The organism is Ruania albidiflava DSM 18029, from assembly GCF_000421225.1.
GTDB lineage: Bacteria > Actinomycetota > Actinomycetes > Actinomycetales > Beutenbergiaceae > Ruania > Ruania albidiflava.
This window is the reverse complement of sequence record NZ_ATWL01000011.1, coordinates 56,810-113,644: the sequence shown is the minus strand read 5'-3', so window position 1 is coordinate 113,644 and position 56,835 is coordinate 56,810. Positions and strand designations below refer to the sequence as shown.

Sequence of the window (56,835 nt, the reverse complement as noted above, 5' to 3'; positions counted from 1 at the left end):
TGCTCCACGGTGTCGGAGACGATGTTGAACAGCTCCATGTGCACGGTCCACGCCAAGGGGTGAGATCGCTCCCGGTCGTCGTACGGCAACCGTGACGCCGTGGCCAGATACCGTCGGGCGCGGTCCCGGTCGCCGCTGTCCAGCGCGTCGAACGCCTTGTCGACGAGGTTCTCCGCACCGTCCTGGCCCGCGCGGCTGTACCGGTGCAGGGCGCGGTCCGAGGCGAGCTCGACGTCCCCGAGGCCGCGGTTGGCGTACTCGGCAAGGATCCGTTCGGAGAGGCCTTGCATGTCCTTGTCCACGGTGACCGAGCCTACGGCAGGTGCGCGACGCCGTCGGCCAGCCAGGCTACTGTGACCGGATGGACCTGCCCCTGGACCTGCCGATCCAGCCCATGCTCGCCAAGGCGGCGAAGACGATCCCGGCGCCGGACGCCGTCGAGGGCGGCTACCTCTACGAACCGAAGTGGGACGGCTTTCGCGGCATCGTGCTGCGCGACGGGGACGAGATCGAGATCGCCTCCCGTGGCGCCAAGCCGCTCACCCGGTACTTCCCGGAGCTGGTGGCGGCGTTCGGCGAACACCTCCCGCCCACGTGCGCCATCGACGGCGAGATCGTGGTGCGCAGCGGCGAGCCCGGTGCCCAACGGTTGGACTGGGAGGCGCTCTCGCAGCGGATCCATCCGGCGGCCTCCCGGATCACCCGGCTCGCTGAGGAGACCCCGGCAGAGCTGGTCGCCTTCGACCTGCTCGCCCTCGGCGAGACCGGCTACACCGCGGAGCCGTTACACGTGCGCCGGGCTGCGCTGGAGGAGCTGTTTGCCGGGATCGACCCCGCGGCGCCGATCCACCTGACCCGAATCACCGACGACGCCGCGCTCGCCGAGCAGTGGTTCTCCCAGTTCGAGGGCGCCGGGCTGGACGGGGTGGTGGCCAAGGCGCGCGAGGGCACCTACCAGCCGAGCAAGCGCGCGATGATCAAGGTCAAGCACCGCCGGACCGCCGAGGCCGTGCTGGTCGGCTACCGGGTGCACAAGTCCGGGCAGGGGGTGGGTTCGTTGTTGCTGGGCATGTACACCGAGGCCGGTGAGCTGGTGAACGTCGGCGGCATCGCCGCCTTCACCAACGCCCGCCGACTGGAGCTCGTCGAGGAGCTGGAACCGCTGGTGCGCCGGGACGCCGAGGGTAGCGTGGAGGCGGCGGAGACTGAGCGGTCCCGGTTCTCCGCCAGCAAGGACGTCTCCTACGTGCCGCTGCGCCCCGAGCGCGTAGTGGAGGTGGCGTTCGACCAGCTGGAAGGGATGCGGTTCCGGCACGCGGTGACCTTCCTGCGCTGGCGCCCGGACCGGGACCCGCGCTCGTGCACCCTGGACCAGGTGGACCGCGCCGTGGCCTACGACCTGGCGGACGTGCTCAGCCGGTGAGAGAAGGTCCAGGCGAGTGCGACTCTCGTCACGGCAGGGCGAGGAAGTCCCGCAACCAGCCGTCCACCTCCCGCATCGTCGTGGAGTCGACCCTTCCGAGGTCGCCGACGAGCCGGTCCCGGTGATCGTGCGCGGCTGCTCGGTCATCGCGAACGTCGGCCGGGGCAGCCGGAGCCCGGGACCGCGCAGACGGATGTGGTTCGGCCAGCCACGTTCGGTCGTGGTCCCGGGCACGATGATGGCGAGTGAGTCTGCCTGCTCGAGGTAGAGGTCGCTGGCGACCACGAGCACCGGACGGCGGCCGGAGTGCTCGCGGCCGGGCACCGGGTCGAGCTCAGTCCACAGGACGTCTCCGCGATGCAGGTCACTCACCGGGCGTGCCGTCGTCCAGGGTCACGTCCCAGGACCGGAACTCGTCCCAGCACGCCGCATCGGCGCCGCGGAACGCCCGTCCGAACTCCTCCATGCGCGCTCGTCGCTCGTGCGCATCGAGCAGCCGCTCGATCAAACCCGCAGCAGTGACCCCCGGGCCCGCGCATCGCGGTTGATCCGATCGCGCAGCTCCGGACTCACCTTGATCGTCGTCGCCATGAGGCGAGCATGCCGTGCAGGCTACTGCTTGGTATACGCGATGCGCCCATCGGGGGCCTCAGTCGACCACCCGCTCGCCTGCGGCGTCCCAGTGCTCGGCGACCTTCTTGCTCGGCTGCACTCGCGGCGGCTCACCGGGCATCTTGGGGGTGCGGGCCGCATCGGCGCTGTGCAGCCCGTCGGTAACGGCTTGATCTGGCAACGCTTCCTCTAGCGCTGTGGCCCGGGTTATCGGGTGAGAAATCACCTTCCCGGCCCAACAGAACAAGTGCCCCGCCCGGTGATCGCCTCACCGAACGGGGCCGGCGCTGAAAGGACCAGCACCATGGAACATCGTAGGCGAACGATCGACCTAGCCACAGTGGCCGCACCGAGTGAGTACATCGGCAGGCGTGCCACCTGGCACGACTTCGAGGGCCGGGAGCACGTCGGCGTGCTGGCACCGGACCCGTTCGGCGGTCCGTTCCCTGTCGTTGACTTTGGCGATGGCACGTACGGCCGCAACGGCTCGGTTGTCACGCTGGTGATCGAGTCCGACCCGCTCGACGTGGACCACCTGCGGTACCACCCTACCGACGCGGCCGTGAAGGTTGCTGCGAGGCTCGCGGCGGAGATCATCCGGCAGAAGGACACGCTCACCGCCCACCAGGTCGGCACGATCGCCCACACGTTGGGTATCGACGACCCGGACCATTGGCGGTACCTCGGGAAGTTGAAGGCGCAGGGTGTCGAGTACAAGCCGTTCTCGCCGCAGCCTGCACTCTGTGGTGTCTCGTGGCGTGAGCGCGGGTTGACTGGTTCCCCGCGGACCTGCACACGTCCGGTAGGGCACGACGGCCAGCACGGGCAGCGGGTGGACCGATGATGCGGCGGGCGGCGTCGGCGCTGGTCGGGATCGTGTTCTGCTCACTCTGCGCGCTCACCCTGGCGGCGGTGATCGGGCTATGACTCCCACCCCACACTGGCCCGTCCCGTCGCTGCTGCGGTCCCTGGCACGCGCCGGATGGGGTGACCTATCCGGCCGCGAATGGCAAGGGGTGCGCAGCGTACTCAGAGCGCTCTGCGACAGCCTCCCGGACCGCTCCGGCGAGGGGCACGTGACCGAGCCGCAGATCGCGCAGCGGGCCGGGTTGTCGCTGCGCTGGACCCGCCGGTGCCTGCACGTGCTGGAAGACCTCGGAATCGTCGTTTCCTGGCGTCGTGGCGGCATCGTGGACGGTCGGCCCACACCGTCATGGCTGAGGCTGTCTAAGCGCGCCCTGGTGGCACTGGTGGAGGCTGCCCGCCCGTTGCGGGAGGCTGCGGACGCTGCCCGGCGGTCTGAGACGCGGCAACGGGTCGCCGGGGTGTTGTGGGCGGTGCGTTCTCGCAGGTCAGACCATGCGGCACTGGCTGCTGGCCTCCACTCACCTATCGGTGGAGGTTCCCCGCCGACCTCCGCCGGGGCTGTGGATAACTCACCGTGCGAGCACGGTGAGCCACGCGGGCCAGCATGTTGTGCCCTGTGCCGCCACGGGATCGCGGCGTGAACACTAAGTGTTACGCTGTCACAAATCACTCACCGTAACACTTAGGAGTGGAGCATGAGCAGGGGTCACGGCGTACGGCAGCGGCAGATACTGGAGCGCATCGAGAACGTGGGCGCGAAGGGTCAGTACGTGACACCCGCAGGCTCCACCGCATCAGATGCTGCCGCACTCAGACGCGCCGCCTACCAACTAGAGCGCGAGGGACTACTACAGCTCCGCATCCACCGCGGAAAGCTCGCGATGTGGCGACCCGACGCGGAACCACCCATAGACAACCTCTACGTCGAAGGTACGGACGGGAGGCTCTACCGGTCCCCCTACGGGGCCGAACGCGAGGACATCGAGGACGACAGGGAGCAGCAGCGACTCTATGCCGAGTGCCGGACCCGTTACGTGCCACTGGCAGAAGCACATGGTCATCCCAGCGGCCCCGGCGTCTACATGTGCGCCGAATGTGCCGAAGCGGCGGGATTCGACGCGGATCTAGTGGAACGTCTGCGCACGGGCACGTAGGCAGGTGCTCCCCCGCGTGCGCGGGCGCGATAGGTGAGGACAAAGTCTCGTCGCTACCTTGTCCAGTCCTCCCCGCGCGTGCGCGGGCGCGATTGAGAGGTTCTCGAATCGCCAGACCTCTGGCGATGTCCTCCCCGCGCGTGCGCGGGCGCGATTCTAGAGATCTCCCCCAGGAGAAGACCTCTAGCGTCCTTCCCGCGCGTGCGCGGGCGCGATGCACCCTCACGCGGGCCGGTACCGGTCCAACGTGACACGGATGACTCACCGGTCATACTCCGGTAACGGCACCGGGCGACCAGCAGCACGGGCCGACTCATTCGCCCACCCCGCGAACAACTCCAACGAATGCCTAAACGCCTCCGGGTGAGACTGCCAATACGCGGCCCGGGCAGCCTGCCACGCCTCCAAATCCGGCCACTCACCCGCACGAAACACCCGCAAATGCTCCGGCACACGCGACCGCACACGCTCACGCCTACGCCTCACCGGTCCACCTCCCACTCATCCACACCAGGGTGCATCGGCAACAACCCACCCAGCTTCAACCACGCATTACGAGACCCCTGCAACACAGCGACCACATCCGGCCACGCGCCCGGATTCGCCTCGTGAAACTCCAACCGCGCAGCCCGCCACGCCTCAAACGACGGCCACTGTTCCGGGTCGAACCGCCGCAACCTCCCCGGCACTAGCGACCGATCAACTCCACGCCGCCGCCTCACCGTGCACGCATCCCATACGCACCACGAACCGACCGGGCACGCGGCAGCTCGTCCTCCTCCAAACCAGGAACACCCAACGTGACCAGCAACCGGGCCAACGCCAACCGTTGCTGCCGGGCCTCCGCGATAGCCGGATGCACCCGCACCCCCTGCGAGGACGGCGACAGCGGCCCATCATCAGACACCACCTTGTCCAACACTGCGATCATGTCCCGCGTCCTGGCAGCCTGCTCCAGGGTTGCCAACTCATGCTCAGCCAGGTCGAACTCTTCGGTCACCGACTGCCAGAGTCGTTTACCAGCAGCAGCCAGACCACGCGGCGTGGCAGGCACCTTCGAACGATGCTCCATGATTGAACCTTCCTTCTTCCATTTAGGGTCGAGTTTGAAACACCCAAAACGGCGGAATCATGCGGAAAAACCTCCGTCAAGGGTCCTTTGTTTTAGCGGCGGGTGAAATGTTTCGCTATGCACGGGGAGCGACCAGGAGAGTGGGGGAGGGTAACCACCCCTGGGGGTCGCCTGAGACTTGGGGCGGGCACCTGTGGCGTCAGCGGCAGTGCACTAGTGCTAGCTCGACACCGGCCATGCTGGCGACACCTGCTGTTGGTGTTTGACGCCTGGTGACACCCGGTTTGTGGGGTGGTGACACGCCCGGTTTGGGGTGTGCTGCCGGTGCTGGTGTGCTGCCACGTTGACTGTGTTGCTGCCACGTTGTTCTGTGCATCGTGTTTGTGTTCCGGTCGGTGTTGGTTGTTCCTACCCGCGGCCACAGACAGCGCCGGGGTGATCAAGCAGCAGCAGAGTGACGCTGGCGTCCGTGTGCTGCGGGTGACCTGCATGCTGCGAGGAACCTCGCACCTGCCCTCGGCCCCGTCCTCCGGGTTGGTGGGGTGGGGTGTGTGTTCGTGGGTGGGGTGGTGTTGCGGGGTGGCCCCTGGGGGTGTGTTGTGTGCCCCTGGGGTGGCCTGGCACCGCCCGGGTGTGGTCACGGTGCCAGGCCACATGGGTCCTCAGGCGTCCAGGGTGCGGGCTGCGGCAACCTCGGTGTGGTGGGCTGCCTCGGCGGGTGCCACCGCTGCGGCCACTGCCCGGTCATAGGCGGCGGCATAGTGGGTGTCCCCGAACCGTGCCTCGAGGTCACGGGTGCGGCGTTCGTCATCGGAAGGCATCACCCGCGGTACCCGCAGCAGCAGCACGTCGACCGGGGACAGGTCCGCTGCGGGCCGGGTAGCGGGTGCGGGGGTGTCCTGGGTGGCGGTGTTGATCTGCGTGTTCAGGTCCGCGAGACGGGCTAGTACGTCCTGCCCGGCAGCATCGGCCTGCCGCAGGTGGGATAGTTCCCGGTTCCAGTCTTTACATTGTGCTTCCCAGTGCTTGTAGGTGCGTCTGGTGCGGGCTGCTGCCTGGCGGCCGATCCGGTCGGCCTCGAGGTACGCGAGGCGTTGGGCGGTCACGTAGGCAACCCATGCGGCGTGGATGCCTTCACCGGCGGCTACGGCCTGGTGGAACTGTTCCCGGGTGCGGTCAACTTCGGCGGCGAACGTGGCTTCGAAGGTGTCGGCGCGCTGTTGGTCCCATGCTTCTACCTCGACTCGTCGTGCGTCGAGTCGTCCCTGTTCGGCAGCCTCTTGCTGCGCCCGGAGCTGGGCGGCCTTCTCCCGTGCCTTGGTGGCGGCGGCTTCGGCCCGGTCGGCTTGGGCGGTCAGCTTGTCCAGTTCAGTCGTGGTCGTCGTCATGGTGTTCAGTCCTCCTGGTCGTCGGTGTTGGTGTTGGCGGGTTGCATGGTGACCGGGTCGATAACAACGTTCCCGGTCCTGGGTGCCGCCGGTGTGAGTGCTTCGAGTTGTGCGAGCCGGTCGGCGCTGGCGCCGGTGCGGCGGGCGCGTTCGACCATGTGGGCACGTGTGGCGGCCTGTAGTGCCACCAGGTCGGCTGCTACTTGCTCGTTCGCGGGCCGGGACAGTTGGGTGGCTTTCTCTCGGGCGATGCGTTCGCGTTCTTGCCGTTCGGCCTGGGCGGCCTGGTAAGTATCGCGTGCGGTATTCATTTCATAGCCTTTCGTGAGTTGGTGAAGAACCGGTAACCCGTTGCTCGGTCGTCGGCGGATAGGAACATTGAGCAGTGCGGCATGAAACGCTGCTGCCCCGCGTGGTTCAGTGTGTGGGTGTGTGGCTTGCCGCAGTAGACGCATTCGACGACGGCGTGGTACCGGTCGTACTTGATCACGTACGCCTCGGGGATATCGGCGCCTTCCGATGGTGCTGCTCTCATGCTGTTACTCCCTTGATGATGTTCTGCCCGTGTACGTCGAGGCGGATATGGCAGCCGTGACAAAGGGGCCTGTAATCGGCCGGATTCGCGCTATAAGACATGCGCCGTAGTGGCCGGTCGGGGTTGCGAGCATCTTTCACCCATTCGGTATGTACGTACTCACTCACAGGGTTCACTAGTGCCCATGCCTCGGCCGGACGATCGCACCCGAGGGCGGCGCATGGGTGAGACCGGGCTGGACCGTAGCAGCGGCGCACCCGGTGGTGGGCGCCGTCATATCCGACCCGGTGGGCGAGGACTTCCACAGGGATGGGGAACGCGCCCTCGGTGCTGTAGCGCTCCGCAGCCGCGGCGTACCGTGCGCGGACCGTCTCCTCGTAATAGGCGGCGTACCGTGCGCGGATCGCCTCCCGGTTAGCCCTACGGTAGGCGGCGTCGCGTTCGGCGATCTTCTCCCGGTTCGCGGCACGATAGGTGGCCTGGCGCGCCGCGTCCCGTTCCCGGTTAGCGGCCCTGTAGGCCTTGACGCACTCGCGGCACTGATACGCTCGGCCGTCGCTGCTCGACGCGCGCCTAGAGAAGGCTTCGAGCGGTTTGGTCTGACCGCATTTCGTGCAGGTCTTCACTTGTTCTTCCTTTCGCTAGGCAATTTGCCCGCCCAAACACCGACGGGCTCGGGCCATCGGTCGATGTGGGCACGGCACATGCTGAGCAGCGGGCATCCGCCGCAGTGAGCTGCCGCGAACGCCTGCGATTCGGGATCGTCGGCTGTCCACGCCGCCCAGTTCGAGCGGGTGCATGGAACGGGTGTCCCGGACTGTCCGAGGTCAGCCGCGGCTGAATACAGGTTGTCGAGTGATCGCTGCTGCTCGGGGTCGAGTGCGGCGGGCTGCCGGCTCACCGCTCGGCCCCCATGAGGTCCTCCAGCAGCCGGCGCGCCTCGTCCAGCCGCCACGACGCCACGGCCCGCCTGAGCGCCTTGTAGGCGCGTTCCCGGTGCATGGAGTGCTCCCTGGCGGCCTCAGTGGCGGCAGCACCCTCTACGTCATCCTGGGCGGGCGTGAACGTGGTGCAGCCCGCAAGCCCGGTTCCGTGCATCCGCCGAACCAGCCCGCAGCCTGCGCACACATCAAGTTCGTGGTGACTACCCATGGTTGGCCTCCGGGCGCTCGATGAACACTTCACCATCGGTACGCGCGTTTAGGTGTGCCTGGACAGCTCCGCGGAAGACGTGATCGGCTCGCGGGAAGTCCCCATCCTCGACCGCCTCCCAGAAAGCTCGGATGTTCCAGCCGGTGTCACTAGCGAGCTTGTCGGCGCTCGACAGGAGGTGATGCCACTGGACTACCTCCCGCATCTTCTGGTCCCGGTAGTCGAGTCGGGGGATGAGGTGGTGCTTGCCCTTGGGGCTGCGTGTGAATGTGACCATCGGTCTATCTCCTAGCTGTTGGTGGCGCAGTCGGTGGTGTGTGTGCCGGTCCAGATGTCGGTGCGGCATGAGTGGCAGTACTTGGGTCGGGCGCTGCCGGGGTTGCCGTCACGGTTCGGGCAGTTGAACTCGTGAGGGGCGTCTTTCGCGTTGCCGCAGTAGGGGCACCAGTTCGTGTGCTGCTGCCGGTAGTAGTCTTGAATGTCTTCGATGAATAACCGGTTCAGTTGAGGCGCGTGGCCTTTTACGTGTTTGCGGCGGAATAGTTCCAGCAGGTCGTTCCAGGTTTCGCCGCATGGTTCTATTCCGAGCCTGTCGGCGACAGCTTCGCATTCGTAACCGGGCTGCCATTCTTCAATGGGCGTTTCTTCCAATTGGTCCCATAGCGATGTCGGCTTGTTCTTTTGGCCGTCGAAGAATTGGGCGATCTTCTCGGCGCGTTCTTCTGCGGTGAGGTTCCGCATGAATCCTTCCGGCTGGCGAATCGGGTTATTGCCGCGGCGCTTGTTCTCCCAAGCGATGAACTGTTGCTTCTGCTCGGGTGTCATGGCAGACCAGCTCGTGGGCTGCGTGTCGTCCCCAGCCTCGGTCGCGGCAGCGACCGCTACGAGACGTTCGTGAGGATCAGCGGTGAGGTTGGCTACGGCCGGTGAGGTTGCTTGTCGAGCGGCAGCGTCGGCGGCAGCGGCAGCCTGGGTGCCGTGCGCGGGCGGTGACGTGTGAGCGTCGCCGTCGAACACGCTGCTTTGCTTCTCGCTTCGCTTCTGCTTTGCTTCGGGTAGACAGAACTGTCCACCCTTCGGTGCCGAAACTGTCCACCCTTCGGTGTCAGAACTGTCTACCCTTCCAGGGGATGTGTCAGAACTGTCTACCCTTGAAGGGTGGACGGAACTGTCTACCCTTCCGGCATCCTCGGGCTTCACGTACCGGGCTCCATCGGGGGTGACTTCCACGTTCACGCCGGGGCGGAGCACGGCACCGACCGGCACCCGCAGCGCGAACCGTCGAGACCGTCCCGTGTGCGCCGATGCTGTCTCGATCAGCCATCCGCCGTCAGTCAGCTCACGTAGACGGTCTTGTGTCCGCCTCTTACTGAGTCCGACATGGGCGATTAGTCGGTCCATGAACACCCATACTTCGGATGGCGATTTCGCGTATTGGGCGAAGATCGTCCCTGTATAGCGGGTTTGGATTGGGAGGTTTGATCCCTGGATCGCTTGCCGCCATGTGAATACATCCTCGGGCGGAGCGGTTTCAACTTGGGGCTCATCGGTCATAGGGTGTGCTATCCTGTTCTTACACGTTGCGGAGGCGGTTAGCCTTCAGGGATTAGGCCCGGGGAGTGTGGCTCCGGGCCTTTCCTTTGCCGTCAATTGCCGGAGCATTCGTTACACACGCCATGCTTGAAGTGCATGAGTGCGGCGTAGGTGGCGCAAAGGTGACCACCGCGGAATTCCCAAACAATGTGTCCACCGAATATTGGTCGTCGTCGGGGCGGCTTTGCTCACGCACTGGCGCTCACCTCCACCGCTGGGCTCGGGTCCACGTTGTGCACCGCGGTGTTCCCGGTCGGGTCGAGCTGCCAGACGGGGACGCGGCCGCCGCCAGGCAGGGACCGGACCGGCACGCTGCGAGCGTTGCGCGCAATGTAGGTACGGAACGTGCACGGCGGCGATGTCCGCAGGAAGTCCCGGCACAACCGGGTCACCTTCGCCGGGGCGAGCGAGACACCAGCGCCAGCGAGGATGCTGTGCGCGAGGCGGATCGCGTGCTCAACCGAGCCAGGGCGTACTTCTCCCTCGGTGCGGCCCTCGTGGTTCGGACGCTTGGATTCGGAGCGGGTCAGCTCAAGCAATGCGACCACCGCCGGCGGCGGTCAGTTCGGCATCGGCGGTGGTGGCCTCGGCGGTCAGCTCGGCTGCACGCCGGCGGGCGCGTGCAGACTTCAGTGCAAGCCGCTTGTAATACGCCTTCCGCAGGCTCTCAGCGCGTAGAGGATCGCCGCCGGCCTGGTCGAGGAACTTCTGCTCCAGCGCTCGGCGGGCGCGGGAAGTTCGGGCGGCTCGGTCGGCGGTGTTGGCCCATGATTCGTGGGCAGCGATGGAAGCTGCTAGTGAGCGTTCCGACTGTGGACGGGTGCCCATGCGAGAACTCCTAGGGGAATCTCGCTAGGGCGCCGATCTCCTAGCAGCGAGCGGGCACCGCTCGGCCTTCACGTAACGCGGTCTTAGTTATTCCGACCGCCGATTACCACTATACGCTGCGATTGCGCACAGCGCGGATGACTCTTGGCTTCGGCGTGTTGGTGTTCGCTGCCTGCGCAACAGCCCGCATGTCGAGGGCGAGCGACCCGTGCCGTGGGCAAACAACCGTCCGCTCACTCCCCGGCCTGGCGAGCGTGAAGACCTTCTCACTGACGGCCAGCCCTCGCCCATGTTCCGCTGAGCGCACCTTCCCGAACAGGGAGCGCAGCACCCAGCCGGTCAACACCGCACCCGTGGGTGTGACGGTGCGCCCGTCACGCTGGACAAGACCAACGCGCCGCGATCCGCACTCGCCACAGGCGATCTCCACCAGTACCGGCCCGGCACCGGGACTCACCAGTTCGGGGGGAATGCTCATACTCGGTCGCCTCTCCTGAGTCGTCGTGCAGCGGCCTTGGCGCGGGCGTCAGCAGCCGATGCCCCGTACCGCTCCAACATCACGTCCGAAGTCCAGCCCGCTAGCCGTTTCAGGTCGCGCTCCTGCCCGCCGGCCATGAGGAAGTCGTGAGCGAAGGTGTGCCGGAACCGGTGCGGGTGCAGCCCTTCGATCCCGGCCCGGTTCCCACGGTCGCGGATACGATCACGGGCGCCATCGGGGGAGAGTGCGCCTCGTTGGGTGAGCCAGAACGCATCCAGGCTGGCGAAACGATGCTTGGCACGGATGCGGGCGTACCGGTCTAGCGCGGCCGTGGTGCGGGTGGAGAAATATACGGTGCGCACCTTCGACCCCTTGCCCCGGACGATGCACATCTCGTTGTCGAGGTCCACGGATTCGGTCGTCATGCCGCACAACTCGGACACCCGCAGCCCGCAGTCGAGCAACACGCGGATGATCGCCTCGTCGCGTCGGTTCTCGAACGTGTTGCCTCGGCAGGACTTCATCAGCGCGGCCAACTCGTCATCGGTGAGCACGGGCACCGGCTTTGCCTGGGCGATCGGTGGCGACATGCCCTGCATCGGGTGCTTGTCGATCTCCTCCTCGGTCAGCAGCCAGCCGCAGTAGCGGAACAGTCCCCGGTAGCGGGTCCGTACGGTGCTCGGCTCGCGGCCGACGGCGAGGTCGGCCAGCCAGTCGCGGATGTTCGCGCGGGTGAGGTTGTCCACGGTGGGGGAGATGTCCTGAGCGGTCAGCCACTCACCGAACATGCGAACGCTCATCAGGTACAGGGTGACGGTTCGCGGCGCTCGGCCCTCAGCCCGTAGGGCACGGGCGAAGGACTTACCGAGGTCGTCGAGGGTGGCTGCCATGAGACTAGGTTATCAGCGCTGTGTGCGCTATGCTCGGAAAGCCACACTGAATAGAGGGGCGTTATTCGTTGGAATCACGCCGTTTGCGGCTGGGTTGAACACGTCGCGGCTCACCGGGCATCTTGGGGTATTCCGGGGGAAACGGCAGCTCGCCCAGGCCGCGGTCGACGTCCGCCTGCCACATCGCCAGCGCCGGTTCCAGGTGCCCGACCGCCTCGTCGATCCCGGCCCAGGCATCACCGCTGGAGGTGAGCAGGTCCGGCACAGTGCGCACAGTGAAGTCGCTCATCGTCACCTCGTCCAGGTCTTCCCAGCGCACCGGCATCGACACCGGCGCCCCGGGCAGCGGCCTGGGGGAGTAGGCGGAGGCGATCGTGCGGTCCCGGTTCACCTGGTTGAAGTCGACGAAGATCTTCTCCCCGCGTTCCTCCTTCCACCAGGCGGTGGTCACCAGGTCGGGCAGCCGCCGTTCGAGCTCCCGGGCGATCGCGATCACCCCGTGCCGCACGTCCAGGAACTCCAGGTCCGGCGCGATCCGGGAGTACACGTGCAGACCGCGGCTGCCGCTGGTCTTCACCCATGGCGTCAGGTCCAGCTCCCGGAGCAGGTCGCCCAGCGCCCGGGCGGCCTCCACGATGTCGGCGAAGGTGCGCCCCGGCTGGGGATCGAGGTCGATGCGCAGCTCGTCCGGGTTGTCGGTGTTCGCGGTGCGCACCGGCCACGGGTGGAAGGTGATCGTGTTCATCTGCACCGCCCACACAGCGGTGGCGACCTCGTCGATCACCAGCTGCGGGTGCTTGCGCCCGGAAGGGTAGGTGCACATCACGGTGCGGGACCACTCCGGTGCCCCGCGTGGCGGGTTCTTGGAGAAGAACTCCTCCCCGCCCACCCCGGCCGGGAACCGCTGCAGGGTCACCGGCCGGTCACCGAGCCCGCGCAGCAGTGCCGGCCCGGCAGCCACGGTGTAGCTGGCCAGGTCCCACTTGGTGATCCCCGGCCACATCTCCCGCTCCGGGGAGGAGATCCGGACCTGCCGGTCACCGTCGGGCCCGGGCACGTCCAGCATTCTCGCGGAGGAGGCCATGGCGCACACCCTATGCGCCCTGCGGCGCCGCGGGAAGATGCGGCCTGGTCGACGACCCCTGCGGCACGGGCGGATGTGCCCGGTGCGGCCCTGGGGTGACCACACTGCCCACAGCCACGAATGCGCGACGGCGAGCTTCCGCCGTCGCGCATTCGGAGGAGCTGCTCACAGGGAGCGGTAGGCCTCCGCGAGGCGCCGCACACCCTCGTCGATCTGCGCCGGGGTGACCCCGGAGTAGGCCAGCCGGATGGCGTTCTTCGCATCGTCGAGGAGGAAGTCGCTGCCCTTGACGATCTGCACACCCCGCTCGGCAGCGGCCGCGAACAGGGCGTCGCCGTCCACGTTCTCCGGAAGGGTGACCCAGAGGAAGTAACCACCCTCGGGCTCCACGAACTGCGCATCCGGGATGTGCTCGCGCAGGCCTGCGCAGAGCCGCTCGGCACGCTCGGCCAGCGCGGTCTTCACCGTGGCGATCGAAGTGTCGAAGGACCCGCCGCGGACGAACTCGTTCACGATCGACTGGGCGACCATGTTCGGGGAGATGTAGGTGCCGGTGGCCAGCTTGGCGATCGTCGCGATCACCTCGGCCGGGCCGACCAGGTAGCCCACCCGGATGCCCGGGCACACGGTCTTGGAGAACGAGGAGGCGTAGACCACCTCACCGGTGGTGGACAGCGACAACATCGTGGGCTGCCGCTCCCCGGAGAACCGCAGCTCCACGTACGGGTCGTCCTCGAAGATGGTGAACTCGTACTCGCGGGCCAGCGCCACCAGGGCGCGGCGCTTCTGCCCGGACAAGGAGTAGCCGGCCGGGTTCTGGAAGTTCGGGATCAGGTGCGCCAGGGACACCTTCGTGCCACCTGCCAGCAGTGCGGCCATGGCCTCCACGTCCACGCCGTCCTCGGCCAGCGGCACCGCCTGCAGGTCCGCGTCCCGGCCCTTGAGGGACAGCAGGGTGCGGTCATAGCTGGGCCGTTCCACCACCACGGTGTCGCCCGGCTGGACGAGCGTGTCGAACAGGAACGCGTCCGCCTGCATGGACCCGTTCGTGACCAGCACCTGCTCCTCGGCCACCCCGTGCCGTTCGGCGATCCAGGCGCGCAGCGGCTTGTACCCCACGGACGTGCCGTAGGCGAAGCTGCCGGCGGGGTCGTTGGTGAAGGCACGGTCGGCGGCGGCCTTGAGCCCCTCGACATCGATGATGTCCAGCGAGGGGGCGCCACGGGCGAAGGAGATCGGAGCGGGTTCTTCAGCCATGTGTTCCAGCGTAGCGGTCGACGGTGGAGCCTCAGAACGTGCCCCCACATCCGCGAACGCCCCGGTTCGCGGCCCGCGCCCGGCGTGTCGCCGCGAACCGGGGCGTTCGCGAGCAGTGGGGAGTCCGGTCAGGTCTCGGTGGGGGTCTCCTCGCGGCGTGCCCGGAGCAGCTTGCGCACCCGGACCACCACGAACCACAGGATCGCCGCTGCGATCACCCCGACCACGAGCTTGGACAGCACCCCGCTCCACCGCTCCAGCACGGGGTCGATCGCCGGGCCGAAGGCGAACCCCAGCCCGATCCACAGACCGTTCCAGATCAGTGAGCCGACCAGGGTGTACAGCGAGAACGGCCACAGCCGCATCCGCTCGATCCCCGCCGGGATGGAGATGAAGGAGCGCACCAGCGGCACGCACCGGCCGAAGAACACCGCCGCACCGCCCCAGCGGGCGAAGAACGCCTCGGCCTTGTCGAAGTCGGCGGTCTCCAGCAGCGGGACCTTGACGAAGATCCACCTGGTGCGTTCCCGCCCGAGCAGCGCGCCGAGCCCGTACCAGATCCAAGCACCGACGAGGCTGCCGAGCGTGGCGGCCACGATCGCCCACCACACGTTCATCCGCCCGTCCCAGGCGAGGAACCCAGCACCGGGCAGCACCGCTTCGGAGGGGATCGGCGGGAAGAACGTCTCGATCAGCACCGCCAGACCCACACCGACCTCACCGATCGTGGTCATCAACGACAGCACCCAACCGATGAACCCGTCGTACTCGGCGGCAGGCGCGACGACACCGCGCGCGATGGCAGGCAGCATGGGGGAAGAGGCTCCTCTGGTCGACCAGATCCAAGGCTCTCATGCACCCTGAGCCGGCCCTCGCCATCGGTGCGGCGATTCTGTGCAGGTGCGGTGACCGGGTGCGGGAGGTGGTGTGGGCGCACCCGGAACGGTGCCCGGAGCGGCTGTGGCAGGATGGGCCCATGCACGCCACGCGATTTACCTGGCCCGTCTGAGGGCCGGCGCGTGTGCGGCGATGGTTCGCCGCCGATCTCACTGCGCCCCGGGCGGGCACCCTAGACTCCCACTGGTCCACCGTTCGCCCGGAAGGTTCGCATGAGCACCTCTGATCACCCCGATCACCCTGACCAGCCCGACGTCCCCTCGCCCACCGATTCCGGCGCCGTCGGTGCTGCCCTGGAGGCCGGTCTGCAGGCTGTGGCCGCCGCCAGCAGCCTGGACGAGCTGAAGGCAGCCCGCATCGCCCACACCGGCGACAAGAGCCCCCTCGCGCTGGCCAACCGGGCCATCGGCACCCTGGAGCCCAGCCAGAAGGCCACGGCCGGCAAGCTGGTCGGCCAGTCCAGGGGTCGGCTGAACCAGGCGCTCGCTGCCCGGCAGACCGAGCTGGAGGCCGAGCGGGACGCCCAGGTGCTGCAGACCGAGGCGGTGGACGTGACCATCCCGGCCGACCGCCGTCGACCCGGGGCACGGCACCCGCTGGACACCCTCATGGAGGAGGTTGCCGACTTCTTCACCGGGATGGGCTGGGAGATCGCCGAAGGTCCCGAGGTGGAGCACGAGTGGTTCAACTTCGACGCCCTCAACTTCGGCCCGGACCACCCCGCCCGGCAGATGCAGGACACGTTCTTCGTGGCGCCCGGCGGCCCGGCCGCCTCGCCCGAGCACCTCGTGCTGCGCACGCACACCTCCCCGGTGCAGGCCCGCGCCCTGCTGGAGCGAGACCTGCCGGTCTACATCGCCTGCCCGGGCAAGGTGTTCCGGACCGACGAGCTGGACGCCACGCACACCCCGGTGTTCCACCAGGTGGAGGGTCTGGCCGTGGACCGCGGGCTGACCATGGCACACCTGCGCGGGGTGCTGGACCACTTCGCCCGCACCATGTTCGGACCGGAGGCCAAGACCCGGCTGCGGCCCTCGTTCTTCCCGTTCACCGAACCCAGCGCGGAGATGGACCTGTGGTTCCCCGCGAAGAAGGGCGGCCCGGGCTGGATCGAGTGGGGTGGCTGCGGCATGGTCAACCCGAACGTGCTCCGTGCCTGCGGGATCGACCCGGAGGAGTACTCCGGGTTCGCGTTCGGCATGGGCATCGAGCGCACCCTGATGCTCCGGCACGGGATCGAGGACATGCACGACATCATCGAAGGGGATATCCGCTTCTCGATGGAAGGAGCGCGCTGATGCCGCTGGTACCGATCACCTGGCTGCGCGAGCACGTCGACGTCCCGGCCGGCACCACTCCCGACCAGCTCGCGGCCGACCTGGTGCGGGTGGGCCTGGAGGAGGAGACCATCCACCGCGCCGGCGTCACCGGCCCGCTGGTGGTCGGCCGGGTGCTGGAGGTGGCGGGTGAGCCGCAGAAGAACGGCAAGACGATCAACTGGTGCCAGGTGGACGTCGGTCCGGAGCACGGGGCGGAGGGCGGCGCGCCGCGCGGGATCGTCTGCGGGGCGGACAACTTCTCCGCCGGCGACTCCGTGGTGGTCGCGCTCCCCGGTGCCGTGCTGCCCGGCGACTTCGCCATCTCCGCCCGGAAGACCTACGGGCACATCTCCGACGGGATGATCTGCTCCGCCCGCGAGCTCGGCCTCGGCGAGGACCACGAGGGCATCATCGTGCTCTCCGACCCGCCGGCTCCGGGCACCGACGCGATCGAGCTGCTCGGCCTGGGCGAGGAGGTGCTGGAGATCAACGTCACCCCGGACCGCGGCTACTGCTTCGCCATGCGCGGCATCGCCCGGGAGTACGCCCACTCCACCGGCGCCACGTTCACCGACCCGGCGCTGAGCACCCAGGTGCCGGAGTTCATGGTGGACGCGTTCGCGGTCACCGTGCACGACGAGCGGCCGGTCCACGGGGTGGGTGGCTGCGACCGGTTCGTGGCCCGGATCGTGCGCGACATCGACCCGACCGCGCAGACCCCCGGATGGATGGCCACCCGGCTGCGGCAGGCGGGGATGCGGCCGATCTCCTTGGTGGTGGACATCACCAACTACGTGATGCTCGACCTCGGCCAGCCGATCCACGCCTACGACCTGGACACCCTGGCCACTCCGATCGTGGTACGCCGCGCCCGCACCGGTGAGCAGCTGACCACCCTCGACGACGTCAGGCGCACCCTGGACGCCGAGGACCTGCTGATCACCGACTCCGCCGGAGGCCCCGCTGCTCGGATCCTTGGCCTGGCCGGGGTGATGGGCGGCGCCGAGACCGAGGTGAGCGCCTCGACCACCGCCGTGCTGGTGGAGGCCGCGCACTTCGACCCGGTCAGCGTGGCCCGCACCGCCCGGCGGCACAAGCTGCCCAGCGAGGCGGCCAAACGGTTCGAGCGCGGTGTGGACCCTGCCCTGCCGCCAGTCGCCGCGCAGCGGGTCGTGGACCTGCTGACCGAGCTCGCCGGCGGGGTGGCGGAAGAGGCTGCCACCGACCTGGACCGCACGAAGCCCCCGGCCCCGATCGAGCTGGACGCGGACCTACCGGGCCGGCTGGCCGGGGTGGACTACACCGCGGAGGAGGTCGCCGAGACGCTGCGTTCCTTGGGTGCCACGGTGACCCAGGTCGAGGTCCCGGAGGGCGGCCGACGTGCGCTGCGTGCCCCGCACCTGCGTGTGGTGCCGCCGAGCTGGCGCCCGGACCTGACGGTGCCGGCGGACCTGGTGGAGGAGGTGGTGCGGCTGCGCGGGTACGACCAGGTGCCCTCGGTGCTGCCGACCGCCCCGCCGGGTGGACGAGGGCTGACCCTGCCGCAGCGTCGGCGCCGCGCGGTGGCGCAGGCGCTGGCCGAGGCGGGTCTGGTGCAGGTGCTCACCTACCCGTTCATCGCCCCGTCCCGGCACGACGAGCTCGGCCTGCCTGAGGGCGACGACCGCCGGCGTACCGTGCACCTGGCGAACCCGCTGTCGGACGCCCAACCGGCGATGCGCACCAGCGTGCTGGACTCCCTGGTGGACGCGGCGGTGCGGAACATCGGCCGCGGGATGACCGACCTGGGCATCTACGAGATCGGTGCGGTCACCCGGCCCGACGGCGGAGCCCACCTCTCCCCGCTGCCTCCCCTGGGCGTGCAGCCCGCCGACGAGATCCTCGCGCAGGTGCGCGAGGCGGTCCCGGACCAGCCGGTTCTGGTGGCCGGCATCCTGGCCGGCAACCGGGTCCCGCCCGGGGTGCTCAGCACGGCCCGCGCCGCCGACTACGCCGACGCGATCGAGCTGGCCCAGCTGGTCGCCCAGCGGGCCGGGGCGCCGCTGCAGGTGGCGGCGGAGACCGACCGCGCACCGTGGCACCCGGGCCGGTGCGCCCGGCTGACAGTTGCCGACGGCACAGTGGCCGGTTATGCCGGTGAGCTGGCGCCGAAGGTCACCCAGGCGCTCGGGCTGCCGGCCCGGACGGTAGCCTTCGAGGTGGACCTGGACGTGCTGCTGGCGGCGGCGCCGACCGAGCCGACGCAGTACCGACCGGTGTCCACGTTCCCCGCGGCCAAGGAGGACATCGCCCTGGTGGTGCCCGCCGAGGTGCCCGCGGCCGAGCTGCTGGCCACTGTGCGGGAGGCTGGCGGGGAGCTGGCCGAGGAGGTGCGGCTGTTCGACGCCTACTCCTCGGAGTCGCTCGGCGAGGGCCGCAAGTCGTTGGCGTTCTCGCTGCGGATGCGCGCCCCGGACCGGACCCTGACCGCTGCCGATACCGCCGCGGTACGGGAAGCAGTGGTGAGGCTCGCAGCCCAGCGGTTCGGCGCCGAGCTGCGCAGCTGACCCCTTCCGGCCCGCGGGGGTGCAGTTGTGGTTGCGATCTGGCAATTCTGCGACCACAACCGCACCCTCGTGAGCTGCAGGTTGGTCAGGGAATGAGCAGCACCTTGCCGGTGGTGGTCCGCCCCTCCAGCGCCCGGTGCGCCTCGGCGGCGTCCGCCAGCGGGTAGCGGGCACCGATGCGCACGGCCAAGGCGCCGGTGCGGGCGGCGGCGAACACCGACCCGGCCCGGAACCGCAGCTCCTCCGGATCGGCGATGTAGTGCGCGAGCGTCGGCCGGGTGACGAACAACGACCCGGCCCGGTTCAGCCGTTGCAGGTCGAACGGCGGCACCTGACCGCTCGCCCCGCCGAAGAGCACCAGCATGCCCCGGGTGCGCACACTGGCCAGGGAGGCATCGAACGTGTCCTTCCCGACGCCGTCGTATGCGACATCCACCCCCACCCCGTGGGTGAGCTCACGCACCCGCGCTGGCAGCTCGGTGGTCAGGTCGTCCAGCTCGGTGTACCGGATCACCGCCCAGGCGCCGGCCCCGCGGGAGAGCTCCTCCTTCTCCGCCGTGGAGACAGTGGTGATCACCCGCGCCCCGGCGGCCACCGCGAGCTGGGTGAGCAGCAGCCCCACGCCGCCGGCACCGGCGGTGACCAGCACGGTCTGGCCCGGTTCCAGGGCGACCACACCGTCGACGAGCATCTGGGCGGTCATCCCCTGCAGGGCCAGGGCCGCGGCGGTCGGGGTGTCCAGAGCGTCCGGGACCGGTAGCGCCACAGCGGCGTCCACCAGCACCTGCTCGGCGTAGGAGCCGGTCAGGCTGCTCGCCCAGGCCACCCGGTCACCCTCGGCCACCTGGGTGACTCCCTCGCCGATGGCGGTGACCACCCCGGCGCCCTCCTGTCCCGGCACCAGCGGGAAGTCCATCGGGTAGACACCGCTGCGGTGGTAGGTGTCGATGAAGTTCACCCCGATCGCCTCGGTGCGCACCAGCACCTGACCGGGGCCGGGGTCCGGTGCGGGCCGCTCGAGGTACTGCAGGACGTCTGGGCCACCAGCCTGGGCTGCTTCGATCACGTGCATAGCACCAACCTACGCCGCCGCACCGTCCGCGTGCCGCCCGACCGGCCAGGTGCCACTATCCGACCGGGTGGACCCCGTGGCGCGCCAACCAGGCCAGCCAGGTTGCCGACCAGGACGCGACCGGTTCGGGCTCGCCGGCAGCCAGACCGAGACCGTGCCGGCCGGTCGGGTAGACGTGCAGCTCCACCTCAGCACCTGCGTCCCGCCACGCAGCGGCGGCCAGCAGCGAGTTCTGCACCGGTACCGCCTCGTCGTCGGCGGTGTGCCAGCACAGCAGCGGCGGCACTCCGGCATCGGCGCGCCGCTCCAGGCTCAGCCCGGCGGCCAGCTCCTCCGGGGCGTCCTCGCCGAGCAGGTTCAGCCGGGAGCCGATGTGCGTGCGGTGCACCAGCGAGGCCACCGGGTAGGCCAGGGTGAGCAGGTCCGGGCGGCGCACCGATGCAGGGTCCAGGCCCGCGCGGGCAGCCACCAGGGCACGTTCGGCGTCGGTGGCGGTGGCGGCAGTCCCGGCCAGGTGCCCGCCGGCGGAGAACCCGACGACCGCGAGCGGCCCGGTCACCACCCCGTGCACGCCGGCACGCAGGTCCGCCAACGCCAGCAGCACCTGCTCCAGTGCATCCGGGTGGCGCGCCGGGGCGACCGGGTAGTCCAGACTCCCCGCGGGGATGCCGTGACGGGCGAGGAAGTCCACCACGCCGGGACCCTCGTGGTCGGACCGGTGGGCGTACCCGCCCCCGGCGAGCACCAGCACGAAACCGGTGGCCCCAGCCTCGTGCAGCTCGGCGGCGCGCGGGTGGCGGTGCAGCGGTACGCGTTCGGTAGCCATGTCCGCCCAGAGTAGCGACGCAGGAGCAGCCCCGGGCAGCGGGCTCGTACACTGGGCCGGTGCGCACGGTACTGAACGTGGTCTGGCTCCTGCTGGCCGGGCTCGAGCTGGCGATCGCCTACGCGATCGCGGGCCTGATCTGCTGCATCCTGATCGTCACCATCCCGTGGGGCATCGCCTCGTTCCGGATCGCCGGGTACGTGCTCTGGCCGTTCGGCCGAGAGATCACCCGCCGCGCCGACGCCGGCCTCGGGTCGGCGCTCGGCAACATCGTCTGGTTCGTGTTCGCCGGCTGGTGGCTGGCGATCGGGCACGTGGTCACCGCGTTCCTGCTGGCCATCACGATCATCGGGCTACCGCTGGCGTGGGCGAACCTCAAGCTGATCCCGATCACGCTCACCCCGCTGGGCCGGCAGATCGTCGACACGCACCGGCCCTTCGCCTCCTGAGTGGCTTGGTGAGCCGGCCAGCGTGCAGTCCTAGGTGTCGAGCTCGCTGCTGAGATCACCGGTGGACTCCCTGGTGACGATGTGGAAGTCCGCTTTGTACAAGCGCGCCGGACGCCGGACTCCTTGGCCGCCCTCGATGCGCTCGATGAGCATCTCGACGGCCGTCCTGGCTATCTCGCCCCGGCCGGGATCGACGCTGGACAGGGAGGGGAGGGTGAAGCGGCCGGTGTCGATGTTGTCAAAGCCGATGACCGCGACGTCCTCCGGCACTCGGACACCTGCCTCGCCAAGAGCACGCAGAGCACCGACCGCGAGGGTGTCGTTGAGGGCGAAGAGCGCATCGAACTGCAGCCCCGAGGCAAGCAGCTCACGGGTAGCCTCGGCGCCGTTCTGTGGGTGCCACGGGGCGACCCGGCGCTCCAGCTGGGGCTCGTGCTCGATGCCTGCTTCGAACAAGGCCTGCCGGTAACCACGTATCCGCAGGTCTGCCGGGCGGATCTGGTTCTCTCGCCCGTCCGGGTGTGCTCCGACCACCGCGATGCGGTCCCGACCCCGGTCGACCAGGTGCTCGGTCGCGGCGCGTGCAGCGGAGACGTTGTGCATGGTGACGTGGTCCGTTGGGCCGCCGAAGATGCGCTCGCCGAGCAGCACTAGGGGAAAACCGACGTAGTCCAGCAGCTGCAGGTCCTCCGTACCCAACCGTTCGGGGCTGAACAGCAACCCGTCGGTTTGACGAAGCCCGTTGGTCAGCACGTCCACCTCGTGCTGACGGGTACCGCCGAGCTGGTCCACGATCACGCCGAGCCCGTGGTTCTCTGCGGCGGCGATGACGTCGTCGGCAAGCTCGGCGAAGTAGTTCTGGCGTAGCTCCGGCACTGCCAGGCCGATGACCCCCGTCCGTCCGGAGCGCAGACCGCGGGCGGAGAAGTTGGGCCGGTAACCGAGCTCTCCGATCGCTCGTTGCACTCGTGCTCGGGTCTCCGGGTGCACGTGCGGATGGTTGTTGACGACGTTGGAGACCGTCTTGCTCGACACCCCCGCCAATGAGGCCACGTCACGCATGGTCACGCCCATTTTCAGCTTCCCCGCTCTGCTCCGGCCGAGACGGCCATGCCTGGTGATACACAGCCCGGCCACCTGAACCGGCCCGGTGCGTCGACGGACACATCGCGATCGCTGCTGGGGACTCTACCGTCCCGTGGCGTTGTCACCACCGCTTGCCGGGCCGGGGCCGGCGCGGGGCACCGCTGGGTCTTGACAAGTTTGACGCGCCGCGCAACTATTACTCCTGTCGTTACTACGTGGTAAATGTGCAGGTCAGAATCATACAACGTAGTAGGACTGCCCATAATGAATGTGCAGATCGGGTGGTTCACCGTCCCCAGGCCTAGCGACTGGACGGGGGAGAGGCCTCACCGAAGAGGAGAGCGAGATGACACATGTCCCACTCAGAAGACGACGTCGGCCGCATTGGTCCAGACCTGTGGCTGCAGCGGGCGTCGGTGCACTGGTCGCTGTCGGGAGCGTGATGGTCGTGTCCACATCGGCCAGCGCCGCTGACGACTGGGTGATCATCGACGACGAAGGTTTTGCCACGTTCAACGTGCCAGTCGACGAGGTCGAGGACGCCGTCGGTGCCGACATCAGCCAGGTCGTGGCCGAGGGCAACTTCGGACCGTCCGCCAACTGGGCGGAGTTCGGCCTCTCGATCGATGGCGACATGGCGACCGGCGTCCTCGGGCCGCTGGAACCAGGCCTGTACTACTACCAGATCACGGCCGATGACCATCTGACTGTCAAAGACCCGACCAACCCGACGAGCGTCGCCTCTGAACCGGAATGGAGCACGCTCTTCGTCGAGGGCGAGAGTGCCGCTCTCCTGGCGGATGCCCCCGAGGCGGAGCAGGGCACCCTGACCGAGCTCACCTATCAGAGCTCAGTGGCTGGCGAGGAGCGTACCGCCCTGGCCTGGACCCCGCCGGACTACGATGCTGATCGGGCCGAGGCCTACCCGGTGCTCTACCTGCAGCACGGTGGTGCGCAGAGCTACCGGGACTGGGTCGAGGTAGGCCGCGCTGCGCAGATCTTCGACAACCTCTACGCCGCCGGGAAGATCCAGCCGATGGCCGTGGTCATGGGCAACGGCAACGTCTCGAACTTTGCCGACGAGCTGTTCCGCAACATCGCTCGGACCGCGGAACGGGAGCTCAACATTAGCGACGATCCCGCTCAACGTGCGCTGGCCGGACTTTCCATGGGCGGGGGCCAGACGTTCGACGTGCTGGCCAGCGACCCAGGAGAGTTCGCCTATGTCGGTACGTTCGGAGCCGGGAGGTTCAACGGACTCGACACGCTCCCTGTAGACGCCATCAACGCGGGTACCGACCTGTTCCGGCTCTATGTCGGCAATCCCACCGACATCGCGTACAACGACGTCTTGTTGCGCCCCGGGTCTGATGCAGGCTTCGTTGTCTGTCACCGCGCCCGGGTGAGCTCGGCGGGTTGATCGTAGCGCGTGGTCCAGTACACCTCCTCGGCCTCGGCTGGGGAGCGCTGGCCCAGCTCGCCGTGGACGCGGCGGTGGTTATACCAATCGATGTACTCTGCCACGGCGATCTCTACGTCGTTGATCGACTGCCAACCGCGTCCGCGTTTGAGCGGATTGTGGATCAGCTCGCCTTTGAACAACGAGTTGAACGCTTCGGCCATTGCATTATCGTAGGAATCGCCCCTCGATCCCACCGAAGCGACTGCCTCGGCTTCGGCGAGCCTTTCGGTATAGCGCACGGCACGGTATTGAACTCCGCGGTCGGAGTGGTGAACAAGTCCGGTGACGTCTTGACTGGCGCGCTTTCTGGACCAGATTCCCATTTCGAGGGCGTCGAGCGCGAGATTGGTATGCAGTGAGGTGGATACTTGCCAGCCGACAATTCTGCGGGAAAACACGTCGAGCACGAACGCGGCATATACCCAGCCGGAGAACGTGCGGATATAAGTGATGTCAGCAACCCACAGGAAGTTGGGCGCCTGGGCGCGGAAGGAGCGGGCCACCAGATCGCCCACCCCGGGCCCCTGACCGTCGCTGATCGTCGTCCTGGGGCGCTTACCGCGCCGCAGACCCTGCAGGCCCAGCTGGCGCATCAACCGCTCCACCGTGCACCGGGCCACCTCGATGCCCTCGCGACGCAGCTGGGCATGGACCTTGCGCACACCGTAAACGCCGTAATTCTGCAAATACACGCGACTGATTTCCTCCTTCAGTTCCTCATCGCGAATGGCGCGCGCCGACGGTAGGCGTTTCTTGGCGGCGTAATATGTTCTCGGAGCGATCTGCACACCGGCCTCATTCAGGACCCGACAAATCGGCTCGACCCCGAGCTTCTTACCTTCAATAACACGCCCGCGGTGAGTATCGATATATTCGATAACCACTGGGAGTGGCACCTCACGCTTGGACGTGTCTTTATCGGCTATTTGGTCTTGCGGTCGAGCTCCGCTGCGGCGAAAAAAGCCGCTGACGTGCGAAGTATTTCATTCGCCCTTCGCAGTTCGCGATTTTCTCGTTCTAATTGCGCGATTCGCTCATCGACCTCGGAGGGCACCCCGGGACGATGCCCGCCATCGACCTCCGCACGCTTGACCCAGCTGCGCAGGGCCTCGGGGTGGATGTCCAACTGGCCCGCGATCCGCCGGATCACCACCATGCGCTTACCCTCGGCCGCGATCGCCTCCAACGCCATCCGCGTGGCCCGCTCCCGCAACTCCTCGCTGTACTTCCGCTGTCTTGCCATGACTCCTCATCCTCCTGGAATCAGAGCCTGCACAGAACCCGGGGCGCAACATCTACCACGCGATGAATGCGTTGGACGAGGCTGGGGTCGAGTATGAGTTCGACGGCGCCAACCCTGACGCCGGGCACAACTGGAACGCGTGGCAGGAGAACCTGAGCGACTTTGCCCAGCGGCTGTTCCAGGAACCGCCCTTCACCGGGATGAGCCCGGGACACACCGCTATCGACGAACCGTTCGAGACCCCGGAGTCGGGAACCACGCCTACCCCGTGGGTGAGCGAGGGCGGCTTCGTCACCTTCGAGACCACTACGGACTTCGCCGACGCTGAGCACGTGACCGTGTGGGCGAACTGGGGCCCGAGCCACCTGTGGACCCGGGTCGAGCTCACGTCGGTCGGGGACCGCTGGCAGGGCACAGTGGGGCCGCTGGAGCCGGGCTGGTACCACTACCGGTTCATCATCGACATGGAATCGACGAAGGACACCAGCAACCCGACCAGCGTGACGAGCGAACCTACATGGAGCCAGTTCCTCGTCCCGGGGGAGAGAGCCAGGCTGGTCTCACCTGTGCCTGAGGGCGAAGGTGGCACGGTTCAGGAGATGAGCTACCCCAGCATCGTGGGTCAGGACCGCACCGCCCTGGTGTGGACACCACCCGGCTATGACGAGGCGCGGTCCGAGCCGTACCCCGTGTTCTACCTGCAGCACGGAGGGGGCCAGAACTACACGGACTGGCTGGAGATGGGGCAGGCGAAGAACATCCTGGACCACCACTTCATCGACGGGAACCTTGAGCCCATGGTGGTGGTGATGGGCAACGGGAACGTGGACGACTTCACCACCGAGCTGCTGGACAATATTGCCCCCGCTGCTGAGGAGCAGCTGAACGTGAGTGCCGAGCCGCAACGGCGTGCACTTGCCGGGCTGTCCATGGGTGGCGGGCAGACGATGCGCATCCTCACTGAGCGACCTGGTGAGTTCGGCTACGTTGGAGTCTTCTCCGCCGGATATTCCGGTGACGGGTCGGATCTCGATGTCGATGCCATCAACGACGGCACCACGCTGCTGCGGCTGTACAACGGCAACATCACGGACTTCACTTACGGCGGGGTCGTGAATGCGATGGAGGTCTTCGACCGCGCCGGGGTGGAGTACGAGTTCGATGGCTGGTTCGAGGGTCCGCATGGCTGGGACACCTGGCAGCATGACCTGACGGACTTCGCGCCACGCCTGTTCCGCACGTCCACGGCCGATGATTCAGATGGCATCGAGATCGAAGCTACGGTGCCGGAGGTGGCGGACGGCTACCTGTCCCTCAGCATCGCTGACGACGACACCGTCACCCTCGGTGAGGCGACCAACGCTGGTGATCGCCTCGTGATGAGCGGCACGTTGCCGACCGTCACGGTCACAGACTCACGCACCGAGGAGCAGGCTTCCGGAACCGGGTGGGCGCTAGCAGGCCGCGCATCGGACCTGGTCGGGGAACAGGGCTCGATCGGAGCCGACCACCTTGGCTGGACCCCGAGTCTCGTCAGTGAACGCGACGGGGTGACGGCAGGCCCTGATGTGCACAGCGTCCTGTCCGGAGGTGGCGGCCTGGCAGCGCCACAACGTCTGGCCGAGGCCACCCATGCGGGCCGGACCGGCTCGACGTCGGTCTCCTCCCAGGTCCAGCTGGAGGTGCCGGTCGACACCGAGCCGGGCTCGTACACGGGTGCGGTGACCGTCTCGCTGTTCCCGGTCGACTGACCTGTTCCGGGCTTGTGGTGCGGCGGTGCAGGGCCGCACCACAAGCCACCGGTGCCACGAGAGGACAACGAAGGACGCCGGATGAGATCGCTGAAGAGATGGGGCGCCACGATGCTGCTGACTGTTCTGTGTCTCGCGGGCGGGCCCGCGTCGACCGCGTGGGGAGATTCCGAGCCGGAGGACTCCGGTCGTACCACCTGGACGTTGCGCCCAGCACAGGACGAGGAAGCAGGTGACCGGATATCGGTCCGTCACGAGATCGACCCCGGCAGCAGGGTGACCGACGCCGTCGAGGTGCGGAACTTCGGGGCGGAGCCGGCAACCTTCCGGATCTACGCCAGTGACGGTGTGGTAGGGGACAGCGGAGCCTTCGATGTTCTGGGCTCTTCCGGTTTCGGAGTGCGTAGAGGGTCGTCGGTGACGGCGCTGGTGGCGGTGTGGTGAGCGGGCCTTGGGTGAAGATGGGGGTTCCTCAACCATTCCTCTCACACCCAAGGCCCTACCTGTGGAATCTACCTGCTGCCGCCCTGCTGGCTGCCGTGTTGCTGATGTCATCTGCCGCACGATCGAGCTCGGGTTGTCGATCACCGGCGCGCAGATCGGGGCCGGTGATGTGACCGTCATCGAGGCCAGGCCGGTCCAGGTACTCGGGTTCTGCCCGGGGTGTGGCGCCGAGGGGCGCCTGCGCGACCACATCATCCGGGAGCTGACTGACATTCCCGTGGCCGGTCATCCCACGAGGCTGCGGGTGCGGGTGCCACGGTTCGTCTGCGAAGGGGCCGAGTGTCTCCGTAAGGTGTTCCAGGCCCAGCTGGAGGCGGCCGAACCGGGCGCGAAGACAACTCGCCGGTGCCGTAAGTGGATCTTGGCCCGGTTGGCGATCGACAAGATGAGCGTGCGGGCCGTTGCCGCCGCGCTGGGGCTGGGCTGGGACCTGGTCAATGACCTGGCCGTGGACAGCGCACGCTCCCTGATCTACGACGACCCCTCCCATCTGGACCGAGTGCGCATCCTCGGGGTGGACGAACACTACTGGAAGCACGTGCGCGGGCAGGGCGAGGAGAACTTCGCCACCATCCTGGTCGACCTCACGCCAGCCATCGAGGGCTCCGGACCGGCCCGACTGCTGGATGTGCGCGCGGGCCGGTCAGCCAAGGTGCTCACGCAGTGGCTGGACGAACGCAGCGCCGCCTTCAGGGACCAGGTGCAGGTGGTGACCATGGACGGCTTCACCGGCTACCACAGCGCCACCAAGGCCTCACTGCCAGAGGCCACCCCCGTCATGGATCCGTTCCACACGGTCCAGCTAGCCGGCCAGAAGGTCACCGGCTGCCGACAGAGGTTGCAGCAGCAGATCCTGGGACACCGGGGCCGCAAAGACGATCTGCTCTACCGTGGCCGGCGCACCCTGCTGACCCGCCGGTCCCTACTGAACCAGCGCGGCATCGACCGCCTGGAGCGGTTGTTCAACCAACGCGAAGAGCACATCGCCCTGGAAGTGACCTACCTGGCCTACCAGGACATCATCACCGCCTACTCCCACCCGGATCGGCGCATCGGCAAGAAGCTCATGACCGCGCTGATCGACAAGCTCCGCAAGAGGCTGCCCGATGGGCTGGAGGAACTCGCCCAGCTCGGACGCACCCTATGGCGCAAACGCGACCAGATCCTGGCGTTCTTCGACCACGGCGGCACCTCGAACGGCCCTGTCGAGGCCATCAATGGTCGACTCGAGCACCTACGCGGGATCGCCCTCGGCTTCCGGAACTTCACCCACTACGTCCTGCGCTGCCTCCTGCACTCCGGCCAACTCGCCGCCCGCATCAACGCACTCTAATTCCGGAAGAGCCATGTTCTGCCCCCAGGGCAGGAGTCCACTGACAGCGGCCTGTGGGTCTCGTTCGCGGACACGCCACGTGTGGGCAGGCTGCAGACAGGACCCACAGGAGGGGTCGAGCTCGAGCTCGAGCCCGAGTCCTCGGCCGTCGTCCCATTCACGATCGCAGTGCCCGAGGACGCCGTCCCGGGAGACCACCCGGCGGGCCTCGTCGCCGAGCTGGTACCGCAGGAGAGCACCACTGTGCAGCTGACCTCACGGGTGGGCGTGCGCCTGCACCTGCGGGTGAGCGGAGAGGTTGAGGCCCTGGTGGTCCCTGAGGACGTCCAGCTGGACTGGTCGTCCGGCTGGAACCCGTTCACCAGCGGGTCGCTCCAGGTGCACTATCTGCTGCGAAACGCCGGGAACCTTCGGGCCGGAGCCGCCTCCGACATCGAGCTGGCCGGGCCGCTGGGCGCGCTGCCGGTGCAGGACGACGACCTCCGCAGGGAGATCCTGCCTGGCGAAGCTGTGCGTGTGGAGGCGGGTCTGCCGCTCTGGGGCCTCTTCTGGAGCGGTGGGCAGATCAGGGTGACTCCGGTAGCCGTCGGTGCGGACGAGGCTGCCGGGGCTCTTGCACCGACTACCACGGCCATCAGCCTCTGGACCGTTCCCTGGCCGCAGCTGGGCGCGTTGGTCGTCGCGGTGATCGCACTAGTGCTGTTCCGCAGGCACCGCCGCCGGACCGAAGCGGGCGTCCAGCGGCGCATCGATGCCGCCGTGGCCGCCGCGACAGGAGCCGCTACCCACGATCCGCAGGCCGAAGAAGAGGCAACGACATGAAGAAGATGCTCTACTCCCAGCGCCTCGCGCCGTACTTCTTCATCGCCCCCTTCGTCATCACGCTGCTTGGTTTCTGGATGTTGCCGCTGGGCCGCTCGATCATCATGAGCGCCCAGGAGGTGCTCTACGGTGATGCCACGTTCATCGGTGCGGACAACTACCAGAGACTGGTGCGAGACCGGGTGTTCTGGAAGTCGCTGTTCAACAGCATCCGCTACATGGTGCTCACCCTGATGCTGCTGATCCCGGTCCCGATGTTCCTGGCGGCCATCATCAACACCAGGATCGGCAGCCCACGGATCAAGAACTTCGTGAAGGCATCGTTGTTCGTGCCTGCCCTCACTTCTGTCGTCGTGGCTGGAATCATCTTCCGGCTGATGTTCGCAGAGACGGGCTCAGGGCTCATGAACCAGGTCATCGGCTTCTTCGGACATGGACCGGTCCGGTGGCTGCGTCAGGACATCCCCGGCCTCGTCGCGCTCCTGGCGCTGGCGATGTGGCGCTACACCGGTGTCAACGTCATGTATTTCATCGCTGGCATGCAGGCGATCCCCGAGGACTACTACGAAGCGGCCTCGATCGACGGCGCAAGCAAGATCCAGCAATTCTTCCGGATCACTGTGCCGAACCTGAAACCCACCCTGGTGTACGTCACCACGATCAGTGTGTACGGCGGGTTGGCGATGTTCCTCGAGAGCTTCATGCTCTACGCCGGCAACAACTCTCCGAACAACCAGGGCCTCACGCTCGTGGGCTACCTGTACCGCAAGGGGATCCAGGAGAACGACCTGGGCTTCGCCTCGGCAGTGGGTGTGGTTCTTCTCGTGCTCATCATGACGATCAACATCACCCACCTGACCCTTACCGGCACGTTCAAGAAGGAGGAGAGCCGATGAGTCGCCCGCGGGAGAAGTATCCGCTGCCGCGCGGACTGTTCGTCGGCGTGCACACCACGTTCCTGGTGCTGATCGCGATAATCGTGCTGGTGCCGCTGGCATCCATCTTCGTCGGGACGTTCCAGGACGGCAACGACGTGATACGCAACGGGATCTCGTTCGATGTCGACCTCGCAGCACTGTCGTTCGACAACTACGTGATGCTGTTCACCGACTCCGGACTGTACTTCCGCTGGTTCCTGAACTCATTCCTGCTGACTGCGGCCCAGGTCGCAGGCACCTTGCTGGTCAGTTCGTTCGTCGCCTACGGCTTCGCGATGTACGACTTCAAGGGACGGAACGTCGGCTTCATCGCCGTGCTGCTGCTAATGACGGTGCCGTTCGAGATGATGATGTTGCCGATGTATGTGATGGTCAACGACCTCGGTCTGGCTGACACCTACATCGTGGTCGTCCTGCCTTTCCTGGCGGCGGCGGTCACCATCTTCTTCTTCCGGCAGTACTTCTTGGGAGTTCCGAAGGAGCTCCTGGAGGCAGGCCGGGTCGATGGCGTGACCGAGTTCGGCATCTTCTTCAAGCTTGTGCTGCCGATCTCCAAGCCAGCGGTCGCGGCCATGGCCATCCTCAACGGGATGATCATCTGGAACAACTTCCTCTGGCCGCTCCTGGTGCTGCGTTCCGCTGAGAAGTTCACGCTTCCGATCGGGCTCAACACACTGCTGACTCCTTATGCGAACAACTATGAGCTGCTCATCATCGGGGCGTTCTTCTCCCTCATTCCGATATTGGTGCTCTTCCTGCTGTTCCAACGCTTCTTCGTCGCCGGCATGACCGCCGGGGCGCTCAAAGGTTGATGACGACCGCAACAGAACGGAGACTACGATGTCTAGAACACGACGAGCCGCGACAGCTGCCGCGGCAGGGCTCAGCCTCGCGCTGCTGGCCGGGTGCAGCGGCGGCAGCGACGAGGGCGGCGGTACGAACGCCGACGGCAGCGTCACCCTCGACATGTGGGTGTTTGCCGAGCTGCACGCCACCTACTACGAGCAGATGGCCGAGGCGTGGAACGAGGAGAATCCTGACCGCACCATCGATCTTCAGGTCACGGTCTATCCCTACGACGACATGCACAACAAGTTGCAGCTTGCCGTGAACTCGGGGACCGGCCTGCCCGATGTCGTGGACATCGAGGTGAACAAGTTCTCCAGCTTCGTGCTGGGGGAGAACCCCCCGCTGGCGGACCTGGGCGAGGCAGCCGAACCGTACATCGACGACATCGTCCAGGCCCGCCTCGACCTGTACAGCCGAGACGGTGTGATCTACGGGTACCCGACCCATGTCGGCGCCTTCGTCGCGTTCTACAACACGACGCTGCTCGAGGAAGCAGGTGTGGACTACACCACGATCGAGACCTGGCAGGACTTCCAGGAAGCCGGTGCTACCTATCACGACGAGACCGGCTCGGCCTTCGGTGTCGCCAGCACCGGGACCAACTTCCTCGAGCCGCTCATCATCAGCCAGCTGGGTGGCAACCTGTTCGCGGACGACGGGACGGTTGCGGTGAACAACCCGGAGGCGGTAGAGACGCTCGAGCTCTTGCAGGGCATGCAGGAGGCTGGTGCCATCTCCACGATCCCCGGCGGGAGCCCGGACACCGAGGAGGCCTACGGCGCCATCAACAACGGTGACTATGCTGCGGTGGTGTACCCCGCCTGGTACACCTCCAGGTTCGTCGACTACATGCCCGACCTGGAGGGCGACGTCGCGATCGCACCGGCACCGGTGGTCGAGGGAGCGGAAGTTGCGACGATCGGTGGCGGTGGCACCGGTACCGCGGTCCCGGCGGCATCGCCCGACCGTGAGCTTGCCGCTGACTGGCTCGCGTTCGCCAAGCTGTCACCGGAAGCGAACGTCGCGGTATGGGAGCTTCTCGGCTTCGACCCGGTGAACATGGACGTGTGGCAGGACGAGGCGGTCACGCACGCGGAGGACAACCAGTTCAACCAGTACTTCCAGACGAACCTCTTCGACGTGCTGAACCAGTACCAGGGGGAGATCGGGCACTTCGAGGGGTTCACCAACCCGGACTGGCCGTCGATCGACAACACCTTCACCACGGTGACCCTGAACGAGATCTTCGAGAACGGGGTGCCCGCCGAGCAGGCGCTGGAGCAGGCACAGAGCGATCTGCGGAACGAGCTCGGTCAGTAGCTCGATCACCGGGGACGTTCGGCGGCTCTGGCCCGGTTCCCGCACCGAGCCGCCGAACGCACCGACCGGTCACCCGGCCTCGACTCGTAGGGCCGGGCCGGAACAGCCCGCGGACCAGGCGCTGCACCGCAGGGCGTTGAGATGGTCACGTTCACGCGTTCCGCTCCCGCGGGACGCCGGTCAGAGGAGAGAGATCGATGAATTCCGTCGCGAGCTCACGACCACCGCGGCGATCCCGCAGGCGGCGGCCGATGACCCCGGGCCTGGCGACTGCGGCGGTGGCGGCCAGCCTCCTGCTGGCACAACCGGCCGCGGCAGGGGCGGCAGCCGACGATGGCCCGGGCGCCACTGATGTGCCGGCAGCGACCGGCGAAGACCCCTGGCTCACGCTGCTGGATGACGGGTACGTACGTCTGACGATCCCCAACGCGGCTGTGGAAGACGCGATCGGGCCGGTGGAACGGCTGGTGGTCGAGGGCAGCTTCGGCCCCTCGGGAAGCTGGGTCGAGTACGGCACCGGCCTGGAGGACGGCACGTGGTCGACCACGTTCGGGCCGATGGAGCCAGGGCTGTACTGGTATCAGCTCACCGGTGACAACTCCAAGGACTTCAAGGATCCGACGAACCCGAGCTCGGTTGCGGCGCAGCCCACCTGGAGCACGTTCTTCATCCCCGGAGAGTCCGTCGCACTGCTGGCAGATGCACCTGAGGAGGCGGGGGCCATCGAGACGCTCACGTACCACAGCGACGTCGCGGACGAGCAGAGGACAGCGTTCGTGTGGACGCCACCGGAGTATCGGGAGCGCGGCAAGCCTTACCCGGTGCTGTACCTGCAGCACGGCGAAGACCACGGACCGGGCAGCTGGACCGAGGTCGGACGGGCCGGGCAGATCCTGGACAACCTCGCCCTGTCCGGGGAGCTGGCAGACATGGTCGTCGTCATGGGCGATGGGGACGTCGCCGACTTCACCACCGAGCTGGTGGAGAACCTGGTGCCTGCCGTCCGAGAGTCGTTCAACGTGTCCCGAGCGAAGAAGGACCAGGCGCTGGCGGGTATCGGCAGTGGTGGCAGCCAGGTCTTCGACGTGCTGGCAGCACACCCGCGGGAGTTCTCCTACCTCGGGACGTTCGGGTCCGGCACGTTCGACCTCAGCGAGGTCCCGGTGCGCCAGCTCAACAACCACACCCGGCTGCTGCGTCTCTACGTGGGAAACAAGACCGACGCCGCCTATAACGATGTGTACGAGGCCATGGCACAGTTCGATGCCCGCGGCCTGCAGTACCAGTTCGACGGCGTCAACCCGGATGCTGGGCACAACTGGAACGCGTGGCAGGAGAACCTGATCGACTTCGCCCCGAGGCTGTTCCACGGCCAGCAGACCGGCGATCCAGGCTTCAGCCAGGGACACACAGCGCTCGAGGAACCGTTCGACCCTCCGGCGCCCGGGGCCACCACGACACCGTGGATCACTGACGACGGTTTCGTCACCTTCGAGACCTCCGACGAGCTCGCGCACGCCGAAGAGGTGCGGGTCTGGGCGAACTGGGGACCAGGAGGCAGCTGGCCCGAGGTGGAGATGACGTTGGTCAGTGACCGGTGGCGGGTGACGGTCGGACCGCTGGAGCCGTGGTCGTACTACTACCAGTTCAAGGTCGACGAATCCGCCTACAAGGACACGTCGAACCCCACGACGGTGACCTCAGAGCCCACCTGGAGCACGTTCTTCGTCGAGGGTGAGGAGTCGCGGCTGCTCGCCGATGTGCCACCTGCCGAGGCCGGTTCGCTGGACGTGCTCAGCTATCACAGCGACGTCGCCGGGGAGGACCGGCAGGCCTATGTCTGGTCCCCGCCGCACTACGACCCCGATCGCCCCGAGGCGTACCCGCTGCTGGTGCTCAACCATGGTGGTGGTCAGAGCTGGACGGACTGGGTGGAGGTCGGCCGGGCCCGGCAGATCCTCGACAACCTCACCCGTCACGGTGCGCTGGAACCGATGGTGGTCGTCATGCCGAACGGCAACGTGGACGACTATCCGACCGAGGTGCTCGACCACGTGGTCCCATCGGTCGGGCAGAGCTATCACATCAGCGACGATCCCGAGCGGCGCGCCATGGTCGGACTCTCCCTCGGCGGGATGAGGACGATGAGCCTGGCCCTGACGAATCCTGGTGAGTTCAGCTCGTTCGGCGTGTTTGCGGGGTTCCTGTTCGGGGTGCCAGCCGGTGTCGATGCCGAGAAGGTCAACGCGCAGACGGACCTGATCCGCCTGTACACCGGTGGTATCACCGACTTCACCAACCCCATGGTCTACGAGCTGATGGACACGTTGGACGGCCTCGGTGTCGAGTACGAGTTCGACGGAGTGACTGAGGGTCCGCACTGCTGGGACGTCTGGCAGCGCAACCTGATCGACTTCTTGCCCCGACTCTTCCAGGACGCCACCTGAGACCCCCGGGTGCCCTGCGGGGTCGGCGGCGGGGCACCCGACAGGTGGCCGCGCGCGGTCTGCCTGGCCCTGCTCTCAGCGCCGGGCAGCGACCGGGGCGAACGTCGCGCCGGTGAGCACGGCCAGGTCCCGCGGCGCCAGGGACACGTCCAGCCCACGGCGTCCGCCGGAGACATACACCCGGTCCAGTCCTGCTGCGCTGGCGTCGATCACAGTAGGCAACGCGGTGCGCTGACCGACCGGGGAGATACCTCCGGTCACGTACCCGCTGGACCGCTGCGCATCGGCCGGTGGGGCGAGCGTCGCCTTCTTCTGCCCGAACGCCTGGGCCGCGGCCTTCAGGTCCAGGGTCTCGGCCACCGGCACCAGCGCCACGGCCAGCCCACTGTGCCGAGCGAGCCCCGCGACCTGCACCACCAGGGTCTTCAGCACCACCGCCGGGTCCACGCCCAGCGCCTCCGCGGCCTCCAGCCCGAACGGGAGCTCGCTGCGCGGGTCGTGGGTGTAGGTGTGCACCTGGAACGGTACCCCGGCGGCGGTCAGCGCGAGGGTGGCCGGAGTCGCCGAGGCTCTCACCATCACTGCGGACCGGACACGGTGAGGGTGACCGTCGTCGCGGTCCCGCTCCACTCGGTGATGATCAGCACCAACGGGCCGGTGGGAGTCTGCGCGGACAGCAGCGGGTCGTAGTCGTCGCCGGCATAGTCGCGGTCGTCGTTGATGTGCTGGCGGCCGTCGGAGTCGATGGTGACCAGCACCGGGTCGTTGCTGGTCGTATCGCGTACGTCCACGGTGTACTTGCCCTGCTCCTCGATGTCCACCACGCCGATCCACGGCTCCTGGGCGGATACGTCGGCGTTGGCCTGCGCACCGAGGGTCACCTCGTTCCGGACCGGCGCGGACGCGGCGGTGAACGAGGTCGTGGCGCCACTGGCCTCCTCGATCACCACGGTGTAGTCGCCCGCGGGCAGAGTCGGTACGGCGAACGGGTCGAGGGAGGTGCCGCCGAGTGCTTCGGACAGCTCGCGGCCCCGGTCGTCGTCGGTGTAGACGCTGTCGCCGGCGTCGTCCAGCACCGTCAGGGTCAGGTCCACGGCGCCACCGTCGCCGCGCACGTCGATCGCCAGCGTGGACGGGGCGTCCAGGCTGAGGTCACCCTCGTACCGCCCGCCTGCATCGACGGTCTCCGTGGTCTCGCCGTCCGCGGCGAACGTCCCGGTCACCACCGTTCCCGAACCCGGTGAGGCGCTCGGCGGCAGCGTGGGGTCGGGATCCTCGCCGCCGCCCGATGGGCGGACCAGCCACCAGCCCAGGCCGGCGACCACCATCACGGCGAGCACCACCAGCGAGGCCACGGCTGCCGTACCGCCGGGGGTGCCGCGCACACCGGCCCCGAACACCTTCGTGCCGTCGTCCTCCCGCGGTTGCGCCGCCGGGCCCCACGGCTGGTTGCCCAGCCACCCGTCCCCTGGGGTCCCAGGCGCGACCATCACGTCCGGTCGACGGCTCAGCTCGGCGAGGTACGGGTAGTCCTCCCGTGCGGTGGAGGGTCCGTGCTCCTCCTCCTCGTCCGGCAGCGCGGGCGCGTAGTACTCGGTCCAGGAGTCTCCGTCCCAGTACCGCCGCTGGTTCTCACCCGCAGGGTCCGGGTACCAGCCCGCCTCTTGCTCGTCCACGCGCCCATCGTAGGCAACCAGGGTGACGGCGGGGCTCGCCGGGGCAGGGGAGGAGTCACCATTCGTCGTGTGCAGGTTGAGCCCGAGACCGGCCAGATCGGCAGCCAGGGAGCCACCAGAGCGGCAGTACTGACGTGGGGGCGATACCGCGGAGCACTACCTCACGCAGCAAGTATCGCCTGCATCGTTTCAGCGGGATGGGTCGGTGAGGTGCGTGAGGTGGGTGGGTGAGGTGGGTGAGGTGGGTGGGTGAGGTGCGGGAGGTGGATGGGGGCGGGGTGGGTCACGCGGGGCCCAGGTGCAGGTCAGCGAGCACCACCTGGCCGGCCTCGTCCGTGGCGGCCAGGTCCACCCGGGCGGTCAGCCGCCAGTCCCGGTCACCGGCCGGGTCGTCGAAGACCTGCGTCACGTGCCAGCCCGGCCCCGTACGAGCCCCATCCGACTCCGCACCGGTGCCGTCCTCTGCGTGCGGTGCGTCGGTGCGCTCCGCGGCCGGCCGCGTGTCGATCTGCACCAGCGCCGACGAGCGTGCCTGCGGCCCGATGCCCAGGTCGTCGTACTCGTCCCAGTACCCGGCCATCGCCTGCGCCCACCGGTCTCCATCCCACCCGGCAGCGCCGTCCAGCTCCCCGAGCCGGGCGTAGTCCTCCCGGGCGAGCAGCTCCACCCGTTGGAACAGGGCGTTCCGCACCAGGCGGCGCAGCAGCCGCGGGTTCGCGCTCAGCGGTGCATCTGGACCGGGACCGAACCGGGCCTCCTCCTCGGTCTCGCCGACTGCTCCAGGTGAGTCCAGACCCAGGGGAGCCGGCGTGAGCACGGTGGCTGCGCCGTCGCCGGCCTGGAGAGCCTCCCACTCGGCGAGCAGCGAGGAGTCGATCTGCCGCACCAGCGCGCCGAGCCACTCGATCAGCTCGGTCAGCTCCTCGGTGCGCATCCGCTCGGGCACCACCTGCCGCAGCGCCTTGTAGGCATCGGTGAGGTAGCGCAGCACCACCCCCTCGCTGCGGGCGATCGAGTACTTGGAGATCAGCTCGGAGAACGTCATCGCATGCTCCGCCATCTCCCGCACCACCGACTTCGGCTTCAGCTCGTAGTCGTCCACCCACGGGTTGGTCGTGCGGAACTCGGCCAGCGCCGCGGTGAGCAGCTCGGCCAGCGGCTGGGGGTAGCTGATCTCGTCCAGGGCGTTCATCCGCTCGGTGTAGTCCCACCCCTCGGCCTTCATCGCTGCGATCGCCTCGCCCTTGGCGGCCTTCTCCTGGGCGACCAGCAGCGGGCGCGGGTCCTCCAGGGTGGACTCGATCACCGAGACCACGTCCAGCGCGAAGTCCGGGTCGTCCGCATCGAGCAGCTCCAGGGCGGCCAGCGCGAACGGCGAGAGCGGGGCGTTCAGGGCGAACTCGTCCGGCACCTCACCGACCAGGCGCACAGTGGGCTGCCCGTCCGGACCGGTGACCCGTTCCACCAGACCGGCCTGGCGCAGCGTGCGGTAGATGCCCACGGCCCGCCGCAGGTGCGGGTTGCGGTCGGTAGGGGCGTCGTGGTTGTCGGTGAGCAGCGCGGTGATCGCCGGCAGCGGGTCACCGGGGCGGGAGAGCACCCCGAGCACCATCGCGTGGGAGACCTGGAACTGGCTGACCAGCTGCTCCGGGGTGGCGTCCCGGAGCCGCTCGTAGGTCTTGTCTGTCCAGTTCACCGCCCCGCTGGGTGCCTTCTTCCGCACGATCTTGCGCTTCTTGCGCTCGTCGTCACCAGCCTTGGCGAGAGCCTTGGCGTTCTCGATCACGTGCTCGGGCGCCTGCACGATCACCTCACCGGTGGTGTCGAAACCGGCACGCCCAGCCCGGCCGGCCACCTGGTGGAACTCCCGGGCGGACAGGTGCCGCATCCGGACCCCGTCGAACTTGGTCAACCCGGTGAGCAGCACCGTGCGGATCGGCACGTTGATGCCCACACCGAGAGTGTCGGTGCCGCAGATCACCGGCAGCAGCCCCTGCTGGGCGAGGCGCTCCACCAACCGCCGGTACCGGGGCAGCATGCCGGCGTGGTGCACCCCGATCCCGTGCCGCAGCAACCGGGACAGGGTCGCCCCGAAGCCGCGCGCGAAGGTGAAGTCGCGCAGCTGTTCGGCGATCTGGTCCCGGTGCGCGCGGGAGGCGACCGGGATCGAGGTCAGCGACTGCGCCTGCTCCACGGCCGCCGCCTGGGTGAAGTGCACGATGTACACCGGGGTGCGGTGGGTGCCGAGCAGCTCGCGCACCACCTCCTGCAACGGTTCGACCGAGTAGCTGTAGGTCAGCGGCACCGGCCGTTCGGTGCTGGCGATCACCGCGACCGGTTCGCCGGTGCGCCGGGTGAGGTCCGCGGCGATGGCGGACACGTCCCCGAGGGTGGCGCTCATCAGCACGAACTGGGTGCGGGAGAGCTCCAGCAGCGGCACCTGCCACGCCCAGCCGCGCTGCGGGTCGGCGTAGAAGTGGAACTCGTCCATCACCACCTGGTCCACGCCGGTGTCCATGCCGCCGCGCAGGGTCTGGTTGGCGAGGATCTCGGCGGTGCAGCAGATGATCGGAGCCTCGGTGTTGATCGCCGAGTCGCCGGTGAGCATGCCCACCTGCTCGGCGCCGAAGATGTCCACCAGGTCGAAGAACTTCTCACTCACCAGCGCCTTCAGCGGAGCGGTGTAGTAGGTGCGCTGCCCCCGGACCAGGGCCACGTAGTGCGCGGCCACGGCGATCAGCGACTTGCCGGACCCGGTGGGGGTGGAGGCGATCACGTGTGCCCCGGTGACGATCTCGATCAGCGCCTCCTCCTGGTGCGGGTACAGCTCCAGGCCGCGGCCTGCCGCCCAGTCGGTGAACGCCTCGACGAGGGCGTCGTCGTCGGTCGGGTCCGCGGGGAGGGTGAGAGTCATCGCCTGCCATTCTCGCAGGGGATACTGGGCCGGTGACCCGACCGCTGTGCTTCCTGGCCTCCCGCGCCGAACCGGCGGCAGCCGACGCTGAGTACGCCAGCGTGCTCACGCACACCGGCCTCGGTGCAGAGCAGCTGGTGCGGGTGCGGCTGGAGCAGGGTGAACGCCCCGGAGCGCTGACCGAGTACGCCGGCCTCATCCTTGGCGGCAGCCCGTTCACCGTCTCCACCCCGGAGGCGGACAAGTCGAGCATCCAGCGAGACGTGGAGCACGCGCTGGCCGAGCTGCTCGACGAGGTGGTCGCCCAGGACGTCCCGTTCCTCGGGCTGTGCTACGGCATCGGTGTGGTGGGCCGCTGGGGCGGGGGAGTGGTGGACGGGCGGCATGCCGAGGACACCGCTGCGGTGACGATCAGCCTCACCGACGAGGGCCTCACCGACCCGCTGCTGGTGGGCATGCCTGCGCAGTTTCAGGCCTATGTCGGGCACAAGGAGGCCTGCACCGAGCTGCCGCCCGGGGCCGTGGTGCTGGCCACCTCCTCGGCGTGCCCGGTGCAGATGTACCGGTTCGCGCCACGTGCGTACGTCACCCAGTTCCACCCGGAGATGGACGCCGAGGCGGTGCGGCTACGGATCGAGGTGTACGCCCACGCTGGGTACTTCCCGCCCGATGAGGTGGCCGAGGTGATCGAGCGCACCGCCCGCGCCGACGTCGCCCCGGCGCACCGGGTGCTGCGCGCGTTCGCCGACCTGGCCGCTGCCGCCCCACCGGGCCTCACCGGGCGAGACGCTTCTCCAGGTACTCAGCCGTCTCGGTGACGGCGTGCGTGGCGCCATCGGCAGCCACGTAGGTGTAGGAGTAGGTCTCGGTGCGGCCGGTCGGGGTGTAGCCGAGCCGTTCGTACAGGCGGCGGGCGTCCGGGTTGTCCTCGCTCACCCCGATCCAGATCCTGGTGAATCCGGCAGCCTCGGCCTCGGCGGCAGCCACGATCGCAGACCCGATGCCGTGCCTTCGGTGCGTGGCAGCGACCTGCAGGTTCTTCAGCTCCGGCACCGGAGCCCACTCCAGCTCACCCGAGCCCACCGGCTCGTCGTCGATCCAGGCGACCAGGTAGGCGCACTCTCCTGCGGACTGCCGAGCGAAGGTGCGGCGGGCGTAGTCCTTCCCCTCGGCCTCTCCGGCGGCGATCCGAGCGACCTCGCGGGCGGTGCAGCGTCGCACGCTGAGGTCGTCCACCTCATACCTGCCGGCGGTGTGCGGTGAGGATCTCGCTGTTCAGCCGGGGCCAGAGCCGGCCGTGCACATTCTCCCGGAAGGACTTCTCACCCAGGAACGCGGCGACCAGCCGGGCGTTCGGATCCACCCAGAGGAAGCTGCCGGACTGGCCGAAGTGGCCGAACGTGGCCGGGTCGGCCTCCGGGGCGGTCCAGTGCGGCGACTTGTCCGCCCGGATCTCGTAGCCCAGCCCCCAGTCGTTGTGGGACTGCCGGCCGAACCCGGGAAGCACGCCGGCGAGCCCGGGGAAGCTGACCGTGCGGGCCTGCTCGCCGAGCTCGGCGGAGATCAGGGTGGGGGTGAGCAGCTCGGTACCCAGGCCGAGCACGTCCAGGGTGGAGCCGGTGGCGGAGTAGGCGGGGCTGCCGGTCATCGTGGTGCTGGTCAGCTCCAGCGGCTCCAGCACGACGGCGTTCGTCCAGTCCGCGAAGGACGTCCCCACGCGTCGGGCGACGTGGTCGCCGAGGGTGTCGAATCCGATGTTCGAGTACACCCGGCGACGTTCGGGGGACTGGGCGGGTGCACCGGCCTCGAACGGCAGCCCGGAGGCGTGCGCGAGCAGGTGCCGCACGGTCGACCCCTCCGGCCCGGCGGGCTCGTCCAGGTCCACCAGACCCCGGTGCACGGCCACCAGGGTGGCGAGTGCCGCAAGCGGCTTGGTCACCGACTTCCACGGCCGGACGGCCTCGACGTCGCCGTCCAGGCTGAGGATCTCGACATCGGTGCAGACGGCCAGGGAGACCGGGAAGTCGAAGGCGTCCAGAGTGGGGTAGCTGCTCACCAGGCCAGCCTGCCAGAGATCACCCGATGGGGCGCAGGTCCGCCAGGGGCGCTGCCGCGGGACTCAGCCCAGCCAGTCAGCTGGAACGAGTGGCCCGGTGGCCAGGGGTGCTCCGTGCCTCGGTCCCGGGCTCTGGGCTGATGCCGTAGAGCGTGCCGATCGCCTCGTGCACCTCAGGCAGTCGCCCCTCGGCCGCCAGCCGGCGCACCCGGGTGGTCGGTTCGTGCACCAGCACCCCGGCGAAGTGCCGCAGCGCCCGTTCGGTCTCCTCGCTCAGCCGACCGCGTGCGGCGAGGCGGTCCAGCTCCTCGGTGAGCACCTGGTCCACCCGGCCGCGGTAGGCGGCGATCGCTGGTCCGGCACTCTGCTCGGCGCTGCGCCGGTCGAAGCTGGCCGCAGCCTGCTGCACCAGGTCCATCGCCTGGGCGCTGGTGTCCAGCTCGGCCACCGGGGCGTGCAGGCTGATCGTCTCCAGGTCCAGCAGCTCCACCCCGGGCAGGGTGTCGACCTGCTTGTCCACGTTGGCGGGCAGGCCGAGGTCGATCACCAGCAGCGGACGGTCGACCCCGTCGCGCGCCCGGCGCAGCTCGGTGACCTCGAGCGTCCGTACTCGGGTGGAGGTGACCACCAGGTCCGCCTGGGCGAGCGCTACGGACCGGGCAGACGCACCCACCGGTGCGACGCCGTCGCGCTGGGCGAAGACATGCTCCCGACCGGAGGGAGAGGCGACCCCGATCTGGTCCACACCGCGCTCGCGCAGTGCCGCCCAGGTGGTACCGGCGTAGGCGCCGGTGCCGATGAGCAGCACGTTCACGCGGTCCCAGGCGGGGACGCGGGACTCGGCCAGGTCCAGGGCCAGGCGCACCATCGACCGGCCGGCAGCGTTGATACCGGTGATGTTCTTCACCTCGCGGGAGGTGGTGGAGGCCATCTGGAACACCCGCTCCAACGCCGGTGTGGTGCTGCCGGCCTCCCGGGCGTCAGCAAGTGCGCGGCGCACCTGGCCGGCGATCTCGTCCTCACCGACCACCACCGAGTCCAGGCCGCTGGCCACGGCGAACAGGTGCGCGGCGACCCGGCTGCCGGTCATCGTGCGGGCCGAGGCGCGCATCCGGTCCAGGTCGATCCCGGCACGCTCGGCCAGGCGGGTGAGCAGGTCGGTCAGCGCCGGCGGCTCGCCCATGATCGGGATGTCGTCGACGTCCAGGTAGCTCTCGTAGCGGTTGCAGGTGGCCACCACCACCGCCCCGCGCACGCTGCTCAGCCCGTGGGTGGGGTCGATGGTCGCGGCGTCAGCGGACAGGCGCTCCAGGAGCGCGAAGTCCGCCGTCCGATGACTCACGCTCACGCAGACCAGCACGCCGTCCATCGTAGGACGGACGACAGCGCGAGGATCAGACGGTCTGTCACCTCGCAGCAGCTGGTGCTGTCTTGTCCGGCACCGCCCAGCCCAGCACCGCCCTCCCTCGTGCGTGGGAGCAGCGCAGTCCGTCCTGCGGCGGATCCCTCGTGCCCGGTACCTGCGTACCGTCACCAGTGGAGGTGCACGACGATGACGGATGGCGATCGACCGCAGGAGCCCCCAGGGGCGGCGCGACAGCATGACTTCCCGCCGGCAGCACCCGGCCCAGCCGTGCCGCCCGCAATCGACCGGGTGGCCGAGCAGAAGGAACGCAACATCCGGTTCGCGCCGGTGCTGCCGGACCGGGTGAGCTGGGCACGCATCGGCGCTTTCGTGGTGCTGGCACTCGGTCTGGCATGGGCGGTGTGCGCACCGATGTGGGTCTCCGGACAAGGCCTGAACCATCCGCTGACCCAGGTGCTGATGGTGGCGATGATGTACACCCCCGCGGTGGCGGCGCTGCTGGTGACGTTCGTCGGCGGGCGGCCGCCGAGCATCCCCCGCCGGCTCGGGCTCGGCCCGCTCCGACCGGTCGGCCGGGTGGTCGGGATGACCGCGGTCAGTCTCGCGGTGTTCTGCGTGCTGCCGTTCCTGGCGGTGCTGCTGGGTGGCGCGCTCGGACTGGTCCAGCTCGACCTGAGCAGCTTCTCGGCTGCGCAGGCGCAGCTGGACGAGGTGGCACAGCTGACCGGAAGCACCGGCGGGATGAGCTCACAGCAGCTCGCGCTGGTGACAGTGCTCGTGGTCCCGCTGAACGCGCTCGTCTCCTCGTTGGCCGCGTTCGGTGAAGAGCTCGGTTGGCGCGGGTGGCTGGTGCCGAACCTGCTCCCGCTGGGGCGGTGGCCCGCGCTGCTGCTCTCCGGGCTGGTCTGGTCGGTGTGGCACGCGCCGATCATCCTGCTCGGCTACAACTTCGGCTACACCGACATTCGCGGACTGGCGCTGATGACCGGCTTCTGCCTGCCGCTGGGTGTGCTGCTCGGGTGGCTGCGGCTGCGTACCGCCTCGCTCTGGCCCGCGGTGGTGGCCCACGGCGCGGTGAACGCGGCCACGTCGGCCACGCTCATCCTGCTCGCGGCCGACCAGCTGCAGGACGTGCGGCAGCTCGGTCTGGGCACGTTCCTCGGCATCCCGGGGTGGCTGCTCACCGTGGCGCTGGTCGTGCTGCTGGTGGTCACCGGCCAGCTGCGGAAGCAGGCGGAGCCGGGGGTGCCGTCCTCGGTCTAGCAGCCTGCGCCCGGGGAGGAGCTAGACGCGCCCCACATGCGTCAGGATCGCCGACAGACCCGCGGTGACGATCCTCTCGGCGTCTGCATCGTGGTGCCGCGCATGCAGTCGCGCGTAGTGCGGAGCTATTGCGGAATCGACCGGAGCCCGCGTCTGGTGCTCAGCGATCGGAGCCGTGCTCGCGCTGCCGATGACGAAGTTCGACAGCGCATAGGCCGCCCCCAGCGGGTCTGCCGCTCCTGCGCCGATGAGCAGCTCGCACATCCGCTCCGACAGGCGAAGGTAGTGAGGACCGCGAGGTGGCCGCATGGCGATCACCTGGCACGCCCACCGATGCTGGGCCAGATGCCGGTAGTACGTCAGCATCAGCTCGCCGAGGTCGGACTCGACTACCGCTCGAGCGACAGCGGGGTCGTCGCCGAGCGCGGCGTCGAGGGCGAGGTCGAACAGGTCATCGACCGAGTCCACTCGCGAGTACAGGCTCGCCGGTGCAACGGCGAGTCGAGACGCCACAGCGCGCAGGGTGAGGGCGCGCAGGCCACCGTCGTCCAGCAGTGCAGCGGCAGCACGCGCGACAGCGGGGACGGTGACGGCGCGCTCACGTCGGACGGGTCTCTGGTGCTCCCAGTAGCTCACCGCACCATACTATCCGATCTATGTTAGTTTTAGATGGTGCTCGACTCACGTTTCCTCCCCCTCCTGAGCAGACACGTGCGGCTGCGCCCCCTCCAGGCGCGAGATGCGACAGCGTTCGCCGAAGGCGCCGCAGACCGCGCCGTCCAGCGGTACGGGCACCTGCCGGAGCCGGTGTACACGCCGGAGTCGGTGCGGATGATGATCGAGCGAGATGCGACACCCGGTCTGCAGCGTGGTGACCTCGCGGTGCTCGCGATCGCCGATGCCGCGACCGATGCTTTCGCTGGCAGTCTTGTCGTCTTCGACGTGAGCGCGCACGCCGCTGAGGTTGGCTTCTGGATACATCCCGCTCATCGAGGATCGGGTGTCGCAGCTGCCGCTCTGGAGCTTGCGTCTCGATTCGCCCGGGCCAGCGGGCTGCATGACCTCACGGCACGGACCCTGCCCCAGAACCCCGCATCGCAGCGCACTCTCACGGCAGCTGGATTCGCCCTCGAGCGCCGAGGCCTCGACACCACACCTGCCGGCGACCAGGTCGAGCTCCTGCACTACCGCCGAACGCTCTGCGACGAACAGCGGAGAGGCAGGAGGCTCTAGCGCTTCCCGCCGAGCAGCAGCTCCGCCAGCCCGGGAGGGTGGGACACCATGCCCATGTGCCCACCGGGCGCGAGGCGCACCGGCAGGTCGAGGCGCTCTCGGGCGACCCGGGTCACCAGCTCGGGCGGCAGCACCAGGTCCTCGGCGAAGGCGACCACCTCAGTGGGCACGTCCGGCCAGGTGGCACGCGGCCACGGCTGCACGAACGGGGCGTCGGCCTGGTCCCGGTCCCAGGTGGCCGCCACAGCACGCTGGGCTGGGGTGCACCCGTTGTAGAACAGCTCCTCCAGGTCCAGCGGTGGGACGAGCCCGGCGGCCCGGGCGGCGGCCTCGTGCGCAGCGTGCTGCCCGGTGGCCGCCCACCACTGGCTGCCGGACTCACCGGGTGCGGGGATCATCGGCGCCACCAGCACCAGGCGGTGCACCGGCACCAGGTCGGGGACCAGGGGAGCGGTGAACGCGCCGAAGGAGTGCGCCACCAGCGTCACAGGGACGTCCCCGAGCGTGCGGACCACGCCGGCCACGACCTCGGCGTAGTCCTCCAGCAGCAGGTCCGGGTCCTCGCAGGGCAGGTCGACGGCGGTGCTCACCTGGCCGCGGACGGTCAGCTCGGTCCGCAGCGCCTCCCAGTAGGCCGGGTCGCTGCCGGCACCGGGGACCAGCACGAGGTGCCTGGCGGGAGCCATCAGGTCAGCGTATCGCCGCCCGGCCTGCCGGAACAGTGGCGAGCCGATCCCGCCACCCAGGATCAGACATCCCGTCAGATCCGCAGCAGCCCGCCGGTGACACAATCACAGGTGTGGCCACACTCGATGAGCACCCCCTGTCCGGTGCGACCGCCGATGCCCCTCTGATCCGCGCCTACTGTGGTGAGCGCAGCACCCACCACCCGGTCTGGTTCATGCGCCAGGCCGGCCGCTCCCTACCGGAGTACCGGGCGCTGCGCACCGGCACGAAGATGCTGGACGCCTGCCTGGACCCCGACCTGGTCACCGAGATCACCCTGCAGCCGGTGCGCCGGCACGGTGTGGACGCGGCGATCTTCTTCTCCGACATCGTGGTGCCGCTGCGGCTGGCCGGGGTCGGGGTGGACATCGTGCCCGGTCGTGGCCCGGTGCTGGAGCACCCGGTGCGCACCGCCGCCGACGTCGCCGCCCTGCGCGAACGCAGCCTCGAGGCCGAGGCCCTCGCCCCGATCAGTGCTGCCGTGCAGCAGCTCACCCGCGAGCTGGGCCGCACCCCGCTGATCGGCTTCGCCGGTGCACCGTTCACGCTGGCCGCCTACCTGGTGGAGGGCGGTCCCTCCAAGGACCACCTCGCGGCCCGCACGATGATGCACGCCCAACCACAGGTCTGGGCGGAGCTGATGGGCTGGCTGGCCGAGGTCACCGGCGCCTTCCTGCACGCCCAGGTGCGCGCGGGGGCGTCGGCCGCCCAGCTGTTCGACTCCTGGGCCGGCACCCTCTCCCGGGCCGACTACATCCGGTACGTGGCCCCCTACTCGCGCGCTGCCCTGGCCCCGGTGCGCCAGCTGCGCATCGGCGACCACTCGGTGCCGACCGTGCACTTCGGCGTGGGCACCGGGCACCTGCTCACGGCGATGCACGAGGTCGGGGTGGACGTCGTCGGGGTGGACTGGCGCACCCCGCTGGACCAGGCCGCCGCCGCGCTGCCCGGGGTGGTGCTGCAGGGCAACATCGATCCCGCGATGCTCGCCGCCGACTGGCCGGTGCTGCGGGAGCACGCCCAGCAGGTGCTCACCGCGGGCCGGGCCGCCCCTGCGCACGTGGTGAACCTGGGCCACGGCGTCCCACCGGAGACGGACCCGGAGGTGCTCACCCGGCTGACCGGCTGGCTGCACGAGCAGTGAACCTCGACCTGGCCGTGATCGGCGGTGGGATGGCTGGTCTGGTGACCGCCCGCACCGCCGCCCGCGCCGGAGCGGACGTGGTGCTGCTGGAAGCCCGGCCGGTCGTCGGCGGTCTGGTCGGGTGGCACTGGGTCGCCGGGATCGACCTGGACGCCGGTGCGGAGAGCTTCGCCACCCGCGGCGGGCACGTCGCCGCCCTCGCCGAGGAGCTCGACCTGCCGGTGGTCACCCCACGACCGGCACCCGCCCGGGTGCTGCACGCCGGTCGGCTGCACCCGCTGCCGGCCACCGGTGTGCTCGGCATCCCCACCGACCTGGAGGCACCCGGTCTGCTGGAGGTGCTCGGCCCCGCGGGGCTGGACCGCGCCCGGGCGGACCTGAGCCTGCCGATCGAACCGTCGACGGCGGAGCTCACCCTGGCCGAGCTGGTCACCTCCCGCATGGGTCCAGCGGTGCTGGATGCGCTGGTGCGCCCGATCGTGCGCGGCGTGCACTCCGCCGAGCCGGAGCAGATCGCCGCCGAGGTGCTGCTGCCCGGGATCGCCGCGAGGCTGCAGGCGGCCGGTTCGCTCACCGGAGCGCTACGGCAGGTGCGGGCTGCTGCCCCGGCGGGCTCCGCCGTCGCCGGTATTGACGGAGGTGTGCACCTGCTCCCGGCCGCGCTCGAGCGCGACCTGAGCGCACGCGGGGCCCGCGTGCGCACGGCCAGCCCGGTGCGCACCCTGCGGCGCGGCGCGGACGGCTGGCAGCTGACCGGGGACACCTGGCAGCTGGGCGCCCGGCAGGTGGTGCTCGCCTGCCCACCACAGGCCTGGGGGTTTCTCGGCGAGAGCGACGACGAGGACCTGACCGTGCTCGCAGCGGCCGGTCGGGCGTGGCCGGAGCCGCAGACCGCCGACCTGCTCACCCTCGTGCTGCGAGCCGGTGATCTCCCCGAGCACGACCGCGCCGGCACCCTGGTGGCCGAGCCCGGGCATGGTGCGAAGGCGCTCACCTACACCAGTGCGAAGTGGGACTGGGTGGCCCGCGCCGCCGGGGGAGACCGGGTGGTGCTGCGGCTGTCCTACGCCGGCGGCATCCTCACCGCGGGCACCCAGGCCGAGCTGGGGCTGCGGGACGCGGCTCGGCTCACCGGCACGCCGGGACCGTGGCCCGCGGAGGCGCTGCAGGGGATGGCCCGCAGCACGCTGCACCCGCCGGCGCCTGCCTGGGCCAGCGCAGCGGCCCGGGAGCCGGTGCAGGCGGCCGCGGGCCGGTTGGTCGGGCTGCACCTGACCGGTGCCTGGTGGTGCGGCACCGGTCTGGCCGCGGTCGTCGCACACGCCACCCGGACCGCGGGCGAAACGACGTAGGCTCGTGCAGGTGGTGACGATCGCTGCCTTCCGACCGGAGCACAGAGCAGCTGTGCTCGATCTCTCCATGCGCGCCTGGGCGCCGGTCTTTCCGCAGGTCCGCCAGGCGGTGCCGGCGTTCGTCTACGACTCGTTCTACCCCTCCGGCTGGCGGGAGCGGCAGCATGCCGACATCGCCGCCGTGCTGGACGGCGAACCGGAGAACGTCGATGTCGCGCTGCTCGGCGGTACGCCGGTGGGCTGGGTGTGCACCCGGATCCATCCTGAGGACGTGATGGGCGAGGTCTACGTCCTTGCCGTCGACCCGGACCGGCAGGGGGCCGGGATCGGACGCGCGTTGCTGGACCATTCCTGCCAGCGGGCCCGCACGGCAGGGATGCGGATGGTGATGGTCGAGACCGGGGACGACCCGGGCCACGCACCAGCGCGCCGGTCGTACGAGTCGGCGGGGTTCCAGCGGTGGCCGGTTGCGCGGTACTTCAAGGACGTCACGTCCAGCACGGCCCGACCTGCGCCGGGCTGACCGGGCGGCACCGACCGCTCCGCAGCGACCGGGCCTACCGAGCAGGCCGGCCGCACCTACCAGACCAGCACCGGTGCCGGCCCGCCGCCCTCGGGGTGCTGACAAGCCGTCGCAATCCGCACGATTCTGCCGGATTATGGTGGAGGCGTGACCACCGAGACCTCGGCCGCCGAGCAGTCCAGCGGCCAGACGCATCCTGTTGCCTTCACCCTCTGGGCGGTGCTCCGCCGCGACCCGCACCACCCCACCGACACCGGCGCGGACGCCGTCACCGAGCTGGAGACCGCGTTGCGCGACCTGCAGGCTGACGGTGCGGTGACCGTCCGCGGCCTGTACGACGTCTCCGGGCTGCGTGCCGACGCCGACCTGATGCTCTGGCTGCACGGTCCGCAGGCGGAGGAGCTCCAGGCGGCCGTGCGCAGGCTGCGCCGAACCGCGATGCTGCGCACGTTGCTGCCCACCTGGAACACGCTGGGCGTGCACCGGCCGGCGGAGTTCAACGCCCGGCACGTGCCCGCCTTCGTCAACGGCGTGGACCCTGCCGAGTGGCTCACCGTCTACCCGTTCGTGCGCTCGCACGAGTGGTACCTGCTGCCGGAGGACGAGCGCCGGGGGATGCTCGCCGACCACGGCCGTCGCGGCGCCCCCTATCCCGGGGTGCAGACCAACACCGTGGCCGCCTTCGCGCTCGGGGACTATGAGTGGGTGGTGGCCATCGAGGCCCCGGAGCTCACCGAGCTCACCGACATGATGCGCGCCCTGCGCTACTCCCCGGCCCGGCGGCACGTGCGGGTGGAGACCCCGTTCTACACCGGCCGGCGCATCACGGTCGCCCAGGCCGCCGAGGTGCTCTCGTGACCACCCCGTCCGTGCGCCGCGGCCGCAAGCCGGCCCCGGCCACCTCGATCGCCACCGCCCCCGGTGCGCTGGTGCCGGCAGCCACCTGCGCGGCCGCCCAGGGCCCGGAGCACGTGCGGGAACCGGTCGCCTACGACGCCATCCTGCTCGCCGGCTTCGGCGGCCCGGAGGGGCAGGAGGACGTGATCCCGTTCCTGCGCAATGTCACCGCCGGGCGCGGCATCCCCGACGAGCGGCTGGAGGAGGTGGCGGTCCACTACCGGCACTTCGGCGGGGTGAGCCCGATCAACGAGCAGAACCGCACACTGCGGGCCGCGCTGGTGGCCGAGCTGGAGCGCCGCGGCCTGGACCTGCCGGTGTACTGGGGCAACCGGAACTGGGACCCGTACCTCAACGACGCCCTGCGAGAGGCGCGGGCCAACGGGCACCACCGGCTGCTGGCGATCGCCACCAGTGCCTACGCCTCCTACTCCTCCTGCCGGCAGTACCGCGAGGACCTCGCCGACGCCCTGGAGGACACCGGCCTGACCGGTGTGCTGCAGGTGGACAAGGTCCGCCAGTTCTTCGACCACCCCGGCTTCGTCACCCCGTTCGTCGAGGGAGTGCGCGCCGGGCTGGCCACGCTCCGCAGCCGGGGTGCGCAGCACATCGAGGTGCTGTTCGCCACCCACTCCATCCCGACGGCGGACGCGCAGCGCTCCGGTCCGTCCTCGCTGGGTCTGCGCGACGGCGGAGCGTACGCGGCCCAGCACCGCTACGTGGCTGAGGTGGTCATGTCCCAGGCGGGGGAGACCGGCACCCCTTGGCAGCTCGTCTACCAGTCCCGCTCCGGCCCGCCGAGCCAGCCCTGGCTGGAACCGGACATCAACGACGCGATCGCCGAGCTGCCTGCCTCGGGGCGGGACGCAGTGCTGATCGTGCCGCTCGGGTTCCTGTCGGACCACATGGAGGTGCTCTGGGACCTGGACACCGAAGCCCTGGAGACCGCCGAGGAGCACCACCTGGAGGCCGTGCGGGTACCCACCCCCGGCTCGCACCCAGCGTTCGTGGCCGGGCTGGTGGACCTCGTGACCGAGCGGCTGGAGGGCACCCCGGCGACGGACCGGCCCGCACTCACCTCGCTCGGACCGTGGCAGGACGTGTGCCGGCCCGGCTGCTGCGAGAACGTGCGCCGCGGGTTCCGCCCCGCGGTCGCCGGGCTGGCACCATGACGGCTGCACCGGTGCGGGTCGGCACCCGCGCCTCGAACCTGGCGCAGACGCAGACCGCCACAGTGGTCGACGCTCTGGCTGCCACCGGTCTGCAGGTGCGCACGGTGCCGATGACCAGCGACGGCGACCGCACCCGCGCCTCGTTGGCCAGCCTGGGTGGCACCGGCGTGTTCGCCGCGAACCTGCGCCGCGCACTGCTCGCCGGGGAGTGCGATGCGGTGGTGCACTCGCTGAAGGACCTGCCCACCACGCCCCACCCGGGCCTGCGGGTCGCCGCCACCCCGGCCCGGGAGGATCCCCGGGACGTGCTCTGCGCCCGGGACCGCCTCACCCTGGCGACCCTGCCAGAAGGGGCACGGGTGGGTACCGGTTCACCGCGGCGCGCCGCGCAGCTGCGCACCCGCCGCCCCGACCTGCAGGTGGCCGACATCCGCGGGAACGTGGAGACCCGGCTCGGTCTCGTCACCGCCGGCGAGCTGGACGCCGTGGTGCTCGCCGCCGCTGGGCTGCACCGGGTGGACCGGGCCGAGGCGATCACCGAGTACCTGGAGCTGGCTGACTGGCCCACCGCCCCCGGGCAGGGGGTGCTCGCAGTGGAGGTCCGCGAGGAGGAGGACCGGGTGGACCTGCTGGCCGCGCTCGAGCAGGTGCACGACCGGTCCGCCTGGGCCGCCGTGACCGCAGAGCGGGCCGTGCTGGCCGCCCTGGAGGCGGGCTGCGCCGCACCGGTCGCCGCCCATGCGGTGCTGGGCACCCCGCCGGCCGGGAGCAGCACCCAGTCGGCCGGTGCTGCGGCTCGTGGCCGGCTCAGCCTGCACGCCGCGGCCTACCACCCCACCCAGGCTCAGTCGCTGCACGCGGACGGTACCGTGTCGCTCGACGACGGCGAGCCGTCCCAGGTCGCCACGGCGCTCGGCCAGCGGCTGGCCGGCGAGCTGCTCGAGGCCGGTGCGGGCGAGTGGATCACCCCGGCCCGATGACCGCTCCCGCGCCGGTGGTGCTTGTCCCGCGCGGGGGCGAGTGGGGCGACCAGGTGGCCGACCGGCTCACTGCGCAGGGGATGCGACCGTGGCTGGTGCCGATCATCCGCACCGAGATCCTCGGGGGCGAAGACCTGGACCCGGCCCGCCGGGACCTTGCCGCGGGTGCCTTCGACTGGGTCGCCCTCACCTCCGCCGCCGCTGTGGCCGCCCTACCAGCCACAGTGCGCGCACAGATCGCGGCCGTCGGGCCTGCCACGGCGAGGGCACTGCGCACGGCGGGCTACGCCGTCGAGATGGTGCCACCCGGACCGGACTACTCCGCTGAGGCGATGCTGCACAGCTGGCACCCGACCGGCACGGTGCTGCTGCTCCGCTCCGACCTGGCCGCCCCCACGCTGGCCGACGGACTGCGTGCCGGCGGTGCCACCGTGACCGACGTGGTCGCCTACCGCACCAGGCCCGCACCGCTGAGCACCGAGGATGCCGCCGGGCTGCGGGACGGCCGGGCGGACGTCGCCCTGGTCACCAGCGGTTCGGTCGCCCGCGCGCTGGTCGCCGCCCGGCTCGCGCCCACCACCCAGGTGGCGTGCCTGGGTCCGCGCACCGCCGAGGTCGCCCGGAAGGCAGGGCTGCGCGTGGACCTGGTCGCCGACCGGCAGCAGGTCGAGGTGCTGGTGGACGCTGTGGGCGACCTCGTCGGTGCCTCGGCCGCCGCACAGCCCCACCCGCACCGCTCCACCGACCCAGGAGAGGACTGAGCATGCACCTCCGCCCCCGCCGGCTGCGGCAGGACGCCCCGATGCGGCGCCTGACCGCCCAGACCCGGCTGCACCCCGCCCAGCTGGTGCTGCCGATGTTCGTCACCGAAGCGCCCGAACCGCGCCCGATCGGCTCGATGCCCGGTGTGCAGCAGCACTCCCTGGACTCCCTGCGCCGGGCGGCCGTGGCCGCAGCCGAGACCGGGATCGGCGGCCTCATGCTGTTCGGGGTGCCGGACACCCGCGACGCCTGCGGCTCTGGCGCCGACGACCCCGACGGCATCCTGAACCGCGCCACCGCCGCCCTGGCCGCCGAGGTCGGGGACGCGCTCGTGGTGCAGACCGACCTGTGCCTGGACGAGTTCACCGACCACGGCCACTGCGGAGTGCTCGACGACGTGGGCCGGGTGGACAACGACGCCACCTTGGAGCGGTACGTGAGCATGGCGCTCGCCCAGGCCGAGGCGGGCTCCGGGCTGCTGGGCCTGTCCGGGATGATGGACGGTCAGGTCGCCGCGGTGCGCGCCGGGCTGGATGCTGCCGGGCACACCGACATACCGCTGCTCGCCTACGCCGCTAAGTACGCCTCCGCCTTCTACGGCCCGTTCCGGGAGGCGGTCGACTCCGCCCTGACCGGGGACCGGCGCACCTACCAGCTCGACCCGGCGAACCGCCGCGAAGGGCGGCGGGAAGCGGCGCTGGACGTCGAGGAGGGCGCCGATGTCGTGATGGTCAAGCCGGCACTCAGCTACCTGGACGTGCTCGCCGATGTGGCCGCCGCCAGCCCGGTGCCGGTGTGGGCCTACCAGGTCTCCGGGGAGTACGCGATGATCGAGGCCGCGGCCGCGCAGGGGTGGATCGAACGCGACCGCGCGGTTGCCGAGAGCGTGCTGAGCATCGTGCGCGCCGGCGCCGAGGTGGTGCTCACCTACTGGGCAGAAGAGCTGGCCGAGACGCTGAACCGAGGAGAGGGACTGTAGATGAGTGACATCGACCGCGCCCGGGCCGTGATCCCGGGCGGAGTGAGCTCACCGGTACGGGCGTTCACCGGAGTCGGCGGGGACCCGCTGTTCCTCGCCTCCGCGACCGGACCGTACGTGCAGGACACCGAGGGTCGGCGGTACATCGACCTGGTCGGCTCCTGGGGGCCGGCGATCCTCGGGCACGCCCACCCCGCCGTGGTGGACGCCGTGCAGCAGGCGGCCGCGCGGGGGCTGTCCTTCGGTGCACCGACCCTGGCCGAGGTGGAGCTCGCCGAGACCATCCGCGCCCGGGTCGCGCCGGCGGAGCTGGTCCGCCTGGTCTCCACCGGCACCGAGGCAACGATGACCGCGATCCGCCTCGCTCGCGCAGTCACGGGCAGGGACCTGGTGATCAAGTTCGCCGGGCTCTACCACGGCCACTCCGACGGGTTGCTCGCCGACGCCGGCTCCGGGGTGGCGACCCTTTCCATCCCCGGGTCGGCCGGGGTGCCGGAGGCGTTCGCCGCGCAGACCGTGGTGGTCGGTTATAACGACCTGGACGCTGTCCGGGCAGCGTTCGAGGCGCACCCAGGGCGGGTCGCCGCGGTGATCACCGAGGCGGCTGCGGCGAACATGGGTGTGGTCGCTCCCGACCAGGGCTTCAACGCTGGCCTGGCTGAGATCGCCCACGAGAACGGGGCGCTGCTGATCGCCGACGAGGTGCTCACCGGGTTCCGGGTGCACGAGGCCGGCTGGTGGGGCCTGGAGGGCGGCTGGACGCCCGACCTGCTCACCTTCGGCAAGGTGATCGGCGGGGGGCTGCCGGTAGCGGCGGTCGCCGGCCGGGCCGAGGTGATGGGCGCGCTGGCACCGACCGGGCCGGTGTACCAGGCGGGCACGCTGTCCGGGAACCCGGTGGCGGTCGCGGCCGGGCTGGCCACGCTGCAGCATGCGGACGCGGGTGTGTATGCCCGGCTGGACGCGGTGGCCGAGGTGCTCGCCGCCGGGGTGCAGCGGGCGCTGGCCGAGGAGGGGGTGCCGGTGGCTACCCAGCGCGCCGGAAACCTGTTCTCGTTCGCGTTCGGCACCGCGGACTCGTGCGGGTGGACCGGGCAGGGGCCGCGGGACTATGACCAGGTGCGCAGCAGCGAGTCCTGGCGCTACCCCGCGTTCTTCCACGCGATGCTCGCTGCGGGGGTGCACCTGCCACCGTCGCCGTTCGAGGCCTGGTTCGTCTCCGCCGCGCACGATGACGACGCAGTGGCCGAGATCTTGGATGCACTGCCGGAAGCTGCGCAGGCGGCTGCGGCGGCGCGCCCGCCGGCCTGACCTGGGTCAGGTGCGCGCAGTGGCGGAGCTGGAGGCCACTTCGGCACTGGCCGGCAGCGCCGCCACCAGCGCCAGGAGCGCGACAAGCAGCTCAGCGGGTCCGATGTTCCAGCTGAGCAGCATGGTGGGTACTGCCACCACCACGGTGCCCAGGGCGGTCAGCGCGAGGGTCGCGGACGTGCGCGTCAGGCTGCGTTGAGTGCGGCTCAGGACCAGGTTCAGCAGCAGTGCGGACAGGAGTCCGGCGAGGCAGCCGACGATGGCGCCGAAGATCACCGCAAAGAGGGTGACGCTCGGGGTAAAGGGGCCCGGCACGATCAGGTCGAACAGCAGACCCGCCACAGCGCCGCTGACGCAGCCAGCCGCCATCGCGATCGAGCGGCGTGCATGATGCACCCGATAATCGTTTCCTGCTCGCACGGTCAAAGCCTCCCCGCTGGTGGCCAGAGTCCTAGCCCAGCTCGGCGGCGTCAATGTCTGAGTTCGCCATCGTCACGTCCTCGGGCCCCTGACAGACTGGGGCCATGACCGCATCGACTGTTCCCACGCTCACCCTGCGCAACGACGTCACCATCCCCGCCCTCGGCCTGGGCACCTGGCCGATGGACGACGCCGAAGCGGCCGATGCCGTGCAGACCGCCCTCGGCATCGGCTACCGACTGATCGACACGGCGGAGAACTACGGCAACGAGCGGGGCGTCGGCCAGGGCCTGCGCCGCTCTGGCGTTGACCGTGGTGAGGTGTTCCTCACCACGAAGCTCAACGAGCGCTGGCACTCCTACGACGGCGCCCGGCAGGCGTTCGAGAACAGCGCGGAGCGGCTCGGTGTGGACTACATCGACCTGCTGATGATCCACTGGCCGCGCCCAGTCGCCGGTGGGTTCACCGACGCCATGCGCGGGCTCGCGGCGCTGCGCGAGGAGGAGTTGATCCGCGCGGTCGGGGCCTCCAACTTCACCCCGGCGCACCTGCAGGCAGTGATCGACGCCGGTGTGGTGCCGGAGGTGAACCAGATCCGGCGCGACCCGTACAACCCGCAGCACGAGACGGTCGCCTTCCACGCTGAGCACGGCATTCTCACCGAGTCCTACTCGCCGATCGGCCGGGCCGGCAAGTTGCTCGGCGAACCGGTGATCGCCGACATCGCCCGCCGGCACGAGCGCACCCCGGCCCAGGTGGTGCTGCGCTGGCACACCCAGACCCAGGCGCTGCCGATCCCGAAGTCCGGTGACCCGGACCGGCTCGTGGAGAACTTCACGATCTTCGACTTCGAGCTCACCGCTG

The 56,835-nt window shown here is 69.3% G+C and carries 57 protein-coding genes and 1 pseudogene (2 of these 58 only partly in view); 28 read left to right on the top strand and 30 right to left on the bottom strand.

The features are described 5' to 3' along the window. Positions 1-302 carry the 5' portion of a hypothetical protein gene (locus K338_RS0113535; protein WP_157612441.1) on the bottom strand. Its footprint begins 298 nt before the window's first position, so only the first 302 of its 600 coding nucleotides appear in the window; the start codon lies at positions 300-302; the stop codon falls past the left edge of the window. Positions 303-361: 59 nt separating this feature from the next. On the opposite strand from K338_RS0113535, the gene K338_RS0113530 reads away from it, so the two are divergent. Next, positions 362-1,423, top strand: a complete 1,062-nt coding sequence (locus K338_RS0113530) for an ATP-dependent DNA ligase (RefSeq protein WP_027286829.1) — start codon at positions 362-364, stop codon at positions 1,421-1,423. A gap of 132 nt (positions 1,424-1,555) precedes the next feature. Here the strand turns inward: K338_RS0113530 and K338_RS26630 are convergent. After that, positions 1,556-1,795 (bottom strand): annotated as a pseudogene (locus K338_RS26630) (type II toxin-antitoxin system PemK/MazF family toxin); the annotation flags it as partial. Between the two features lie 277 nt (positions 1,796-2,072). Next, on the bottom strand, positions 2,073-2,216 hold the full coding sequence (locus K338_RS25645; RefSeq protein ID WP_022918706.1) for a hypothetical protein: 144 nt from the start codon (positions 2,214-2,216) through the stop codon (positions 2,073-2,075). Between the two features lie 123 nt (positions 2,217-2,339). Here K338_RS25645 and K338_RS0113515 point away from each other — a divergent pair, with 123 nt between their 5' ends. Together K338_RS0113515 and K338_RS25640 are read left to right on the top strand one after the other, a co-directional pair. Next, positions 2,340-2,879, top strand: a complete 540-nt coding sequence (locus K338_RS0113515; RefSeq protein ID WP_157612439.1) for a hypothetical protein — start codon at positions 2,340-2,342, stop codon at positions 2,877-2,879. A 718-nt stretch (positions 2,880-3,597) separates the two neighbouring features. After that, a complete protein-coding gene (locus tag K338_RS25640; RefSeq protein WP_157612437.1) occupies positions 3,598-4,056 on the top strand; it encodes a hypothetical protein in 459 nt (152 codons plus the stop codon). A gap of 718 nt (positions 4,057-4,774) precedes the next feature. Here the strand turns inward: K338_RS25640 and K338_RS22695 are convergent. The 14 genes from K338_RS22695 to K338_RS0113455 form a co-directional block, all read right to left on the bottom strand. Continuing rightward, on the bottom strand, positions 4,775-5,110 hold the full coding sequence (locus tag K338_RS22695) for a hypothetical protein (RefSeq protein WP_040653940.1): 336 nt from the start codon (positions 5,108-5,110) through the stop codon (positions 4,775-4,777). A gap of 680 nt (positions 5,111-5,790) precedes the next feature. Continuing rightward, a complete protein-coding gene (locus tag K338_RS0113495) occupies positions 5,791-6,516 on the bottom strand; it encodes a hypothetical protein (protein WP_022918702.1) in 726 nt (241 codons plus the stop codon). Positions 6,517-6,521: 5 nt separating this feature from the next. Then, entirely contained in the window at positions 6,522-6,827 is a 306-nt protein-coding gene (locus tag K338_RS25635; RefSeq protein ID WP_157612435.1) for a hypothetical protein, read from the bottom strand. After that, complete coding sequence (locus K338_RS25630; RefSeq protein WP_157612433.1) at positions 6,824-7,051, bottom strand: hypothetical protein; 228 nt, start codon at positions 7,049-7,051, stop codon at positions 6,824-6,826. Before K338_RS25630 ends, K338_RS25635 begins: the two co-directional genes overlap by 4 nt. 622 nt (positions 7,052-7,673) lie before the next feature. After that, complete coding sequence (locus K338_RS26625) at positions 7,674-7,952, bottom strand: WhiB family transcriptional regulator (RefSeq protein ID WP_169579556.1); 279 nt, start codon at positions 7,950-7,952, stop codon at positions 7,674-7,676. Further along, entirely contained in the window at positions 7,949-8,149 is a 201-nt protein-coding gene (locus tag K338_RS25865; protein ID WP_022918700.1) for a hypothetical protein, read from the bottom strand. The genes K338_RS26625 and K338_RS25865 overlap by 4 nt, the downstream gene beginning before the upstream one ends. Before the next feature lie 342 nt (positions 8,150-8,491). Next, the gene (locus tag K338_RS25625; RefSeq protein ID WP_157612431.1) at positions 8,492-9,220 is read right to left on the bottom strand and encodes a hypothetical protein; all 729 of its coding nucleotides are present in this window, start codon (positions 9,218-9,220) and stop codon (positions 8,492-8,494) included. A 764-nt stretch (positions 9,221-9,984) separates the two neighbouring features. Further along, positions 9,985-10,335: a hypothetical protein gene (locus K338_RS0113475; protein ID WP_022918698.1), complete on the bottom strand. Its 351-nt coding sequence runs from the start codon at positions 10,333-10,335 to the stop codon at positions 9,985-9,987. After that, a complete protein-coding gene (locus K338_RS25190; RefSeq protein ID WP_022918697.1) occupies positions 10,328-10,624 on the bottom strand; it encodes a hypothetical protein in 297 nt (98 codons plus the stop codon). The genes K338_RS0113475 and K338_RS25190 overlap by 8 nt, the downstream gene beginning before the upstream one ends. Before the next feature lie 109 nt (positions 10,625-10,733). Beyond that, positions 10,734-11,102, bottom strand: a complete 369-nt coding sequence (locus K338_RS25620; RefSeq protein ID WP_157612429.1) for a hypothetical protein — start codon at positions 11,100-11,102, stop codon at positions 10,734-10,736. Beyond that, entirely contained in the window at positions 11,099-11,992 is an 894-nt protein-coding gene (locus tag K338_RS0113470; RefSeq protein WP_022918696.1) for a tyrosine-type recombinase/integrase, read from the bottom strand. The genes K338_RS25620 and K338_RS0113470 overlap by 4 nt, the downstream gene beginning before the upstream one ends. Before the next feature lie 61 nt (positions 11,993-12,053). Continuing rightward, positions 12,054-13,076, bottom strand: a complete 1,023-nt coding sequence (gene ligD, locus K338_RS0113465) for a non-homologous end-joining DNA ligase (RefSeq protein ID WP_027286827.1) — start codon at positions 13,074-13,076, stop codon at positions 12,054-12,056. Positions 13,077-13,241: 165 nt separating this feature from the next. Beyond that, on the bottom strand, positions 13,242-14,333 hold the full coding sequence (locus tag K338_RS0113460; protein ID WP_022918694.1) for an aminotransferase-like domain-containing protein: 1,092 nt from the start codon (positions 14,331-14,333) through the stop codon (positions 13,242-13,244). Positions 14,334-14,461: 128 nt separating this feature from the next. After that, positions 14,462-15,145 (bottom strand): DedA family protein, encoded by a 684-nt coding sequence (locus K338_RS0113455; protein ID WP_022918693.1) that lies wholly within the window; start codon positions 15,143-15,145, stop codon positions 14,462-14,464. Positions 15,146-15,442: 297 nt separating this feature from the next. On the opposite strand from K338_RS0113455, the gene pheS reads away from it, so the two are divergent. Together pheS and pheT are read left to right on the top strand one after the other, a co-directional pair. Further along, on the top strand, positions 15,443-16,528 hold the full coding sequence (pheS, locus tag K338_RS0113450; RefSeq protein WP_022918692.1) for a phenylalanine--tRNA ligase subunit alpha: 1,086 nt from the start codon (positions 15,443-15,445) through the stop codon (positions 16,526-16,528). Next, a complete protein-coding gene (gene pheT / locus K338_RS0113445; protein WP_022918691.1) occupies positions 16,528-19,095 on the top strand; it encodes a phenylalanine--tRNA ligase subunit beta in 2,568 nt (855 codons plus the stop codon). Before pheS ends, pheT begins: the two co-directional genes overlap by 1 nt. 85 nt (positions 19,096-19,180) lie before the next feature. Here pheT and K338_RS0113440 read toward each other — a convergent pair whose 3' ends face one another. Together K338_RS0113440 and K338_RS22690 are read right to left on the bottom strand one after the other, a co-directional pair. Continuing rightward, positions 19,181-20,167: a quinone oxidoreductase family protein gene (locus K338_RS0113440; protein WP_022918690.1), complete on the bottom strand. Its 987-nt coding sequence runs from the start codon at positions 20,165-20,167 to the stop codon at positions 19,181-19,183. Between the two features lie 55 nt (positions 20,168-20,222). Then, entirely contained in the window at positions 20,223-20,993 is a 771-nt protein-coding gene (locus K338_RS22690; RefSeq protein ID WP_022918689.1) for an alpha/beta hydrolase, read from the bottom strand. A 59-nt stretch (positions 20,994-21,052) separates the two neighbouring features. Between K338_RS22690 and K338_RS0113430 the strand changes: the two genes are divergently transcribed. Continuing rightward, positions 21,053-21,442: a YccF domain-containing protein gene (locus K338_RS0113430; protein ID WP_022918688.1), complete on the top strand. Its 390-nt coding sequence runs from the start codon at positions 21,053-21,055 to the stop codon at positions 21,440-21,442. 30 nt (positions 21,443-21,472) lie between these two features. Here the strand turns inward: K338_RS0113430 and K338_RS0113425 are convergent, their stop codons facing one another. Next, complete coding sequence (locus K338_RS0113425) at positions 21,473-22,504, bottom strand: LacI family DNA-binding transcriptional regulator (RefSeq protein WP_245542971.1); 1,032 nt, start codon at positions 22,502-22,504, stop codon at positions 21,473-21,475. Positions 22,505-22,976: 472 nt separating this feature from the next. Between K338_RS0113425 and K338_RS0113420 the strand changes: the two genes are divergently transcribed. Continuing rightward, a complete protein-coding gene (locus tag K338_RS0113420) occupies positions 22,977-23,948 on the top strand; it encodes an alpha/beta hydrolase (RefSeq protein ID WP_245542968.1) in 972 nt (323 codons plus the stop codon). Here K338_RS0113420 and K338_RS0113415 read toward each other — a convergent pair. Beyond that, positions 23,918-25,233, bottom strand: a protein-coding gene (locus tag K338_RS0113415) for an IS3 family transposase (RefSeq protein ID WP_138977299.1) whose coding sequence is annotated in 2 segments (ribosomal slippage) — positions 23,918-24,942 and positions 24,942-25,233 — 1,317 coding nt in all. Because the reading frame shifts where the segments join, the coding sequence is not laid out codon by codon here. The two genes, K338_RS0113420 and K338_RS0113415, sit on opposite strands and share 31 nt — an antisense overlap. Positions 25,234-25,295: 62 nt before the next feature. Here K338_RS0113415 and K338_RS22685 point away from each other — a divergent pair. The 8 genes from K338_RS22685 to K338_RS22680 all read left to right on the top strand — a co-directional run bounded on the left by K338_RS22685 (position 25,296) and on the right by K338_RS22680 (position 35,197). Next, positions 25,296-26,984: an alpha/beta hydrolase gene (locus K338_RS22685; RefSeq protein ID WP_022918683.1), complete on the top strand. Its 1,689-nt coding sequence runs from the start codon at positions 25,296-25,298 to the stop codon at positions 26,982-26,984. 204 nt (positions 26,985-27,188) lie between these two features. Further along, a complete protein-coding gene (locus K338_RS0113400; protein ID WP_157612425.1) occupies positions 27,189-27,428 on the top strand; it encodes a hypothetical protein in 240 nt (79 codons plus the stop codon). Positions 27,429-27,489: 61 nt separating this feature from the next. Beyond that, a complete protein-coding gene (locus K338_RS0113395) occupies positions 27,490-28,821 on the top strand; it encodes an ISL3 family transposase (protein WP_051154820.1) in 1,332 nt (443 codons plus the stop codon). A 168-nt stretch (positions 28,822-28,989) separates the two neighbouring features. Further along, positions 28,990-29,643: a hypothetical protein gene (locus K338_RS0113390; RefSeq protein ID WP_211218237.1), complete on the top strand. Its 654-nt coding sequence runs from the start codon at positions 28,990-28,992 to the stop codon at positions 29,641-29,643. Beyond that, positions 29,640-30,539: a carbohydrate ABC transporter permease gene (locus K338_RS0113385; protein WP_022918679.1), complete on the top strand. Its 900-nt coding sequence runs from the start codon at positions 29,640-29,642 to the stop codon at positions 30,537-30,539. The genes K338_RS0113390 and K338_RS0113385 overlap by 4 nt, the downstream gene beginning before the upstream one ends. Then, positions 30,536-31,393, top strand: a complete 858-nt coding sequence (locus K338_RS0113380; protein ID WP_022918678.1) for a carbohydrate ABC transporter permease — start codon at positions 30,536-30,538, stop codon at positions 31,391-31,393. The genes K338_RS0113385 and K338_RS0113380 overlap by 4 nt, the downstream gene beginning before the upstream one ends. Before the next feature lie 28 nt (positions 31,394-31,421). Continuing rightward, positions 31,422-32,750, top strand: a complete 1,329-nt coding sequence (locus tag K338_RS0113375) for an ABC transporter substrate-binding protein (RefSeq protein WP_022918677.1) — start codon at positions 31,422-31,424, stop codon at positions 32,748-32,750. 251 nt (positions 32,751-33,001) lie between these two features. Then, positions 33,002-35,197, top strand: coding sequence for an alpha/beta hydrolase (locus K338_RS22680; RefSeq protein ID WP_022918676.1), 2,196 nt, complete (start codon positions 33,002-33,004; stop codon positions 35,195-35,197). A gap of 75 nt (positions 35,198-35,272) precedes the next feature. On the opposite strand, the gene ybaK is transcribed toward K338_RS22680, so the two are convergent. The 3 genes from ybaK to K338_RS0113355 all read right to left on the bottom strand — a co-directional run bounded on the left by ybaK (position 35,273) and on the right by K338_RS0113355 (position 39,787). Further along, positions 35,273-35,773 carry a Cys-tRNA(Pro) deacylase gene (gene ybaK, locus K338_RS0113365; protein ID WP_425413845.1) on the bottom strand — a complete coding sequence of 167 codons (501 nt, stop codon included), beginning with the start codon at positions 35,771-35,773 and terminating at the stop codon, positions 35,273-35,275. Between the two features lie 2 nt (positions 35,774-35,775). Beyond that, positions 35,776-36,873: a DUF2510 domain-containing protein gene (locus K338_RS25615; protein WP_022918674.1), complete on the bottom strand. Its 1,098-nt coding sequence runs from the start codon at positions 36,871-36,873 to the stop codon at positions 35,776-35,778. Positions 36,874-37,156: 283 nt separating this feature from the next. After that, a complete protein-coding gene (locus tag K338_RS0113355; protein WP_022918673.1) occupies positions 37,157-39,787 on the bottom strand; it encodes a DEAD/DEAH box helicase in 2,631 nt (876 codons plus the stop codon). A 32-nt stretch (positions 39,788-39,819) separates the two neighbouring features. Between K338_RS0113355 and K338_RS22675 the strand changes: the two genes are divergently transcribed. After that, the gene (locus tag K338_RS22675; RefSeq protein ID WP_022918672.1) at positions 39,820-40,605 is read left to right on the top strand and encodes a glutamine amidotransferase; all 786 of its coding nucleotides are present in this window, start codon (positions 39,820-39,822) and stop codon (positions 40,603-40,605) included. On the opposite strand, the gene K338_RS0113345 is transcribed toward K338_RS22675, so the two are convergent. The 3 genes from K338_RS0113345 to K338_RS0113335 all read right to left on the bottom strand — a co-directional run bounded on the left by K338_RS0113345 (position 40,562) and on the right by K338_RS0113335 (position 43,191). Continuing rightward, complete coding sequence (locus K338_RS0113345; RefSeq protein WP_022918671.1) at positions 40,562-41,023, bottom strand: GNAT family N-acetyltransferase; 462 nt, start codon at positions 41,021-41,023, stop codon at positions 40,562-40,564. The genes K338_RS22675 and K338_RS0113345 overlap by 44 nt on opposite strands. Position 41,024: 1 nt before the next feature. Next, positions 41,025-41,843: a serine hydrolase domain-containing protein gene (locus K338_RS0113340; RefSeq protein ID WP_022918670.1), complete on the bottom strand. Its 819-nt coding sequence runs from the start codon at positions 41,841-41,843 to the stop codon at positions 41,025-41,027. 76 nt (positions 41,844-41,919) lie between these two features. Next, positions 41,920-43,191 (bottom strand): glutamyl-tRNA reductase, encoded by a 1,272-nt coding sequence (locus K338_RS0113335; protein ID WP_245542967.1) that lies wholly within the window; start codon positions 43,189-43,191, stop codon positions 41,920-41,922. A gap of 204 nt (positions 43,192-43,395) precedes the next feature. Between K338_RS0113335 and K338_RS0113330 the strand changes: the two genes are divergently transcribed. Next, on the top strand, positions 43,396-44,472 hold the full coding sequence (locus K338_RS0113330; RefSeq protein WP_084481177.1) for a CPBP family intramembrane glutamic endopeptidase: 1,077 nt from the start codon (positions 43,396-43,398) through the stop codon (positions 44,470-44,472). Between the two features lie 21 nt (positions 44,473-44,493). On the opposite strand, the gene K338_RS0113325 is transcribed toward K338_RS0113330, so the two are convergent. Further along, positions 44,494-45,108 carry a TetR/AcrR family transcriptional regulator gene (locus K338_RS0113325; RefSeq protein ID WP_022918667.1) on the bottom strand — a complete coding sequence of 205 codons (615 nt, stop codon included), beginning with the start codon at positions 45,106-45,108 and terminating at the stop codon, positions 44,494-44,496. Between the two features lie 33 nt (positions 45,109-45,141). Here K338_RS0113325 and K338_RS22670 point away from each other — a divergent pair, with 33 nt between their 5' ends. Beyond that, on the top strand, positions 45,142-45,705 hold the full coding sequence (locus tag K338_RS22670; protein WP_022918666.1) for a GNAT family N-acetyltransferase: 564 nt from the start codon (positions 45,142-45,144) through the stop codon (positions 45,703-45,705). Here K338_RS22670 and K338_RS0113315 read toward each other — a convergent pair. Then, entirely contained in the window at positions 45,702-46,391 is a 690-nt protein-coding gene (locus tag K338_RS0113315) for an alpha/beta fold hydrolase (RefSeq protein WP_022918665.1), read from the bottom strand. The two genes, K338_RS22670 and K338_RS0113315, sit on opposite strands and share 4 nt — an antisense overlap. 113 nt (positions 46,392-46,504) lie before the next feature. Here K338_RS0113315 and hemE point away from each other — a divergent pair, with 113 nt between their 5' ends. From hemE to hemL, 9 genes are all read left to right on the top strand, one after another. After that, positions 46,505-47,575, top strand: a complete 1,071-nt coding sequence (gene hemE, locus K338_RS0113310; protein WP_022918664.1) for a uroporphyrinogen decarboxylase — start codon at positions 46,505-46,507, stop codon at positions 47,573-47,575. After that, entirely contained in the window at positions 47,572-48,927 is a 1,356-nt protein-coding gene (locus K338_RS0113305) for a protoporphyrinogen/coproporphyrinogen oxidase (protein ID WP_022918663.1), read from the top strand. Before hemE ends, K338_RS0113305 begins: the two co-directional genes overlap by 4 nt. Positions 48,928-48,937: 10 nt before the next feature. Next, the gene (locus tag K338_RS0113300; protein ID WP_027286818.1) at positions 48,938-49,450 is read left to right on the top strand and encodes a GNAT family N-acetyltransferase; all 513 of its coding nucleotides are present in this window, start codon (positions 48,938-48,940) and stop codon (positions 49,448-49,450) included. A gap of 147 nt (positions 49,451-49,597) precedes the next feature. Continuing rightward, complete coding sequence (gene hemQ / locus K338_RS0113295) at positions 49,598-50,308, top strand: hydrogen peroxide-dependent heme synthase (RefSeq protein WP_022918661.1); 711 nt, start codon at positions 49,598-49,600, stop codon at positions 50,306-50,308. Positions 50,309-50,355: 47 nt separating this feature from the next. Continuing rightward, complete coding sequence (locus K338_RS0113290; RefSeq protein ID WP_425413846.1) at positions 50,356-51,519, top strand: ferrochelatase; 1,164 nt, start codon at positions 50,356-50,358, stop codon at positions 51,517-51,519. Next, positions 51,516-52,499, top strand: coding sequence for a hydroxymethylbilane synthase (gene hemC / locus K338_RS0113285; protein ID WP_027286816.1), 984 nt, complete (start codon positions 51,516-51,518; stop codon positions 52,497-52,499). The genes K338_RS0113290 and hemC overlap by 4 nt, the downstream gene beginning before the upstream one ends. Next, positions 52,496-53,260: a uroporphyrinogen-III synthase gene (locus tag K338_RS22665; RefSeq protein ID WP_022918658.1), complete on the top strand. Its 765-nt coding sequence runs from the start codon at positions 52,496-52,498 to the stop codon at positions 53,258-53,260. The genes hemC and K338_RS22665 overlap by 4 nt, the downstream gene beginning before the upstream one ends. Positions 53,261-53,262: 2 nt before the next feature. Continuing rightward, positions 53,263-54,240: a porphobilinogen synthase gene (gene hemB, locus K338_RS0113275; RefSeq protein WP_022918657.1), complete on the top strand. Its 978-nt coding sequence runs from the start codon at positions 53,263-53,265 to the stop codon at positions 54,238-54,240. Further along, the gene (gene hemL / locus K338_RS0113270; protein ID WP_022918656.1) at positions 54,241-55,551 is read left to right on the top strand and encodes a glutamate-1-semialdehyde 2,1-aminomutase; all 1,311 of its coding nucleotides are present in this window, start codon (positions 54,241-54,243) and stop codon (positions 55,549-55,551) included. It abuts the gene before it with no gap. A gap of 6 nt (positions 55,552-55,557) precedes the next feature. Here hemL and K338_RS0113265 read toward each other — a convergent pair whose 3' ends face one another. Next, positions 55,558-55,977 (bottom strand): hypothetical protein, encoded by a 420-nt coding sequence (locus tag K338_RS0113265; protein WP_157612419.1) that lies wholly within the window; start codon positions 55,975-55,977, stop codon positions 55,558-55,560. A 98-nt stretch (positions 55,978-56,075) separates the two neighbouring features. On the opposite strand from K338_RS0113265, the gene K338_RS0113260 reads away from it, so the two are divergent. Next, positions 56,076-56,835, top strand: partial view of an aldo/keto reductase gene (locus K338_RS0113260; protein WP_022918654.1) — the 5' portion only. Its footprint extends 74 nt past the window's final position; 760 of the gene's 834 nt are visible here — the first part of the coding sequence; it begins with the start codon at positions 56,076-56,078; the stop codon falls past the right edge of the window.

Excerpts from the sequence above, each read along its gene's own strand:
- K338_RS0113455 (WP_022918693.1), bottom strand. The coding sequence starts at position 15,145 with ATGCTGCCTGCCATCGCGCGCGGTGTCGTCGCGCCTGCCGCCGAGTAC.
- K338_RS0113425 (WP_245542971.1), bottom strand. The coding sequence starts at position 22,504 with ATGCGTGACGTGGCCTCATTGGCGGGGGTGTCGAGCAAGACGGTCTCC.
- K338_RS25620 (WP_157612429.1), bottom strand. The coding sequence starts at position 11,102 with ATGAGCATTCCCCCCGAACTGGTGAGTCCCGGTGCCGGGCCGGTACTG.
- K338_RS0113495 (WP_022918702.1), bottom strand. The coding sequence starts at position 6,516 with ATGACGACGACCACGACTGAACTGGACAAGCTGACCGCCCAAGCCGAC.
- K338_RS0113315 (WP_022918665.1), bottom strand. The coding sequence starts at position 46,391 with ATGGCTCCCGCCAGGCACCTCGTGCTGGTCCCCGGTGCCGGCAGCGAC.
- K338_RS25635 (WP_157612435.1), bottom strand. The coding sequence starts at position 6,827 with ATGAATACCGCACGCGATACTTACCAGGCCGCCCAGGCCGAACGGCAA.
- K338_RS25865 (WP_022918700.1), bottom strand. The coding sequence starts at position 8,149 with ATGCACGGAACCGGGCTTGCGGGCTGCACCACGTTCACGCCCGCCCAG.
- hemL (WP_022918656.1), top strand. The coding sequence starts at position 54,241 with ATGAGTGACATCGACCGCGCCCGGGCCGTGATCCCGGGCGGAGTGAGC.
- K338_RS22680 (WP_022918676.1), top strand. The coding sequence starts at position 33,002 with ATGACCCCGGGCCTGGCGACTGCGGCGGTGGCGGCCAGCCTCCTGCTG.
- hemB (WP_022918657.1), top strand. The coding sequence starts at position 53,263 with ATGCACCTCCGCCCCCGCCGGCTGCGGCAGGACGCCCCGATGCGGCGC.
- K338_RS0113385 (WP_022918679.1), top strand. The coding sequence starts at position 29,640 with ATGAAGAAGATGCTCTACTCCCAGCGCCTCGCGCCGTACTTCTTCATC.
- pheS (WP_022918692.1), top strand. The coding sequence starts at position 15,443 with ATGAGCACCTCTGATCACCCCGATCACCCTGACCAGCCCGACGTCCCC.
- K338_RS22690 (WP_022918689.1), bottom strand. The coding sequence starts at position 20,993 with ATGGCTACCGAACGCGTACCGCTGCACCGCCACCCGCGCGCCGCCGAG.
- K338_RS25640 (WP_157612437.1), top strand. The coding sequence starts at position 3,598 with ATGAGCAGGGGTCACGGCGTACGGCAGCGGCAGATACTGGAGCGCATC.
- K338_RS0113460 (WP_022918694.1), bottom strand. The coding sequence starts at position 14,333 with ATGGCTGAAGAACCCGCTCCGATCTCCTTCGCCCGTGGCGCCCCCTCG.
- K338_RS25190 (WP_022918697.1), bottom strand. The coding sequence starts at position 10,624 with ATGGGCACCCGTCCACAGTCGGAACGCTCACTAGCAGCTTCCATCGCT.
- K338_RS22685 (WP_022918683.1), top strand. The coding sequence starts at position 25,296 with ATGAATGCGTTGGACGAGGCTGGGGTCGAGTATGAGTTCGACGGCGCC.
- K338_RS25630 (WP_157612433.1), bottom strand. The coding sequence starts at position 7,051 with ATGAGAGCAGCACCATCGGAAGGCGCCGATATCCCCGAGGCGTACGTG.
- K338_RS0113355 (WP_022918673.1), bottom strand. The coding sequence starts at position 39,787 with ATGACTCTCACCCTCCCCGCGGACCCGACCGACGACGACGCCCTCGTC.
- hemC (WP_027286816.1), top strand. The coding sequence starts at position 51,516 with ATGACGGCTGCACCGGTGCGGGTCGGCACCCGCGCCTCGAACCTGGCG.
- K338_RS22670 (WP_022918666.1), top strand. The coding sequence starts at position 45,142 with ATGGTGCTCGACTCACGTTTCCTCCCCCTCCTGAGCAGACACGTGCGG.
- ligD (WP_027286827.1), bottom strand. The coding sequence starts at position 13,076 with ATGGCCTCCTCCGCGAGAATGCTGGACGTGCCCGGGCCCGACGGTGAC.
- K338_RS22665 (WP_022918658.1), top strand. The coding sequence starts at position 52,496 with ATGACCGCTCCCGCGCCGGTGGTGCTTGTCCCGCGCGGGGGCGAGTGG.
- K338_RS0113515 (WP_157612439.1), top strand. The coding sequence starts at position 2,340 with ATGGAACATCGTAGGCGAACGATCGACCTAGCCACAGTGGCCGCACCG.
- K338_RS0113530 (WP_027286829.1), top strand. The coding sequence starts at position 362 with ATGGACCTGCCCCTGGACCTGCCGATCCAGCCCATGCTCGCCAAGGCG.
- K338_RS0113440 (WP_022918690.1), bottom strand. The coding sequence starts at position 20,167 with ATGCACGTGATCGAAGCAGCCCAGGCTGGTGGCCCAGACGTCCTGCAG.
- K338_RS0113380 (WP_022918678.1), top strand. The coding sequence starts at position 30,536 with ATGAGTCGCCCGCGGGAGAAGTATCCGCTGCCGCGCGGACTGTTCGTC.
- K338_RS0113330 (WP_084481177.1), top strand. The coding sequence starts at position 43,396 with ATGACGGATGGCGATCGACCGCAGGAGCCCCCAGGGGCGGCGCGACAG.
- K338_RS0113375 (WP_022918677.1), top strand. The coding sequence starts at position 31,422 with ATGTCTAGAACACGACGAGCCGCGACAGCTGCCGCGGCAGGGCTCAGC.
- K338_RS0113470 (WP_022918696.1), bottom strand. The coding sequence starts at position 11,992 with ATGGCAGCCACCCTCGACGACCTCGGTAAGTCCTTCGCCCGTGCCCTA.
- pheT (WP_022918691.1), top strand. The coding sequence starts at position 16,528 with ATGCCGCTGGTACCGATCACCTGGCTGCGCGAGCACGTCGACGTCCCG.